We start from the raw sequence: 56,439 nt of genomic DNA, 5'->3' as shown, positions 1-56,439 counted from the left end.
CCCCGGTGTCCACCGGTTGGCGTCAGCGGTACTCGGGCTGCGTCTGGACGTTGAGCCGGTCCAGCCGTACCCATTTCGCGCTCTCGGTGCGCCAGTCGTCGATCCGGAGCACGTCGAGGCCCTTGGTGATGTCGTTCGAGTAGATGTGGCCGTTGTAGTAGTACGCGGACCAGGAGCCGCCGATCGACAGGGAGCCGGGGGCGAGCGGGCCGCGTTCGAAGTAGCCGATCTCCTTGGGCCGGGCCGAGTCGGTGAAGTCCCAGACGGAGACGCCGCCCTGGTACCAGGCCTGGACCATGATGTCGCGGCCGAGGGCCGGGACCAGGGAGCCGTTGTGGGCGACGCAGTTCTCGGTGTCGGACTGGTGGCGCGGGATCTTGAAGTAGCTGCGGAAGACGAGCTTGCGCTGGTCGCCGCTGCCGGTGATGTCGTAGATGCCGTCGGCTCCGCGCTGGGGGCCGGTGGCCTCGTTGCAGGTGGCGCCTCCGCCGCCGCCGAGCTCGTCGGTGAACACCACCTTGTCGGCCCTCTGGTTGAAGGTCGCCGAGTGCCAGAACGCGAAGTTCACGTTGTCCTGCACCCGGTCGATGACCCGCGGCCGCTCGGGGTCGGCGATGTCGAAGAGGATGCCGTCGCCCATGCAGGCGCCGGCGGCCAGCTTCTTCGAGGGCAGCACGGTGATGTCGTGGCAGCCCGTGGTCTTGGAGACGCCGGGGTTGGTGGGCGCGCCCGGGTTGCCGCCGTCCGGGAAGAGGACGGGGAAGGAGACGACGGCCGCCTGGGTCGGGGCCTTGCGCGGGACCTTGATCACGGAGATGCCGTCGTGCGGCGGCCGGCAGTCCGGGAAGGCCTCGTTCGGCGAGTACGAGGCGACGTAGACGTAGATGTCCGGGCCGCTCGGCACCAGGGAGTGGGTGTGCGAACCGCAGGCGGTCTCGACGGACTTGATGTACTTCGGGTGCTTCTTGTCCTTGATGTCGAAGATCTTGATGCCCTCCCAGGAGGACTTCTCCGTGGCGGGCTGCGACACGCTGGTGCAGGAGTCGTCACTGCGGGAGGAGTCGGTGGAGAGGAAGAGCAGGTCGCCGTGGACCGAGATGTCGTTCTGGCCGCCGGGGCAGAGCACCGTGCTGACGGTCTTCGGCGCCTTGGGGTCGGCGATGTCGTAGACCGTGAAGCCGTTGTAGTTGCCGGCGTAGGCGTACCGGCCCTGGAAGGCCAGGTCGGAGTTGACGGCGTCCGGGAACGAACTGGGGATGTTGGTCAGCGGCTTGATGTTGCCGCTGTGGACGACCTGGTCCTGGCCCGGGATCTCGCCGGGGGCCGGTTCGCGTCCGGCGGCGGGGGACGAGCTGCGCGGGAAGTCGCCCCCGGGGAGTAACTCGCCGGGGTCGGGGGTGGCGGACGCGGGCCCGGCGGACAGGAATGTCGCGAGCAGTCCGGCCGCGACGGCGAGCACCCCCGGTGCCCGCCGGCCGGCGCGCCATCTGCGGGGCAGCCCGCTGGTGTGTTGCGAGGTCACTGTGGCCTCCCATGAGGTCCGGTCGATTCCGCTCCGGGTGGGAACGGAATGAGGACCCACGCAGTATGTTCCTTACCATGGACATGGCAAAGGGGTTACCCGGTCGAATCATCCGGGCGGTCGCCGCCGCAGGAGTCCTCCTCGCCCTCGCCGGCTGCCGGGGCGGCCCCGACGGCGACGACCGGGCCGACGGCCCCCCGGTCATCGCCCCCGGCCGGCCGGGCGAGAAGGCCCGCACCCTCTCCCCCGGCGAAGCAGCCCGGAGCCGGCCCGACGACAGCCCCAACACGGCCGACCGCTCCTACGTCCAGCGCATGGTCGAACACCACCGGCAGGCCCTCGACATGACCGCCCTCGCCCCGGCCCGCGCCTCCGCCGACGGGGTCAGACGGCTCGCCGAACGCATCGCGGCCGCCCAGCAGCCCGAGATCGCCGTCATGCAGGCCTGGCTGGCCCGGCACCCGGCGCCCGCCGCGAGCACGACCGCGGGCGGCCACGGCGGCGGCAGCGGCAGCGACGACGGCAATGGCGGCGGCCACGGGAGCGGCGGCGGCCACGGGAACGGCCACGGAGCCATGCCCGGCATGGCGACCGAGCAGCAGATGAAGGACCTGGCCGGCGCCCGGGGCGCCGACTTCGACCGGCTCTTCCTCACCCTGATGACCGCCCACCACGAAGGCGCCCTCAAGATGGCCGGCGAGGCCCTGGCCAGCGGCAACAACGCGGCCGTGGAGGAAATGGCCAACGAGGTCGTGGCCACCCAGAGCGCCGAGATCCACCGAATGCGCGCCATGGGCTGACGCCCGCCCCGCCCGGTGCCATGCTGGAGTCCCCGCGGGAGGAGTTCCGCCGTGCTTCGTGTCGCCGTTGTCGGTTCGGGCCCCAGCGGGGTCTACGCCGCCCAGACCCTGATCCAGCAGTGCGAGGTGCCGGGCGTGCGCGTCGACGTCCTGGACCGGCTGCCGGCCCCGTACGGCCTCGTGCGGTACGGGGTGGCCCCCGACCACGAGAAGATCAAATCGCTGCAAGGGAACCTGCGCACCGTCCTGGAGGACGAGCGGATCCGCTTCCTCGGCAACGTCGAGGTCGGCGGGGAGCGGCTGCCCACCGGGCGGATGCTGGAGCTGTACCACGCGGTGGTGTACTGCGTGGGCGCCGCACGCGACCGGCTCCTCGGCATCCCCGGCGAGGAGCTGGCCGGGGTGCGCTCCGCGACGGCGTTCGTGGCCTGGTACAGCGGGCACCCGGACGCGGCGGGCGAGGGCTTCGACCTGTCCGGGGTCCGCTCGGCGGTGGTCGTCGGGGCGGGCAACGTGGCCGTGGACGTGACGCGGATGCTGGCCCGCGGCGAACCGGAGCTCGCGCCCACCGACATGCCGCAGCCCGCGCTCGGCGTCCTCGCGGACAGCGGGGTGCGCTCGGTGTCGATGGTGGCCCGGCGCGGCCCCTCGCAGGGCAAGTTCACCACCAAGGAGCTGCGGGAGCTGGGCACGCTGCCCGGCGTGGCCGTCCGGGTGGACCCGGCCGAGCTGGCGATCGACCCCGCGTACGCGGGCGGCCCGGCGGCAGCCGCCGCACTGCCCGCGGTGGCCCGGCGCAACCTGGAGGTGCTGCGGGGCTGGGCGGAGCAGGCCCCCGGTCCCGTCGGCGACGCGGAACGGCGGATCGCGCTCCGGTTCCACCTGCGCCCGGTCGAGGTGCTCGGCGGCCCCGGCGGCCGCGTCACCGCGGTGCGCTTCGAGCGGACCGCCCCGGACGGCCGCGGCGGGGTGACCGGAACCGGCACGTACGAGGACGTGGAGGCGCAGCTGGTGCTGCGCTCGGTGGGCTACCAGGGCGTTCCGCTGCCCGGCCTGCCCTTCGACCCGGCCACCGCCACCGTCCCCCACGCGGCGGGCCGGGTGGTGCGCGCCGGCCGGGCCTCGGTCGGCGAGTACGTGGCCGGCTGGATCAAGCGCGGCCCCACCGGGGTGATCGGCACCAACCGGCCCTGTGCGAAGGAGACGGCCTCCTCCCTGCTCCAGGACGCGGGGGCGCTGGCCCGGCGGGACCTCCCCGACGACCCGCTGGAGGCACTCCGCGCGGCAGGGCTGCGTCCGGTGGAGTGGCCGGGGTGGCTGGCGATCGAGGCGGCCGAGGCCCGGCTGGGGCACTCGCTGGGCCGGCACTCGGTGAAGATCCCGGACTGGGCCGGCCTGCTGGGCGCGGCCGGCGCCGCCGCGAGCACCACCGCCTGACCCGACCACCCTGCGCCCGCCACCCGCACAACCGCCCTCCCGCAGCGGGTGCGCGAGGGCCCACCCGGTGACCCGCGTGCGGAGGGCGGTGTGCCGGAGCGGGCGTTCCCGCGTCGCGAAGCCGGCTGCGGTGCGGGCAGTACCCCGAAGGGGCGCGGGGAATTGCGCGACCAGCCACAACGGGCCCGCAGGCAATGCGCCGGCCCCAGCCCCTCCCGCGCTTGGGGGCGCGGCAGGGTGCCCGAACCCGTGGCGGGCTGCCGGGGCCGGGACCGGCCGGGCCCGGGGAGGTCGGCTACGAGACCTCCCGGACCAGCGCGTCGAGCTCCTCCCGCAGGGCCTCCGCGAGGGCGGCCAGGTCCGGTACGGCGGCCGCGTCGGCGACCAGCCCGTAGTGGACCGTGTCCTTGTAGGTGGACACGGCGACGGCGAGGGCGTGTCCGCGGGCCAGCGGGGCCAGCGGGTAGACCTCCCGGACCCGGCTGCCGCCGAGGGTGAAGGTGAAGCCGGGCAGCGGGACGCTGGTGACCAGGATGTCGAACAGCAGCCGGGCCGCCTGGGCGACCAGCGGACCGCCCAGGCGGTGGCCGAGCGGGTGCACGTGGTCGGCGAGCAGGGCGACGGCCCCGGCGCCCCGCGCGGGCCCGGCCTCCTTGTTGCGGTCCATCCCGGTCCGCACCCGCTCCAGTCGGCGCAGCGGGTCCGGCTCCTCGATCGGGAGCCGCAGCAGGTAGCCGGAGAGCCGGTTGCCGTACCGTGCGCCGGCGCCGGGCCTGCGGCGGGATACCGGTATCAGGGCGCGCGGGCCGGGCCCCTCGGGCACGGTGTCGCCGCGGCCGGCGAGCCAGCGCCGCAGGCCCCCCGCGACCAGGGTGATCAGCACGTCGTTGACGGTGCCGCCGGCGACCTTGCGGATGCGGTTGACGTCGTCCAGGGCGAGGGCGAGGCCGGCGACGGCGCGGGTGCCGGTCCCGCCGGCGCCCGCGGTCAGGGCGGCCGGGACGGGGAGGGGCAGGCCGGAGCGGGCCATCGCCGCGCCGATCTCCAGGGCCTGCCCGACGCCCTGGATGCGGGTGGCGAGGAGGCCGGGGAGTTCGCGCAGGGCGGGGACGTGGGCCGCGGGTTCGGGCTGCGGTCGCGCGGGCCCGCGTACGGTCGGGCCCTCGTCGAAGAGGGTGGCCGCGAGGGCGAGGGCGGCCAGCCCGTCGGCGAGGGCGTGGTGGAACTTGAACAGGACGGCGAAGGAGCGCGGGTCGGGGCCGGCCAGGACGTGGGCCTCCCAGGGCGGCCGGCTCCGGTCGAGCGGCCGGGCCATCAGCGGGCCGGCCGCGGCCCGCGGGTCCGGGGTGCGGACGAGGAACACGTGCCGGGCCGGGTCGAAGTCCGCGTCGGGTGCCCAGGCGGCCGACCCGACCGGCAGCAGGACGTCGTGGATCCGGCGGCGCAGGCGGGGCACGCGCGTGCAGCGGGTGGCGAGAAGTGCGGCGGCTCGGGCCGCCGCGTCGGATTCGGGGTCCTCCCCGGGGCCGGGGCCGGAGTCCGCGCCCCGGCCGGAGCCGGAGCGGGGGCGGGAGGCGGGCCCGGGGTCCTGGGCGGCGGCCTCGAAGACCGCGAGGGCGCCGAGATGCATGGGGTGGTCGGCGGACTCGATCCGCCAGAAGGCGAGGTCGAGCGGGGATAGGTGCTCTGTGACCACGTAGTGCCTCTCGCGAGCAGTGGCTGAGGCTGGAAGTCAACCCCTTTCGCCCTCCTACGATCAAGTAGCCACACTTTCACGCACCGGCCGGTCGATGCCGATCAGCCGGACAGGGCCGCGGTGCGGCTGCCGGGCCGTTGGCGGCGGGCGGGTGCAGACTGGCCGGAAGACGCTCGCACGACGACCGGGACGGCGGTCGGCGGGGTCGGAGAAGTCGGAGGTGTCGGCGATGGCAGAGGTGCTGCTCCTCGCGGGGACGCGCAAGGGGCTCTTCATCGGCCGCAGGGAGGCCGGTGCCGACGGTCCGTGGCGGTTCGACGGGCCGCATTTCAACGCGCAGGCGGTGTACGCGGCCGCGATCGACCGGCGCGGGCCGGCGCCCCGGCTGCTCGTCGCCGGGGACAGCTCGCACTGGGGGCCGTCCGTGTTCACCTCCGACGACCTGGGGGCGAGCTGGCAGGAGCCGGCCGCGCCCGCCGTCCGGTTCCCGCAGGACACCGGGGCCTCGCTGGAGCGGGTCTGGCAGCTGCACCCGGCCGGGCCCGAGGCGCCGGACGTGGTGTACGCGGGCACCGAGCCCGCCGCCCTGTTCCGCTCGACGGACCGCGGCAGGTCCTTCGAGCTGGTCCGCGCGCTGTGGGAGCACCCGACCCGCACGAGCTGGGTGCCGGGCGGCGGCGGCGAGGGGCTGCACACCGTCCTGACCGACCCGGCGGACCCGGACGCGGTGACGGTGGCGGTGTCCACCGCGGGCGTGTTCCGCACCCTGGACGGCGGCGCCAGCTGGGCCCCGTCCAACCGGGGCGTCTCGGCGGTGTTCCTACCGGACCGGCATCCGGAATTCGGCCAGTGCGTCCACAAGGTCGTCCAGGACGCCGGCGACCGGAGCCGGCTGTACCTGCAGAACCACTGGGGCGTGTACCGCAGCGACGACGCGGGCGGGCAGTGGACCGACATCGGCGGCGGCCTGCCCTCCGACTTCGGCTTCGCCGTCGCCGCGCACCCGCACCGCCCCGGGACCGCGTACGTCTTCCCGCTCAACGCCGACTCCGACCGGGTCCCCGCCGAGCACCGCTGCCGCGTCTTCCGCACCCGGGACGCGGGCGCCACCTGGGAGCCGCTCACCCGCGGGCTCCCCGACGGGGACCACTACGGCACGGTGCTGCGCGACGCCCTGTGCACGGACGACGCCGACCCGGCCGGCATCTACTTCGGCAACCGCAACGGCGAGCTGTACGCCAGCGACGACGACGGGGAGAGCTGGAACCTCCTCGCCGAACACCTGCCGGACGTACTGTGCGTACGGGCGGCGGTGCTGGACGGCCGCGTCAGCACGAGCAGTTGAGACGGGACGCGGCGGGGTGCCGCCGGGACGGCGGTGCCGGGTCGACGATTCGGCCAGTAGAGTGACTCGCTGTGGCAGCACGACCGTTGAACGAAATCGTCGAGCCGGGCTGGGCCCGTGCTCTGGAGCCGGTGGCGGCGCAGATCGCCGCGATGGGCGACTTCCTGCGCGCAGAGATCGCAGCCGGCAGAACCTACGTCCCGTCCGGGGCGAACGTCCTGCGGGCGTTCCAGCAGCCCTTCGACGAGGTGAAGGTGCTCATCGTCGGGCAGGACCCGTACCCGACCCCGGGGCACGCGATGGGCCTGTCCTTCTCGGTGGCGCCCGACGTGCGCCCGCTGCCGCCGAGCCTGGAGAACATCTTCCGCGAGCTGGACGCCGACCTCGGCGTGCCTCGCCCCGCCAACGGCGACCTCACCCCGTGGGCCCGCCAGGGCGTGCTGCTGCTGAACCGCTCGCTCACCACGGCCCCGCGCAAGACCAACGGCCACCAGGGCAAGGGCTGGGAGGCCGTCACCGAGCAGGCGATCCGGGCGCTGGCGGCGCGCGGCAAGCCGCTGGTGTCGATCCTGTGGGGCCGTCCCGCCCGCAACGTGCGGCCGCTGCTGGGCGACTTGCCGGCCGTGGAGTCGGTCCACCCCTCTCCCATGTCCGCCGACAACGGGTTCTTCGGGTCGAGGCCGTTCAGCAAGGCCAACGACCTCCTGGCCCGGCAGGGGGCGCAGCCGGTGGACTGGCGGCTTCCCTCCGCCGGCTGATGTGCGCCGGTTGACGTGTGCCGACTGATGTGCGCCGATTGGTGTTCGGTTGAACCGTATACGACATTCATCGGATAAATACGGACAGATGCCGCCCTCGTGGACCCTGACCGAACACCTGGTTCCGATAAGCCAGTAGCATGCGGCGCCATGAGCTCCCCCACTGGGCCCGCAAATGGCCTGCCCGTACGAATGCCGCGACCCCGCCAGACCGGACGCCACCGCCGGCCCGAGCCCGCGGTGGCCCCCGAGGGAGCGCCGACGCTGGTGCTCGCCGTGCCCGGCGCCCCTTCGGCCGCTTCGCGGGGTCTCGCGGAAGAGATCATCAGCATCGGCCGCTCCGAGCTGCCCGGCCTGGAGGCCCGTATCGGCTTCCTGGAGGGTGAGGCCGACGGCGCCGCCGAGTTCCCGTCGCTGTCGACCGTCCTGACCGCGGTCGCGGGCGAGCGCGTCGCGCGCGCCGAGTTCGCCCGCGCCGCCGGGCACGAGGTGCCCGAGCCGACCGGCCCGGACGCCGTCGTGGTGCCGCTGCTGGCCGGCCCCGACGCCGACCTGCTGCGCCGGATCCGCCAGGCCGTGATGGACTCCTCGGCCGCCGTGGAGCTGGCCGAGGTGCTCGGCCCGCACCCGCTGCTCGCCGAGGGCCTGCACGTGCGCCTGTCGGAGGCCGGCCTGGCCCGCGCCGACCGCGCCCGCCTGTTCACCGTGACCACCGCCGCCGACGGCATCATCGTGGCCACCACCGGCGGCGAGGAGGCCGTGCAGGTCGCCGGGGTCACCGGCATGCTGCTGGCCGCCCGCCTCGCGGTGCCGGTCAAGGCCGCCGCGCTGGACCAGGAGGGCTCGGTGGCCGCGGTCGCCGAGCAGCTGCGCAGCGAGGGCTCGACGCAGCTCGCGCTGGCGCCGTACCTGATCGGCCCGGAGGCCGCCGACGGGCTGCTGGACACGGCGGCCAAGGAGGCCGACTGCGCGGTCGCCGAGGTGCTGGGCGCGTACGGCGCGCTGGGCAAGCTCGTCGTGACCCAGTACTCCGCGGCCCTCGGGATCAGCCAGGGTGCGGCCGCCGCCCACTGATCCGGCTCCTTTCCTTCCGTACCAGGGCCCGCTCCCCGCACTCCGGGGCGCGGGCCCTCGCGTATTTCCGGCCTTCGCGGGCGCACCGCCGTACCGCCGTACCGCCGTACCGCCGTAACGGTCAGGTGAAGACCACGCAGGCGGCCGCCGGGACGGCCACCGAGCCGACCCGGCGCGGCAGGGCGGTCCGCCGGTCCACGTCGAACCAGGTGACGTCCCCGGAGTGCTCGTTGGCCGCGTACAGCCGGCGCCCCGAGGGGTCGGCCGCGAGATCGCGCGGCCAGCTGCCGCCGCAGGGCACGCTGCCGGCGGGCCGGGGCTTCCCGGCCCCGCCGGCGAGCGAGAAGGCGGCGATGGTGTCGGCGCCGCGGACGGCGGCCCAGACCGCAGACCCGTCGGACGCGGCCACCACGGCCGAGGGGTAGGCCCGTACGCCCTCCGGAAGGCCCTCCGGGGCGAACGGAACCTCGGCGACCGGCTCCAGCCGCCCGGCGCGCGGATCCCAGCGGCAGACGGTCAGCTGCGGCTCCAGCTCGTGCAGCACGTAGACCGTCCGGCCGTCCGGGTGGAAGGCGAGGTGGCGCGGCCCCGAGCCGGGCCGCAGGACGGTCTCGGCGTGCAGCCGGAGCCCCCCGGCGGTCTCGTCCGGTCCGCAGACGCGCACGGAGTCGGTGCCGAGGTCGACGCTCAGCACCCAGCGGCCGCCGGGGTCGGGCAGTACCTGGTGGGCGTGCGGCCGCTCCTGGCGGCTCGTGTCGGGGCCGCTGCCCCGGTGGGCGAGGACCCGGGCGGGTCCGGAGAGGCTGCCGTCGGCGGCGACGGGGAGGCTGCTGACGCTGCCGGAGGTGTAGTTGGCGGTCAGCAGCCTGCGCCCGGCGACGCTGAGGTGGGTGGGCCCGGAGCCGTCCACCGGGACGGCGGGGCCGAGGGCGGTGAGGCCCTCGGGGGTGGTCCGGAAGGCGCCGACCGTCCCCCGCTCGGTCTCGCTCACGGCGTACAGCACACCGGTGCCGTGGTCGAAGGCCAGGTAGGAGGGGTCGGCGAGCTCGTCGGTCGCGGACAGGAGGGTCAGCGCCCCCGTGTGCGGGTCGACGGCCGCGGTGGTGATGCCGCGGCCGCCTCCCGAGGTGAACGAGCCGATGCGGACCCGGAGCCCGCGACCGCCGGACCACCCCGCGCCGGGCCTGCCCTGTACACCGACGCCGACGCCGGCGCCGGCGCCGGGCCTGTCGTGCACGCCCCGCACGCCCTGCACACCCTGCACACCCTGCACGCCCTGCACGCCCTGCACGCCCTGCACGCCCTGCACGCCGTCCGTATCGTCCGTGCCGCTCACGGGTGCCCCTCTCCGCCGTTCCGGATCCGTCCGGTGCGACGGTAACAGTAGGTCTAGACCAAGTCCCGGCCCTGTGCGCGTTCCACGGCGCCGACGTGGTGCACGTACGTCGTCGTGCTGGGCCGGTCCTCGTACGTGCGGTGGAAGACCGGGGTCGCGGCGCCCGAGATCGGCGGCACGATCCAGGACCAGTCCGCCCCCACCTCGCGTCCCTTGCGCTCCTCCCGCTCCATGTGGGCGAGGAACCGCCGGGACTCGCTGTGGTGGTCGGCGATGGTGACCCCCGCCCGGTCGTAGGAGTGCAGCACGGCCCGGTTGAGCTCGACGAGGGCGCGGTCCTTCCACAGGGAGCGGTCGCTGGAGGTGTCGAGCCCCAGGCGGCGGCCGACCGCGGGGAGGAGGTTGTAGCGGTCGGTGTCGGCGAGGTTGCGGGCGCCGATCTCGGTGCCCATGTACCAGCCGTTGAACGGCGCGGCCGGGTAGTGGATCCCGCCGATCTCCAGGCACATGTTGGAAATGGCCGGAACGGCGTGCCACCGCAGCCCCCACTCCGCCCAGCCGGGGTCGTCCGGGTGCTCGATCGGCACCTCCGTCACGGCGTCGGCGGGGGTATCGAACCAGCGGGGCTTGTCGTCGACCCCCTGGACGACCAGCGGCAGCAGGTCGAAGGGGGTCCCGGCGCCGCCGCTCCAGCCGAGGGCGCGGAGGGCGCCCGTGAGCGGGGCGTTGCGGGCGTCGCCGACGGTGATCGACGGGTGGTCGCCGTAGCCGGCGTACCGGATCAGCTGCTCGCTCCAGATCACCGGACCGGGGCGGTCCGGGGCGTCCGGGGCGAAGACGGTGATGGTGGGTCTGACCCGGCCGCCGTTGGTGGCCTCGCGCAGGTGCTGGAAGCATTCGGCGGCGATCGCGTCGGCGTCGGTCAGGTCGCGGTGGTCGCGGACCCGCAGCGAGTTCCAGTACAGCCGGCCTATGCAGCGGTTGCTGTTGCGCCAGGCGACCCGGGCCCCGTGGGCCAGTTCCCGGGCGGTGTGCCGGTAGGTTCCGGTGTCCGCGAGTTCGGCCCGCACCTCGGCGAGCCGTCGGCGCGGGTCCCCCGCCTGCGGATTCTCCCGATGGAAGAGCAGGACGAACTCCTCTGCCGCTTGCCACACCTGGTCGGCGGTCGAGCGTTCCCGAAGTATTTCCATCCCGGGCCGTTACCCCCTGTCCGGACAGATCCACCCTGTACGTGCCGCATGAATGTGCGGTGAACAATCACCCGTTGTACATGCCGCAGGTCAACCCGGTGACGGCATCAGTGGCCGAAACACACCACCGGGTGGTCCTGCGGCGAACGGCCTGCGGGGCGGACCTGACGGGGCGTACGATCCGGCGGTCAGGCCGACATGACGAGCGGGGCCCGCGGATCCGTGCGCAGCGGGGCGTGGAGGGCCACCAGGGCGTGCTCCAGGCCGTGCAGGTGTACGAGGGCCGGCTCCGCGGGGGCGGGCCGCGGGACGGCGGGCCGGTCGGGCCCGGCCGTGCCGTCGGAGGCCGTCAGTGCCTCCACCACGGCCTCCACCCGCCAGCAGGCGGCGGCCAGCCGGGCGTCGTGCGAGGCCTGCGGGTCGGCGGCGACGGACACCAGGCCGCGGACCTCGCGGGCGCAGTCGTCGAGCAGCGCGAGGACCTGCCGGGCGCGGGCCTTGCGGGCGCGCAGCGGGCTGAGCGGGTGGACGAGCGGGGCGAGGGCCGCGCGGGCACGGCCCAGGAGCAGTTCCAGTTCGGCGGCGTGCGGGGCGGGGTCGGCCCCGGGGTCGCCGGCGAGCCGGTCGAAGGCGGCCGAGGTGGCGGCGCGGACGCAGTACAGGGCCCGCTGGATCCAGGCGTCGTTGGCGGCGTGCGTGGTCACCGGGAGGACCAGGGCCACGGCGAGCGCGGCGCCCAGCGCGCCGACCGCGGTCTCCTGGAAGCGCAGAAGCAGCAGCCCGGGGTGTAGGACCCCGAGGAGCCCGTACAGCAGGCCCGCCATGACGGTGACGAAGAACATCATCCAGGAGTACGAGGGGGCGGCCGTGTAGAAGATGCCGAAGACGCACACGGCGACGAGCGCGGCGGTCGGCGCGGGGGCGCCGTGCAGCGGTACGGCGATCAGCAGTCCGGCGGCGATGCCGAGGACGGTGCCCAGGACCCGGCGGAAGCCGCGGACGAGGGTCTCGCCGCGGGAGGCGGTGTTGACGAAGATCCACCAGGCGGTGCCGACGGCCCAGTACCAGCGGTCCTCGGAGAGCGCCTGGCCGACGGCGAGGGCGAAGGCGCAGGCGGCGGTGGTCTGGAAGGCCTGCCGGGTGGCCGGCCGGGCCAGGCCGGCGCCCGGCAGGGCGGGCGGTGCGGGCGCGGGCGGCGTGCGCCGCTCGATGGGCCACAGCACGAAGCGCACCGCGGCGGAGGCGAGCAGGGCCAGGCCGACGGCGGCGTACAGCTCGGGCAGCTGCGCCGGCAGGGCGTGCAGGAACTGCGTGACGAAGAACATCATGAAGCCGAAGATCCCGAGGGCGTGCCCGCGCGGCCCGAAGCGGCGGGCGTAGACCCCGGCGAACACGACGGCGAGGAAGGCCGCGTCGCGGGCGTACGGCATGCCGTGCAGGGTGGTGGCCAGCGCCAGGACGGGGAACCCGGCGACGGGCAGCAGCACGGTCGTCACGCGCTGGGCGCGCACGCTGCCGTCGAGCACGGTGAAGAGCGCCAGCAGGGCCGCCAGGCCGCCGGTGATGGACGCGGTGAGGGACAGGCCGCACGATTCGGCCACCGCCACGGCGAGGCCGACGCCGAGCACGGCCCGCAGCGAGTTCCGCAGTCTCCCAAGCCCCGGATCCGGAGCCACGAACATCCTCTTCACGGCGGTGTGCCGCCCCCCTCAAGGTGGTGCGCGCCGGCCCGGCGACCGGCCCGGGGGTGGTGGGCGGTGCGCGGGCACGGCGAAGGCACCGCGCCCCGGCCGGCCTCGTTGCCGCCCGGCGCTGCGCGGCGCCGAAAGTACATGGATACGACACAGATAAGCACCTCCCGGCCCGTCGGCTCAAACGGGCACCGGAGCACTGGGCCATTGGCCCAGTCGGAGCGGGATTTCGTCAGCCATTTGGGGGCCATTGCACCAGCCGACGGGCCGGCCTGCCCGGCTGGCCGACTGCCCGGCTGCCGGCCGACTGGCCGAATACCGCCGGGTCGGCGTCGGAGGGAGCACCGCCGTGCCCGACGCCGCCCGCGCCCCTGGACGCGTACGTGCACGGCAGCGCCGGTGATCCCGCCCGGTTCATCGGCCGGCTCGGCTTCTGGACCCGGGACACCGCCCTACTACGCCTTCGGCCTGCTCTTCGGGAAGGGGGCTCTTCCCGGGCCCGCCGCGGCGCCGCCGCCCGGGGCCGGCGTCCGGCACCGGGTCGGCGCCGGGACGCGGTTCATCGAGTCCCGGTTCGCGGCCGCGGTTCCCGGGGACTGCTGCGTCGACCTGCGGGCCGCCGACCCGTCGCCCCAGGCCGCGCAGTGGCTGCGGCAGTCGCACGCCCAGCGCGGTTTCGGCGCCGGTGTGCCCCGCTGGACCCACCGCTTCCACGCGGCCCCGCTCGTTCCGGCCCGGGAATACGACGGAATCGCGTTCGTCGCCCGCTCGACGTGTTCCCGCCCGCTGCCCCGGTGACCCGGGTGCCGCCGCGAGCGGGCCACCGCCGTGGCCCGGGTGCTGTCGCGGCCCGGGCCGAGGGCCTGACCGCAGGGCACACCGGAGCAGCCGGCCGGTCGGGGCCTGGGCGTCCATCGGGGTCGCGGCCGCCCGGCGCAGGTCCGCCCGGGGCATCCCGTCGCCGTCGACGACGGGCAGTCCCGCCTGCTGGTCGGGTTCGACGGTGATCGTGCCGAACAGCGGGTCAGGGGCGGGTGTTCCAGCCGGAGATCACCGGGAGCCCGTGCTCGGTGGACAGCATGCTGACGGTGCCCGTGCGCAGCAGGAAGAGCCGGCCGTCCTCGGGCGGCAGCCGCAGGTAGCGGGCGGTCAGGACGCGCAGGAAGTGGCCGTGCGCGACGAGGACGGCGTCGCCGCGGTCCGCGGCGAGGACGGGGGCCACGCGGGCCAGGACGCGGTCCGCCCGGGCGCCGACCTGGGCCGCGTTCTCGCCGGGGTGCCCGGGGTTGCCGGGCGGGACCCCGTCGCGCCAGAGGGACCAGTCCGGCCGGGTCTGCCGGATCTCCTCGGTGGTGACGCCCTCGTAGCCGCCGTAGTCCCATTCGCACAGGTCGGGGTCGGTGTCGTCGGCGGTCAGCCCGGCGAGGCGGGCGGTGGCGACGGCCCGGCGCAGCGGGCTGGTCAGCACCAGCGCCGGCTGCCGGTCGAGGAAGTACGGGGCCAGGGAGACGGCCTGGTCGGCGCCGTCGGCGGTCAGCGGGACGTCGGTGCTCCCGGTGTGCCGGCCCGTGGCACTCCACTCGGTCTCGCCGTGCCTCACCAGCAGCAGGTCACTCACTCTCCGGACGATAGCCGCTCGGGCCGCGGCCGGCCGGTCCGGCGCGCAGCCGTCGCCAATCGATGCGGAAACGCTGCGACTGGCCGGGGTCGGCGGTGGTCGCGAGGCTCGGTGCATGGAGGCAGTGGAGCGCGAGGAGTGGCTCGCCGCCGGGTTCGCGGCGGGCGACGAGCGCTGCGTGGAGGCGGTGTACCGGCGCTGGCGGCCGCTGGTCCAGGCACTCGCCCACCGGGGCCTGGGCGACGAGCGGGAGGCCGAGGACGTCACCCAGCAGGTGTTCCTCGCGGCCTGGCGCGGGCGGGGCCGCTACCGGCCCGGACCCGGCGGCTTCGGCGCGTGGCTGACCGGCATCACCCGGCACAAGGTCGCCGACGCCCTCGATGCGCGGACCCGGCGGGCCCGGGCGGCGGCCGCCGCGGCCCGGTCGGCGGTCGCGGCCCCCGGGACGGCGGCCGGCGGTCCGGGGGGTGCGCGGCCCGGGGTGGCGGAGCAGGCGGTGGACCGGCTCCTCGTCCTCGGCGAGCTGGCCCGGCTGCCGTCGGCGCAGCAGCAGGTGCTGCGGCTGGCCTTCTACGGGGACCTCACCCAGACCCAGATCGCCGACCGCACGGGGCTGCCGCTCGGCACCGTCAAGAGCCATATGCGGCGGGCTCTGGACCGGTTGAGGCGGACCCTCCAGGAGGCGGTTCCGGCGGCGGTGCCGGATGCGGCCCCGGAAGCGGTGCCGGCGGGGCGATGAGCTCCAGCGCCGAACGCAGCCCGAGCAGCCGACCGGTGTGCGGGACGGCCGGGCCGGCGCCCCAGCCGGGCCCGGCGAGAAGCAGCGCCGAGTAGGTGCGGGCCCCGCGCAGCCCCCATTCGATGCCGGCCACCGAGCGGGCCAGGGCGCGGTCGGCGGTCGTACGGGACTGCGCCCACAGCACGACGGCCCGCGGGCCGGTACGCCGCACGGCGTCGTGCAGGGCTTCGGCGGGCAGGGCCGCGCCGAACATCCGGGTCGGCACGCCCCGTTCGCCCAGGGCCGCGGTCAGGGCCTCGATGGGGAGGGTGTGCTGTTCGCCGGGGACGCAGGCCAGCAGGACGGGCGGGGTGCGCGGCGGGGCGGGGCGCGGGCGGATCCGGTGCAGGACCCCGGAGATGTGCCAGGACAGCAGGTGTTCGACCTCCACGTAGCGCTCGCCGGCCGTGGCCCATTTGCGGCCGACGGCGTGCAGGGCCGGCGCCATGACCTCCTCCCAGGCGGTGACCAGGCCGTGCTCGGCGAGGGCCGACTCCAGCCGGTCGGCCACGGCCGACGCGTCCAGGCGTACGGCGGCCCGGGACAGGCCGCGGCACTCGGGGCGGACCGTGCCCAGCGGGAGGACCCCGCCGGGGCCGCCGCCCGGGGCCGGGAGCGGGGCTCCGGGCGGCGGGGCTCCGGGCAGGCGGGCCGTCGCGGCCGTCGCAGGCGCCGCGGCCCGGCCGGACGGGCCAGGGGTGCCGGGGGTGCCGGGGGTGCCGGCGCGGGAGGTCCGGGCGGTCCGGGCGGCCTCCGCCGGCGGGACGCCCTGCGCGGTGAGCCGGCACATCAGCTCCAGGCGGGCGATGTCCTGCGGGGTCCAGCGGCGGTGGCGGCCGTCCTCGCGGTGGGCCGGGCCGATGGCGTACCGGCGCTCCCACGAGCGGACCGTGGTCGGGGACACGCCGAGGCGGCGGGCCACGGCGCCGGTGCTCAGCGCGGCGGCGGACGGATCCTGCGGCGGCACGGCGGGCGGTGTCGCGGGCGGTGGCGGTGTGGCCGCCTTCGGTGGCGGGAGCGCGCTGTCCACGCCGCTCACGATACGGCGGCGGGGCGGCGGCCGTGGGCAGGAGCGCGGCGGGGGCCGGGGTGCGGGGCGGTCACTCGGCCCCCCGTCCCCGGCGGAACCGGTCCAGGCCGTCGGCGAGTTCCACCACCGGGTCGGGATAGTCGTACCGGGCCCGCTCCAGGCCGGGGAGCCGCCACGGCTCGTGCAGCTGCGGGGCGTCGAGTCCGGCGAGCTCCGGCACCCAGCGGTGCACGTAGCGGCCCTCGGGGTCGAAGCGGAGGCCTTGGCGGACCGGGTTGAGGACCCGGTTGGGCCGGGTGTCCGTGCCCGTGCCGGCCACCCACTGCCAGTTGAGCTGGTTGTTGGCGAGGTCCCCGTCCACGAGCAGGTCGAGGAAGTGCCGGGCGCCGACCCGCCAGTCCACGTACAGGGTCTTGGTGAGGAAGCTCGCGGCGAGCAGCCGGCCGCGGTTGTGCATCCAGCCCTCGTGGCGGAGCTGGCGCATGGCGGCGTCGACCACCGGGTAGCCGGTGCGGCCCTCCTTCCAGGCCTCGGTCTCCTCCTCGGCGGCGGCTCCGGTGCGCCAGCGGTCCCCGCGGCCGCGGTAGTCCCGGGCGGCGCTGTCGGGGCGGGCGGCGAGCACCTGGTGGTGGAAGTCGCGCCAGCACAGCTGCCGGACGAAGGCCTCGCCGCCGGGGCCGCCCGCGGCGCGGGCGCGCTGGACGGCCTCGGTCGCCGAGAGCGTGCCGAAGTGCAGGTGCGGGGAGAGGCGGGAGGTGCCGTCGCCGGCCAGGTCGTCGTGGAGGTCCTCGTAGCGGGCGAGTCCTCCGTGCAGCCAGCGGGTGAGGAGCGTACGGGCCTCCCGTTCGCCGCCGCGTGCGAGGCCCGGGGAGACTCCGGCGACGGCCTGCCGCCGGGGCAGCGGATCGGAGCCGATCCCGTCGGGCACGGGCACCGACCGCGGGGCGGCCAGGACCCGGCGCAGCGGGACGCCGGCCCAGCGGCGGAAGTACGGGGTGAACACGGCGAAGTGGTCGGAGCCGGCGGGCACCACGGAGCCGGGGGCGGCGGCCGTGACCACCCCGTCGTGGGCGTAGAGCCGGCGGCCCTCGGCCTCCAGGGCGGCGCGGAGCCGCTCCTCGCGGGCGCGGGCGTAGCCGCTGACCCCGGCCGCCATGTGGACCTCGTCGGCATCCTGGTCCCGGACGAGGGCGCAGACCTCGTCGACGGTGTCGCCGGAGCGCAGCACGAGGCGGCCGCCGCGCTCGCGCAGGGCGGTGTCGAGGCCGGCGAGGCAGTCGGCGAGGAAGGCGAGCCGGTTGGGGGCGGCGAAGCCGGCGGCGTCGACGGCGGGGTCCCGGACGAAGAGCGGCACGACCCGGTCGCAGGAGGAGAGGGCCGCGCGCAGCGGCGGATGGTCGTGCAGGCGCAGGTCGGAGGTGTACAGGACCACCGCGACGTTCATGTGTGCTCGCTCCCCGTCAGGGCCGCCCCTGCTCCGGGGGGCGGCTGTCGTCCGGTACTTCGGCCGGAACGGGCGCGGCGGATGCGGTGAGTGGGCCCGATGCGCCGGAGGCGGTTGATGCTGTGGATGCGGCGGACGCGGTGTTCGCGTCGCCGTCCAGGCGCTGTGCGGCGCGGGCGATGTTGCGGGCCATGCCGCCGAAGACCACGGCGTGGAACGGGGACACGCTCCACCAGTAGAGGTGTCCGAGCAGTCCGTGCGGGTGGAACAGGGCCCGCTGCCGGTAGCGTGCGCCGCCGTCGGCCCCGGCGCCGGGCTCCGCGTACATCTCCAGCCACGCCAGCCCCGGCAGCCGCATCTCGGCGCGCAGCCGCAGCAGCCGGCCCGGCTCGATCTCCTCCACCCGCCAGAAGTCCAGGCAGTCCCCCACCCGCAGCCGTGCAGCGTCCCGGCGTCCGCGGCGGATGCCGACACCGCCGACGAGCCGGTCCAGCCAGCCGCGTACCGCCCAGGCCAGGGGGAAGGAGTACCAGCCGTTCTCGCCGCCGATGCCCTCGACCACCCGCCACAGGGCGCCGGGCGAGGCCTCGACGGCGAGCTCCCGCCGGTCGGTGTAGAGGCTGCCGCCCGCCCAGTCGGGGTCGGTGGGCAGCGGGTCGCTCGGTGCGCCGGGCACCGCGGCGGAGGACCAGCGGGTGGTGACCCGGGCCTCCCGTACGCGCTGCAGGGCCAGTTCCAGCGCCCGGTCCAGGGCGATCGGCGTGCCCGGCGGATCGGGGACCCAGCGGGCGATGTCGTGCTCGGCGCAGACCACCTCGTGGCGCAGCGACTCGGCGAGGGGCCGGGCGAGGGCCCGCGGCACCGGCGTGATCAGGCCGATCCAGTGGCTGGACAGGCCCGGGGTCAGCATCGGCACGCGCAGGATGAACCGCGGGGGGAGCTGGGCCACGGCGGCGTACCGGTGCATCATCGCCTCGTACGTGACGATGTCGGGGCCGCCGATGTCGAAGGCCCGGCTGACCCCGGGCGGCATGGCGGCGCTGCCGACGAGGTAGCGCAGGACGTCGCGGACGGCGATGGGCTGGACGCGGGTGCCGACCCAGCTCGGGGTCACCATGACGGGCAGCCGCTCGGTGAGGTAGCGCAGCATCTCGAAGGACGCCGACCCGGAGCCGATGATCACGGCGGCGCGCAGGACGGTGGTCGGCACTCCGGAGGCGAGCAGGATCCGGCCGACCTCGGCGCGGGAGCGCAGGTGCGGGGAGAGCGCGTGCACGGGGATGCCGGCCGGGGTGAGGCCGCCCAGGTAGACGATACGGCGGACGCCGGCGGCGCGGGCCCGTTCGGCGAAGATCCGGGCGGCGGCGCGGTCGCGCTCCTCGAAGCCGGATCCGGCGCCGAGGGCGTGGACGAGGTAGTAGGCGACGTCGATGCCGTCCAGGGCCTCCGCGACGGAGGCTTCGTCGCCGGCGTCGCCGCGGACGATCTCGGTGCGCCCCGCCCACGGGTGGTCGCGCAGCTTCTCGGGGGACCGCGCCAGGCAGCGGACCCGGTGGCCGGCGGTGAGGAGCTCGGGCACCAGGCGGCCGCCGATGTAGCCGGTGGCCCCGGTGACGAGGCAGTGCAGACCGCTCATGGGTTCCTTCTCCTCCTCGGCTCCCGCCCCGTAGGGGATTCGGGCGGGCAGGCGTGCCCGGATGCACCGCGTCCGCGCCCGCAGCCGGAGTGGGCTCCGGCGCCGGCGCCGCGGACGGCTCGGCATGGCACGTCACGGCACTGTGCCATTGGTACAGTCGCGGCATGGCGGTGGACGAACTCGACACCCGGATTCTGCGCCTGCTGATCGAGCAGCCGCGCACGAGCGTCCGCGAGTACGCCCGCATCCTCGGGGTCGCCCGCGGCACCCTCCAGGCCCGGCTCGACCGGCTGGAGCGCACCGGTGTGATCACCGGTACGGGTCCCGTGCTCTCCCCCGCGGCGCTGGGCCATCCGGTGCTGGCCTTCGTGCACATCAAGGTGACCCAGGGACACCTGGACGAGGTCGGCGAGGCGCTCGCGGAGGTCCCCGAGATCATCGAGGCGTTCTCGATAACGGGCGGCGGGGACCTGCTGACCCGGGTGGCGGCGCGGGACAACGCGCACCTGGAGGACGTGATCCAGCGGCTGATCCGGCTTCCGGGCGTGGTCCGGACCCGTACCGAGGTGGCGCTGCGGGAGCGGGTGGCGCACCGGCTGCTGCCGCTGGTCGAGTCCGTGGGGCGGGCGGCCCGCAGGCCCTGACGGCCCGAACCGCCCGTTCCGAACCACCGGTCCCGCACTGCCTGTTCGGCACTTCCCGTGCGGCACGGCCCGTTCGGCGCGGCCTGTTCGGCACAGGGCCTGGCGGGGCGGGCAGGGCGCTGCGATCATGCGTGGCGTGACCGCCACCCTGCTGCCCCCGGGCACCGAGCGCGGACCGCGCCGGTGGCCCCTCGTCGGGAACCTGCCGGCCTTCGCCCGCGATCCCCTGGCTTTCTTCGAGTCCCTGCGCGACGGGTACGGGGACTGGGTGCCGTGGGCCCTCGGCCCGCAGCGCAACGTCCTGGTCTCCCGGCCCGAGCACGCCGGTGAGCTGCTGGGCGCCGTGGAAAAAACGTTTCGGCCGATGGAGCTGGGCTGGGCCTTCCACCAGTTGCTCGGGGACGGCGTGGTCGTCGCCACCGGCGCCGACTGGCGGCGCAAGCGGGCGCTGGTCCAGCCGGCCGTCCGCCCGCGGCAGGTGCGCGCGTACGCCGCCACGATGGTGGAGTGCGCCGACGCGCTGGCCCGTGGCTGGGCCGAGGACGGGCGGATCGACGTGCACCGGGAGATGGCCGGCCTCACCCAGCGGATAGCGGTGCGCACCCTGTTCGGGAGCGACGCGGCCGGCCGGGAGGCCCCGATCAGCGCGGCCATGGCCACGGCCCAGCGTGAACTGGGCGCCGAGTTCCGCGGCCTGACGCTGTTCCTGCCGCCCTGGGTCCAGACTCCGGGGCGGCGCCGCATGCGCCGGGCCGTGGCCGTCCTGGACCGGGAGGTCGCGCACGTCATACGGGAGCACGAGGCGGCCTCGGCCGGCGGGGCGGAGCGGGACGACCTGCTGAGCCGGCTGCTGGCCGCCCGCGACGAGCACGGCGCACCGCTGACGCGGAAGGAGCTGCGGGACGAGTCGATCACCCTCTACATCGGCGGGCACGAGACCACCTCGACCACCCTGACCTGGGCCTGGCAGCTGCTGTCGGCGGCGCCCGAGGCGCGGGCGCGGCTGACGGAGGAGCTGGACCGGGTGCTCGGCGGGCGGCTGCCCGCGTACGAGGACTACGAGCGGCTGCCCTGGACCCGGCAGGTGGTCAAGGAGGCGCTGCGGATGTACCCGCCGGTGTGGCTGATCTCGGCGGTCGCCGGGGAAGGTGCGGTGATCGGCGGGCGGGGCGTGCCCGCGGGGACGACGGTGTGGACCAGCCCCTGGTCGATGCACCGCGACGGCCGCTGGTTCCCGGACCCGGAGGTGTTCCGTCCGGAGCGGTGGGACGCGGATGCCGGGCACCTGGCGGCGGAGCAGGCCTGGATCCCCTTCGGCGGCGGGCCGCGGGCCTGCCTGGGCGCCCGGTTCGCCCTGGTGGAGGCCGTGCTCGTGCTGGCGGTGCTGGCCCGGCGCTTCCACCTCGACACCGGCCCCGAGCCGGTCGCGGTGTTCCCCGGGCTGACGCTGCAGCCGGCCGGGCCGGTGCCCGCGGTGCTGCGGCGGCCCTGACCGGGTCGGGCGGGACTCCGGCAGGGCCTCGGCGGGCTCCGGCGGGGCTCCAGCGGGGCTCCGGCGTGGCTCCGGCGGGCGGGGGAAGATCCCGGCAGCGTCCCGAGTTGGTAGAACCGTGAACGAACTGACGCGGGAGACGATGGCAGGGGCCCCCGCCGGCGGGGACGGCGCCGGCACCGAGGTCGACGTGGTGGTCGTGGGCGCCGGGCAGGCGGGCCTGTCCAGCGCGTACCACCTGGCGCGGGCGGGCATCGGACACGTGGTCCTGGACCACGCGCCCCGCCCGGGCGGGGCGTGGCAGTTCCGCTGGCCCTCGCTGACATACGGCAAGGTGCACGGCATGCACGCGCTGCCCGGCATGGAGCTCGTGGGCGCCGACCCGCTGCGGCCGTCGTCGGCGGTGATCGGCGAGTACTTCACCGCGTACGAGCGGCGGTTCGGCCTGGACGTGCACCGCCCCGTGCACGTGACGGCCGTCCGGGAAGGGCCCGGCGGGCGGCTGAGGGTGGAGTCCTCGGCGGGCGTCTGGTCGGCGCGGGCGCTGATCAACGCGACCGGCACCTGGGACCGGCCGTTCTGGCCGCGCCACCCGGGCCAGGAGTCCTTCCGGGGGCGCCGGCTGCACACGGCGGACTACCCGGGGCCGCAGGCGTTCGCCGGGGCCCGGGTGGTCGTGGTGGGCGGCGGGACCTCGGCGGTGCAGCACCTGCTGGAGATCGCCCCGGTGGCGGCCGCGACGACCTGGGTGACGCGCCGGCCCCCGGTGTTCCGTGACGGGACCTTCGGGGAGGCGGAGGGCCGGGCCGCCGTGGCCCTGGTCGACGCGCGGGTACGGCAGGGGCTGCCGCCGCAGAGCGTGGTCAGTGTGACCGGGCTGCCGCTGAACGAGGCCGTGCGGGACGGGATCGCCTCGGGCGTCCTGGACCGCAGGCCCATGTTCGAGCGGATCACGCCGACGGGTGTGGCCTGGGCGGACGGGCAGCAGGTGGAGGCCGACGTGATCCTGTGGGCCACGGGGTTCCGGGCGGCCGTCGACCACCTGGCCCCGCTGCGGCTGCGGGAACCGGGCGGCGGGATCCGCCTCGACGGCACCCGCGCGGTCCGCGACGAGCGGGTCCACCTGGTCGGGTACGGCCCGTCGGCGTCGACGATCGGCGCCAACCGGGCGGGTGGTGCGGCGGTCCGGGAGATCCGCCGCCTGCTGGCCCGCGGCACGCAGGACGGCGCCCCGGACTCCCCGGACGCCACCCCGCCGGAGCTGCTCGAACCGGCCGGGGCGGCCTGACGAGCCGACGAGCCGACGGACGGGCGGACGCGCGGACGCGCGGACGACGGGCCGAGACGAGCGGACGGGCCGGGACGAGGCCTACCCGGGCGGGGCCTACCCGGGCGGGGCCTACCCGGGCGGGGCCTACCCGGGCGGGGCCTACCCGGGCGGGGCCTACCCGGGCGGGGCCTGCCGGGGCGGCGCGGCCGCGGCGGCTGCCGCTGCGGCCGCGGTGCGGGCGCGGTTGAAGTCCGCGACGTGCCGCTTGTGCTGCTCGTACGTCGCCGAGAAGCGGGTGTCCCCCGGCTTGACGGTGACGAAGTACAGCCAGTCGCCGGGCGTCGGCGCCACGGCCGCCGCCATGGCCTGCAGCCCGGGGCTGTCGATCGGCGTCGGAGGCAGCCCTTGGCGGCGGTAGGTGTTGAAGGGGTGGTCGATGCGCGTGTCGCTGAGCTTGGTGTCCACCGTGCGGCGGTTCAGCGCGTAGTTGATGGTGGAGTCCATCTGCAACGGCATCGACCGCGCCAGCCGGTTGTGCACGACGCGGGCGACCTTGCCCATGTCGCCGCGGGTGTCGGCCTCGGCCTCGATGATGCTGGCGAGGGTGGCCGTCTGGTACGGGGTCATCCCGTGCGCCTTGGCGCCGTCGGCGACGGCGCGCGTGCCGAGCTTCTGGTTGGCCGTCCGCACCATGTGCGCGAGCAGCTCGGCGGCCGTGGTCCTGAAGGTCACCGGGTACGAGGCGGGGAACAGGAAGCCCTCCGGGTTGCCCTTCGCCTCCGCGGGCAGGGCCAGTTCTGCTGTGGCGGCCGCCGCTTTCGCGGAGCCGGGCGGGAGTTCCAGTTCGCGGTCGATGGCCGCGTAGACCTGGGGGGCGCGCCAGCCTTCGGGGATGACCAGCATGCGCGGCTTCTCGGGGGCCTCCGCTTCCTCGCCCCGCAGCAGCGGTCCGAGGGTGACGGCCGTCCCGATCACGAGCAGCATGCCGAGGAAGAGCGCCAGACGGCCCCGGCGGGTGAGCCGGTAACGACGCCGTGGCGGCCGGTACTCATGACGCATGCGGGCACGCTAACCCGCGAACCGCCACAATCGCGGCATCACACCCCCGCACCCGTCATACGATCACACGTTCCGCCGTGGGTGGGTGGGCAGGCGGGTGGGCGTGGGCGGCCTCCCGGTCCCGCTGGACCAGGGCGGCGTACCGGCCCTCGGCCGCGAGCAGTTCCTCGTGCGTGCCGCGTTCGGCGATGCGGCCCTTGTCGAGGACGACGATCTGGTCGGCGTCGCGGATGGTCGAGAGCCGGTGCGCGATGGTGATCGTGGTGCGCCCCGCGGTGAGCGTGTCGATGGCCTGCTGCACGGCGTGCTCGGTCCGGGTGTCGAGGGCGCTGGTGGCCTCGTCGAGGATCAGCACCGGCGGGTCGCGCAGGATGGTGCGGGCGATGGCGAGGCGCTGTTTCTCGCCGCCGGAGAAGCGGTAGCCGCGCTCGCCGACGAGGGTGTCGTACCCCTCAGGCAGGGATGCGATGTGGTCGTGGATCTGGGCGGCGCGGGCGGCTTCGGCGATCTCCTCGTCGGTGGCGTCGGGTTTGGCGAAGCGCAGGTTGTCCGCGACCGAGGCGTGGAAGAGGTAGGTCTCCTGGGAGACCACGCCGATGGACCGGGCCAGCGAGTCGAAGTCGAGGTCGCGCACGTCCACCCCGTCGAGGGCGACCCGGCCGCCGGTGACGTCGTACAGCCGGGGCACCAGGTAGCTGAGGGTGCTCTTGCCGGAGCCGGTCGGGCCGACCACGGCGAGGGAGCCGCCGGCCGGGACGGTGAGGTCGATCCCCGCCAGGGTGGGTCCGCTCTCGGTGTCGTACGCGAAGTGCACGTCCTCCAGGCGGATCTCGCCCTTGGCCCGCTCCAGGCGTACGGGGTCCTCGCGCTCGGTGATGTCCACGGGCAGGTCGAGGTACTCGAAGATGCGCGCGAAGAGGGCGAGGGAGGTCTGGATCTGCACGCCGGTCGACAGCAGGCTCACGGCGGGCCGGAACAGGCCCTGCTGGAGCGTGACGAAGGCGACGAGCGTGCCCACGGAGAGGGAGGGGGCGCCCGACTGCAGAGCCATGCCGGCGGCCCAGTAGACGATCGCCGGCATCGCGGCCATGACGATGCCGATGGTGGACATCCGCCAGCGGCCGGCCATGCTGGAGCGCACTTCGAGGGCGACGAGCTGCTCGGACTCCGCCGAGAAGGAGCGGGTGAGCGAGTCCGCGCGGCCCATCGTGCGGCCGAGCAGGATGCCGCTCACCGACAGCGACTCGGTGACCGTCGCGGCCATGGCGGCCATCTGCTTCTGCCGCTGGAAGGTGATCTTCTTGCGTTCGCGGCCGACCCTCTGGCTGATCCACACGAAGAGGGGCAGCAGGAGCAGCGAGACCAGGGTGAGCCGCCAGTCGAGCGCGAGCATGGCCACGACGGAGGCGACGACGGCCGTGAGGTTGGAGACGAGCGAGGTCGCGGTCGAGGTCACGGTGGCCTGCATGCCGCCGATGTCGTTGGCGATGCGGGACTGCACCTCGCCGGTGCGGGTGCGGGTGAAGAACGCCAGGGGCATCCGCTGGAGCTGGGTGTAGACGGCGGTGCGCAGGTCGTGCATGACGCGCTGGCCGACCGTGGTGGATATCAGGGTCTGCAGGACGCCGAAGACGCTGGTGACGACCGCGGTGAGGATCATGCCGAGCGCGAGCAGGCTGAGCAGCCCGGTGCGGCCCTCGGGGATGGCGACGTCCAGGATCTCCTTGAGCAGGAACGGCGAGGCGACGCCGACCAGCGAGGACGCGCAGACGAGGAGCCCCACGACGGCCAGCCGGCCTCGGTAGGGGCGGAACAGGCCCATGATCCGGCGCAGTTCGCGCGGCCGCTCTCCGGGGCCGGGGCGGCGGGGGTCGAGGGATTCCTTCGATGGCGTCCAATTCGGCTCTTCGGAGCGCATGGGCCTCCTTATGACGGGACTCGGACTCCCGGCGACTCAGGCGAGCATAGCTCATTGTTACCTATACTCACAATGAGTCGGGTCCTGCTACTGTTCCCAGTATGAGCACCGCTCCCGAGACCGACAGCACAGACGGCGTGCTCGCCGAGCAGCTGCTGCGGCTGACCCGACGGCTCCACCGGATCCAGAAGCGCCATCTGGAGCCGCTGGGCATCACTCCCGCCCAGAGCAGGCTGCTGCGCCTGGTCTCGTACTCCGATGGTGAACAGCCACCCCGGATGGCGGATCTCGCCGCCCGCCTGGAGGTCGTGCCCCGGGCCGTGACGACCCTGGTGGACGGTCTGGAGGCGGCCGGCTGCGTACGCCGCGCCCCCGACCCGGCGAACCGGCGCGTCATACGGATCGAGCTGACCGACACGGGGCGCGCCACGCTGCGGAGGCTGCGCAGCGCGCGAACCGACGCCGCAGAGGAGATCCTGGCTCCGTTGACCGCCGGGCAGCGGGACCTGCTCGGCGGCCTGCTGGCCGCCCTCACGGACGCCCCCGAGGGGCGCCGCTGCTGACGGGCCGAGGAGCGAGGGGTCGCGCATGCCGCTGCTGGAACCGAAGCCCGGGGCCCTGCGCCCGCACGGCATCGGCGGCCCCTCCCCCGACCGCATGCCCGAGTGGCGTGCCGGCGGCACCCCCGAGCCGCTGCGCGGCGAGCTGACGGAGCTGCTCGGCGACGGGAAGGTGCTGTGGAAGGCGTCCGACCTGGTCCGCTACGCCTCCGACGCCTCCCCCTACCGGTTCGTCCCGCAGGTCGTGGTGGTCGCGGAGGACATCGACGACGTCTCCGCGGTCCTGTCCTACGCCCACGGGCGCGGCCGCGAGGTGGTCTTCCGGGCCGCCGGGACCTCGCTCAACGGCCAGGCCCAGGGCGAGGACATCCTCGTCGACGTACGCCGCCACTGGGCCGGCGTCGAGGTCCTCGACGGCGGGCGCCGGGCCAGGATCCGGCCCGGCACCACCGTGGCGCGGGCCAATGCCGCCCTGGCCCGGCACGGCCGCGTCCTCGGCCCCGACCCGGCCAGCGCGATCGCCTGCACCCTCGGCGGGGTCGTCGCCAACAACTCCTCCGGCATGACCGCGGGGACCACGAGGAACGCGTACCGGACCCTGTCCTCCCTGACCTTCGTTCTGCCCGGCGGGACCGTCGTCGACACCGCCGACCCGCTGGCCGACGAGGAGCTGTCCCGCGCCGAGCCCGCCCTCTGCCGCGGCCTCATGGAGATCAAGCGGGAGATCGAGGCCGATCCGGGGCTCGTCGCCCGGATCCGGGCCAAGTACGAGATCAAGAACACCACCGGCTACCGCCTCGACGCCTACCTGGACGGCACCACCCCCGTCGAGGTCCTGCGCGGGCTGATGGTCGGCTCCGAGGGCACCCTCGGCTTCCTCGCCGAGCTGGTCTTCGACACCCTTCCCCTGGACCGCAACGCCTCCGGCGCGCTGCTCTTCTTCCCCTCGCTGCCCGCCGCGGCCGCGGCCGTGCCGCTGTTCAACGAGGCGGGCGCCCTCGCCGTCGAGGTGATGGACGGCAACACCCTGCGCGCCTCCGTCAGCGTCCCGGGCGTCCCCGGCGACTGGGCCCGCCTGCCGAAGGACACCACCGCCCTGCTCGTGGAGTTCCGCGCCCCCGACGAGTCCGGCCTGGCCGAGTACGAGCGGCGCGCCGCCGGAGTGCTGGCCGGGCTGGACCTGGTCGCGCCGGTGCCCTCCGTCACCAACGCCTTCACCCGGGACCCGGGGACCCTCCACGGCCACTGGACGGCGCGCAAGGCCTTCGTCACCGCCGTCGGCGGGGCCCGCGCCCCCGGCACCACGCTGATCACCGAGGACTTCGCCGTCCCGCCGGCACGGCTGGCCGAGGCCTGCGAGGCGCTGCTGGCGCTGCAGGCCGAGCACGGCTTCGACGCCGCCGTCGCCGGCCACGCCGCCCACGGCAACCTGCACTTCCTGCTCGCCTTCGACGCCGCCCGGCCCGCCGACGTGGCGCGCTACGCGGCCTTCATGGACGCGTTCTGCCGGCTCACGGTGGAGCGGTTCGACGGCTCGCTGAAGGCCGAGCACTCCACGGGCCGCAACATGGCCCCCTTCCTGGAGCTGGAGTGGGGGCCCAAGGCCACCGAGCTCATGTGGCGCACCAAGCGGGTCGTCGACCCGGAGGGGCTGCTCGCCCCGCGGATCCTCCTCGACCGCGACCCGCAGGCCCATCTGCGCGGGCTGAAGACGATCCCCCGGGTCGAGGCGGTGGCCGACCCGTGCATCGAGTGCGGGTTCTGCGAACCGACCTGCCCCAGCAAGGACCTGACGACCACGCCCCGTCAGCGCATCGTGCTGCGCCGGGAGATGGTGCGGCAGCCGCCGGGCTCCCGGGTCCTGGACGAGCTGCTCGACTCCTACGGGTACGACGCCGTGGACACCTGCGCCGGCGACTCCACCTGCATGCTCGCCTGCCCGGTCGGCATCGACACGGGCGCGCTGATGAAGGACTTCCGCCACCGCCGGCACGGTCCGCGAGAGGAGCGGGCGGCCGCACTCGCCGCCCGGCGGTTCGCGGCCGTCGAAGGCGCCGCGCGGCTGGCCGTGGCCGCCGCCGGCACCGTCGCGGGCGTCGTCGGGCACCGGCTCCCGGCGGCGGTCACGGAGGCCGCCCGCAAGGCCGTACGACCCGACCTGGTGCCGCAGTGGCTGCCGCAGATCCCCGGCGCCGCCCCGCGCAGGCTCCCCGCCACCCGGCGGGTCGGTGCGGCGGCCGTCTACTACCCGGCCTGCATCAACCGGATCTTCAACGGGCCGCGGGGCGAGCCCGGGCCGAGTCTGCCCGAGGCCGTGGTGGCCGTGTCCGAGCGGGCCGGCAGGCCGCTGTGGATCCCGCCGGACGCCACCGGCACCTGCTGCGCGACCATCTGGCATTCCAAGGGCTACGACGCCGGGAACCGGGTGATGGCCAACCGGATCGTGGAGGCTGCCTGGGGCTGGACGGCCGGCGGGCGGCTGCCGCTCGTGGTCGACGCCTCATCCTGCGCACTGGGCATCGCGCGCGAGGTGGTCCCGTACCTGACCGACGGGAACCGCACGCTGCACGCGGAGCTGACGGTCGTCGACTCCGTCGTCTGGGCGGCACGTGAGCTGCTGCCGCGCCTGGCGGTCCGGCACACGGCCGGCTCGGCGGTCGTCCACCCCACCTGCTCGATGCGGCACTTGGGAACGGAGGGTGCGCTGCGGGCGGTGGCCGAGGCCTGTGCCCGGGAGGTGGTGGTGCCGGACGACGCGGGCTGCTGCGCCTTCGCGGGCGACCGGGGCATGCTGCACCCGGAGCTGGCGGCCTCGGCGACGGCGCGGGAGGCGGCGGAGGTGACCGCGCGCGCGTTCGACGCGTACCTGTCGGCGAACCGGATGTGCGAGGTGGGGATGGAACGGGCCACCGGCCGCCCCTACCGGTCGGCCCTGATCGAGCTGGAGCACGCCACGCGCCCCTGACCTGGAGCGCGGCGGCGCCGGCGGCAGCGGCACGGCGGCAGACCCCGCAGCGTGATGCCGTGGCCGACGCAAAATCGATTGCCCGGGGCCCGTCCGCAGCGCGAACCTTGCACGGTCCGGACATCACGACCAGCCATGGGGCGTCATGCAGATCAGCGACCTTCCGCATCCGGACCCCGGGGTACCCGACGCCCGCTCCGGCCCCCGCTTCCTGCTGTGGCTCGGCCGCAGACAACTCGGCGGGCAGGCCAGGAGCCTGTGCTGGGGCCTGGTGCACTTCTGCGGGATCGCCGGGCTGCCGTACGCGGTCGGCGCGGGCGTCGAAGCGGTCGTCGACCGCGACGGCAGCCGGCTGCTGCTGGTCGGCGGGCTGCTGGTGCTGATCGGGATCGCCACCTCGGTCGGCGACACGATGCTCCACCGCACCGCCGTCACCAACTGGATCACCGCCGCGGCGCGCGTGCAGCAGCTCCTCGCCCGCAAGACCGCCGAACTCGGCTCCGCCCTGACCCGCCGGGTCGCGGCGGGCGAGGTCGTGGCGGTCTCCACGGGCGACGTGGAGAAGATCGGCTGGTTCGTGGAGGCGGTCTCCCGCTTCCTCGCCGCCGCCTTCTCCGTCGTCGCCATCTGCGTCGGCCTGCTGTTCTACGCGCCGTCGATCGGGATCGTCGTCGCCGTCGGCGTGCCCGTGCTGGCCCTGTCCGTGCTGCCGCTGCTGCCGCGCGCCACCCGGCGGGCCGACGTCCAGCGGGAGAAGGCAGGCCGGGCCACCGAGCTGGCCTCCGACACCGTGGCGGGCCTGCGGGTGCTGCGCGGCATCGGCGGCGAGGAGCTGTTCCTGGGCCGCTACCGGGAAGCCTCGCAGCAGGTCCGCGAGGCAGCCGTGCGCAGCGCCCGGATGTGGGCGCTGATCTCGGCGATCCAGGTGCTGCTGCCGGGCGTGCTGCTGATCACGGTCGTCTGGTACGGCTCGGGGCTCGTCCTGGACGGCCGGCTGACCGTCGGCGAACTCGTCGCGGCCTTCAGCGCGGTGGCCACGATGCTCTACCCGCTGCGGCACTTCGAGGAGATCGCGATGGCGTACTCCTTCTCGCGCCCCTCCGCCCAGCGGGCCGCCCGGGTGCTGTCGCTGACGCGTACGGAAGCGGATGCGCGGCCGGGGTCCGAGGGCCCGCTCGCGGCGCCGGAGCCGGGCGGGGACCTGTACGACCCGGTGACCGGGCTGCTGGCCCCGGCGGGCCGGCTCACCGCGGTGGTGTGCGGGGACCCGGACCTGGCGGGCCGGCTCGCCGAACGCCTCGGCGGCCACCCCGCGGACGGCGGGGACGGCGGGGAAAGCGGCGACGGCGCCGCAGGCGGCGAGAGCGGCCCCGGGTCCGGGCCCGCCGGACGGGCCTCGGTGCGGCTGGGCGGGGTCCCGCTGGACGGGCTGCCGCTGGACACCGCGCGCGCCCTGGTCCTCGTCCAGGACAAGGATCCGGTGCTGCTGTCCGGGACGCTGCGCGAGCTGTTCGCCGTACCGTCGTCCGGTGCGGTGGAGCCGGCGGCCGCGCTGGCCGCAGCCCAGTGCGCGGACGTCCTGGACGCGCTGCTCCAGTCGGCCCCGGACGGGGTCGCGGACCCGATGGACGCCCGGATCACCGAGCGCGGCAGGTCGCTGTCCGGCGGCCAGCGCCAGCGCCTGGCGCTGGCGCGGTCCCTGGCCGCCGACCCGGAGGTGCTGGTGCTGGACGAGCCGACCTCGGCGGTCGACTCGCACACCGAGGCGCGGATCGCGGACGGCATCAGGGCGCTGCGGGCCGGCCGGACCACGGTGGTCCTGGCCTCGTCGCCGCTGCTGCTGGACCGCGCCGACCAGGTGGTGCTGGTCCACGAGGGGGCGGTCGCCGCCTCCGGTACGCACCGCGAACTGCTCCACGGCGAGCCGCGCTACCGGGCGGTCGTCACCCGGGAGACCGACGAGGAGCAGCGGCTCGCCCGACTGGAACTGGAACGGCTGGCCGAGGAACTCACAGAGATCGAGGAAACCGCATGATCGGCGTGGCGCCGCCGGAGTACGACCCGGCGGCCCCCGAAACGGCCGCCACCCTGCCCGTGGGCAGCTCGGCGACCGTGCGGGGTTACGTACGCGGCCTGCTGCGGCGGCACCGGCGGGCGTTCGCGGTCCTGGTCGCGGTCAACGCGGTCGCGGTGACGGCGTCCATGGTCGGCCCGTACCTGCTGGGCCGGGTGGTGGACCAGCTGGCGGCGGGGGCGCGCGAGCTCCATCTGGAGCGCGTGGCCGTGGTGTTCGCGGTGGCGCTCGCCGTGCAGACGGTGTTCGTCCGGCTGGTCCGGCTGCGCGGGGCGACGCTCGGCGAGCGGATGCTGGCCGACCTGCGCGAGGACTTCCTGGTGCGGTCGGTGGGCCTGCCGCCGGGCGTACTGGAACGGGCCGGCACGGGCGACCTGCTGTCGCGCATCACCACCGACATCGACCGGCTGGCCAACGCGATGCGTGAGGCCGTGCCGCAGCTGGCCATCGGCGTCGTGTGGGTGGGACTGCTCTTCGGGGCGCTCGCGGTGACCGCGCCGCCGCTGGCGCTCTCCGCGCTGGTGGCCCTGCCGGTGCTGGTGATCGGCTGCCGCTGGTACTTCCGGCGGGCCCCCTCGGCGTACCGCTCGGAGGCGGCCGGCTACGCGGCGGTCGCGGCCGCGCTCACCGAGACGGTGGACGCGGGCCGGACGGTCGAGGCGCACCGCCTCGGCCCGTCCCGGATCGGGCTGTCGGAGCGGCGGATCAAGGAATGGACGGCATGGGAGCGGTACACCCTGTTCCTGCGCACGGTCCTGTTCCCCGTCATCAACGTCACCTTCCTGACGATCCTCGGCTCCGTGCTGCTGATCGGCGGCTTCTGCGTGCTCCGGGGGTGGCTGTCGGTGGGGCAGCTGACCACGGGCGCGCTGCTGGCGCAGATGATGGTCGACCCGATCGGGCTGATCCTGCGCTGGTACGACGAGCTGCAGATCGCGCAGGTGTCGCTGGCCCGCCTGGTGGGCGTGCGGGAGATCGAGCCGGACGCCGGTGATGCGGGCGTCGCCCCGGAGGGCCGCGACGTGCGCGCCGACGAGGTCCGCTTCGGCTACCGGGAGGGCGTGGACGTCCTGCACGAGGTGTCGATGTCGGTGCCGCCGGGTACCCGGATGGCGCTCGTCGGCCCCTCGGGCGCGGGCAAGTCCACGCTGGGCCGGCTGCTGGCGGGCATCTATGCGCCGCGTGCGGGCGAGGTGACCCTCGGCGGGGCGCAGCTGTCGCGGATGCCGGCGGAGCGGGTGCGCGCGCAGGTGGCCTTGGTCAACCAGGAGCACCACGTGTTCGTCGGCTCGCTGCGGGACAACCTGCGGCTCGCGCGGACGGGGGCACAGGACGCCGAGCTGTGGGCCGCCCTGGGCGCGGTGGACGCCGACGGGTGGGCCCGGGCCCTGGACTCCGGCCTGGACACCGAGGTGGGATCGGGCGGTACGGCGCTGACCCCGGCGCAGGCGCAGCAGATCGCGCTGGCCCGGCTGGTGCTGGCGGATCCGCACACGCTGGTGCTGGACGAGGCCACCTCGCTGCTGGACCCGCGCGCCGCACGGCACTTGGAGCGGTCGCTGGCCCGGGTGCTGGACGGGCGTACGGTCATCGCGATCGCGCACCGGCTGCACACGGCACACGACGCCGACGTGATCGCGGTGGTCGAGGACGGCCGGATCAGCGAACTGGGGTCGCACGACGAGCTGGTCGCCGCCGACGGGGCGTACGCGGCCCTGTGGCGGTCCTGGCACGGCTGAGCCGGGGCCGAAGCCGGGGCGGGGGTCCGAGCCGGGGGCGGGGGCGGGGGGGGCCGGGGGCCGGGCGGAAATCGTTTCGGCCCCGGTCGTGGCCGCCCCTACTGTGGCGCGGTGACTACTCAGGTAATCGTGTTGAACGGCGGATCCAGCTCGGGCAAGTCCGGGATCGTGCGGTGTCTCCAGGCGGTGCTGCCGGATCCGTGGCTCGCCGCCGCGATCGACTCGCTGATCGAGGCCATGCCCGCCTCCCTGCAGGAGTCGGCGTCGGGGTTCGGCGTGGCCGCGGACGGCTCGGTGAGCATCGGGGCGGAGTTCCGGGTACTGGAGTCGGCGTGGCGGGAAGGGGTCGCCGCGATGGCGCGGGCGGGCGCCCGGGTCATCGTCGACGACGTCTTCCTCGGCGGGACGGAGTCCCAGCAGCGGTGGCAGCGGGCGCTCGGCGGGCTGGACGTGCTGTGGGTCGGCGTCCGGTGCACGAGCGAGGTCGCCGCGGGCCGCGAGATCGCCCGCGGGGACCGTGCCCCGGGGATGGCCGCGTCCCAGGCGGACGCGGTCCACCGGGGCGTGGCGTACGACCTGGAGGTGGACACCACGCACTCCGAGTCCCTGGAGTGCGCGCGGGCCATCGCCGCCCGGGTCGGGTGACCGGTCCGGAGGAACCGGCCGGAGCGCTAGAGGAAGCCGAGGGCCGAGGCTCCGCCGACGCCGCCGAGCAGCATGAACGCGGGCATGAGGACCTTGAGCTCCACCCAGCTGCCCGCCCGGAAGCGCATCCCCTTCGGCGGGCCGACGGGGTACCAGCGCTTCCCGGCGATGGGGAGCGGCCACAGGATCGGGCAGCCGGAGACCGTGAGGGCGTCGCCGAGGTCGTGGACGAGGGCGCCGAGCAGGATCGGCAGGCCCAGCCAGAGGTACTCCTGGCCGGGGCCGAAGAGCCAGTCGGCGCCGTTGCCGGGCTGGTCGAGGACGCCCGCCATGATCCAGGCGCTGGTGGCGCCGAGCAGCCAGACGAGGACGTCGCTGGACATCCGGGCCGCCCGCCACAGCAGGCCCTCCACGGCCAGGACGAGGTGGACGAAGAGCAGCACGAGCACGCCCCAGCGGTCGGTGGTGACCGCCAGCGCGGAGGAGCCGGCGCCGATCAGGACGGCCCACAGCCAGGTGTGCGTCAGGGTGCGGTGGCCGCCGGAGCGGCGGGCGTCCTTCGGGGCGCGGGTGGCCTTGTAGACGGCGTAGGAGAGCTTGTCGACCACCTCGCACAGGCCCCGGGACAGCGGGCCGAAGGCGCGGGAGATCGTCGCCGACTTGTGGTCGAGGTCGGGGGCGAGGGCGGCGCCCGCGCAGATCAGGGCGCCGACGACGAGGACCGGCCAGGGCATCGGGTGCCCGGCGGCGGCTGCCGCCGCGCCCACCCCCAGCCAGGCCGCCGCCCCGGACAGTGAGTGCGCCGGACCCATCATGCTCGTCTTCCCGCCCCGGTGTGTGTGCTGGTCGGGCCCTGCCGACGATGTCGTCCGGCCCCGGTCAACGGCACAGCGTACCCGGGGTGATCTTCATTCGGTCGGCCGGTTCCCTCATCCGGGCGGAAGCCAGGCAAGATGGGGGGTGTGACCCTCATTGATCAGCTCCCGCCGAACGCCGACCCCGACACGCTCTTCGAGGCCTTCTCCTCGTGGGCGGAGGACCAGGGCATCACCCTGTACCCGGCCCAGGAGGAGGCGCTGATCGAGGTCGTCTCCGGGGCGAACGTGATCCTGTCCACTCCGACGGGCTCCGGTAAGAGCCTCGTCGCGGCCGGCGCGCACTTCACCGCCCTGGCCCAGGACAAGGTCACCTTCTACACCGCCCCCATCAAGGCGCTGGTGTCGGAGAAGTTCTTCGACCTGTGCAAGCTGTTCGGCACGGAGAACGTCGGCATGCTGACCGGCGACGCCTCGGTGAACGCCGACGCCCCCGTGATCTGCTGCACCGCCGAGGTGCTGGCCTCCATCGCCCTGCGCGACGGCAAGTACGCCGACATCGGCCAGGTCGTGATGGACGAGTTCCACTTCTATGCCGAGCAGGACCGCGGCTGGGCCTGGCAGATCCCGCTGCTGGAGCTCCCGCAGGCCCAGTTCATCCTCATGTCGGCGACCCTCGGCGACGTGTCGAAGTTCGAGAAGGACCTGACCCGGCGGACCGGCCGCCCGACGTCGGTGGTGCGGTCCGCGACCCGGCCCGTCCCGCTGTCGTACGAGTACGTGACGACGCCGATCACCGACACGATCACCGAGCTGCTGGAGACCCGGCAGTCGCCGGTGTACATCGTGCACTTCACGCAGGCCCAGGCGGTCGAGCGGGCGCAGTCGCTGATGAGCATCAACATGTGCTCCCGCGAGGAGAAGGACAAGATCGCCGAGCTGATCGGCAACTTCCGCTTCACCACGAAGTTCGGGCAGAACCTCTCCCGGTACGTGCGGCACGGCATCGGCGTGCACCACGCCGGCATGCTGCCCAAGTACCGGCGCCTGGTGGAGAAGCTGGCCCAGGCCGGCCTGCTGAAGGTGATCTGCGGTACCGACACCCTCGGTGTGGGCGTCAACGTCCCCATCCGCACGGTGCTGTTCACGGCGCTCACCAAGTACGACGGCAACCGGGTCCGCACGCTGCGGGCCCGCGAGTTCCACCAGATCGCCGGCCGGGCCGGCCGGGCCGGCTTCGACACAGCGGGCTTCGTCGTGGCCCAGGCGCCCGAGCACGTCATCGAGAACGAGCGGGCCCTCGCCAAGGCGGGCGACGACCCGAAGAAGCGCCGCAAGGTGGTCCGCAAGAAGGCCCCGGAGGGCTTCGTCGCCTGGTCGGACACGACCTTCGAGAAGCTGATCGCCGCCGAGCCGGAGCCGCTCACCTCCCGGTTCAAGGTCACCAACATCATGCTGCTGTCGGTCATCGCCCGGCCGGGCGATGCCTTCCAGGCGATGCGCAGCCTCCTGGAGGACAACCACGAGCCGCGCAAGGCCCAGCTGAGGCACATCCGGCGGGCCATCGCCATCTACCGCTCGCTGCTGGACGGCGGGGTGGTCGAGCAGCTCGACACCCCGGACGCGGAGGGCCGCACGATCCGGCTCACCGTCGACCTCCAGCAGGACTTCGCGCTCAACCAGCCGCTGTCGACCTTCGCGCTGGCCGCGTTCGACCTGCTGGACCCGGACTCCCCCTCCTACGCGCTGGACATGGTCTCCGTCGTCGAGTCCACGCTGGACGACCCGCGGCAGATCCTGGCCGCCCAGCAGAACAAGGAGCGGGGCACCGCGGTCGCCGCGATGAAGGCCGACGGGGTCGAGTACGAGGAGCGGATGGAGCGGCTCCAGGACGTCACGTATCCCAAGCCCCTCGAAGAGCTCCTGCACCACGCCTACAACGTGTACCGCAAGAGCCACCCGTGGGTCGGCGACCACCCGGTCTCCCCGAAGTCGATCATCCGCGACATGTACGAACGCGCGATGACCTTCACCGAGTTCACGGCCTTCTACGAGCTGGCCCGCACCGAGGGCATCGTGCTGCGCTATCTGGCGAGCGCGTACAAGGCGCTGGACCACACCATCCCCGACGACCTGAAGTCCGAGGACCTCGAAGACCTCATCGCCTGGCTGGGCGAGCTGGTCCGCCAGGTCGACTCCAGCCTCCTCGACGAGTGGGAGCAGCTGGCGAACCCGGAGGTGGAGACGGCGGAGGAGGCCCAGGACAAGGCCGACCAGGTCAAGCCGGTCACCTCGAACGCGCGCGCCTTCCGCGTCCTGGTCCGCAACGCCATGTTCCGCCGGGTGGAGCTGGCGGCGCTGGACCGCGTCGACGAGCTGGGCGAGCTGGACGGCGACGCGGGCTGGGACGCCGACGCCTGGGGCGAGGCCATGGACGCGTACTGGGACGAGTACGAAGATCTGGGCACCGGCCCCGACGCCCGCGGCCCGAAGCTGCTGCAGATCGAGGAGGACCCGGCGCACGGTCTGTGGCGCGTCCGCCAGACCTTCGCGGACCCGAACGGGGACCATGGCTGGGGCATCAGCGCCGAGGTCGACCTCGCCGCCTCCGACGAGGAGGGCCGGGCCGTGATCCGGCTGACCTCGGTCGGCGAGCTCGGCGCGCTCTGACTCCCCCGGACCCGGTCCGGGGGAACCGCCTCCCCCGGACCGGGTCCGGGGGGACACCGGCCCGTCCGCGGTCGGCCCCGCCGGAGACGACAGTGGAGAACCTCTGATGACGAACCCCGCCGAGAGACTGGTCGACCTGCTGGACCTGGAGCAGATCGAGGTCAACATCTTCCGCGGTGCCAGCCCCCAGGAGTCCCTCCAGCGGGTCTTCGGCGGGCAGGTCGCCGGCCAGGCCCTGGTGGCCGCGGGCCGGACCCTGGAGAGCGACCGGCCGGTCCACTCCCTGCACGCGTACTTCCTGCGCCCCGGCATCCCCGGGGTGCCGATCGTGTACCAGGTGGAGCGGGTGCGTGACGGGCGGTCCTTCACCACGCGCCGTGTCACCGCGGTCCAGCAAGGCAAGACGATCTTCAATCTGACCGCCTCCTTCCACCATCCGGAGGAGGGCAGCATCGAGCACCAGCTGCCTCCCCGCCTCGATTTCCCCCACCCGGACACCCTCCCGAAGGTCGCGGACGAGATCCGCGAGCACTTGGGCGCGCTGCCCGAGGCGCTGGAGCGGATGGCCCGCCGCCAGCCGTTCGACATCCGGTACGTGGACCGGCTCCGCTGGACCCCGCAGGAGCTGCGGGACGCCGATCCGCGCAGCGCGGTGTGGATGCGGGCGGTCGGCCCCCTGGGCGACGACCCGCTCGTGCACACCTGCGCCCTCACCTACGCCAGTGACATGACCCTCCTCGACGCCGTGCGCATCCCCGTGGAGCCCCTGTGGGGCATGCGCGGTTTCGACATGGCCTCGCTGGACCACGCCATGTGGTTCCACCGGCCGTTCCGTGCGGACGAGTGGTTCCTGTACGACCAGGAGTCGCCCATCGCGCACGGCGGCCGCGGCCTGGCCCGCGGCCGGATCTACGACCTGGAGGGCAGGCTGCTGGTCTCCGTGGTCCAGGAAGGCCTCTTCCGCCCGTACCCGTCCCCTCAGGCCCGGCCGTCCGCGCCGGCCGAACCGACCCCGAAGAGCTGAGCACCCCCATGTCCGACCAGGTCCTCCCCTGCCCCTGCGGGCTGCCCGCCGCCTACCCGGAGTGCTGCGGCCGCTTCCACTCCGGTGGCCGGCAGGCGCCCACCGCCGAGCTGCTGATGCGCTCCCGGTTCAGCGCCTTCGCCGTGGGCGACACGGCGTACCTGATGCGCTCCTGGCATCCGGGCACCCGCCCGGACCGGCTCGACCTGGACCCCGAGCAGCGCTGGGTGCGGCTGGAGATCCTCGGTACCGAGCGCGGCGGGATGTTCGAGACGGAGGGCTCGGTGGAGTTCCGGGCGCACTACCGCGAGGGCCGGCACGCCGGTTCCCTGCACGAGAACAGCGCCTTCACCCGGGAGGGTGGGGCCTGGGTCTACGTCGGCCCCCTCTCCCCCGTCGACTTCAGCTGACCGCGTGCCCCGGCCAGGACGAAGTCCAGGCCGGCGCGGTACCAGTGGACCTCGTCGGGCGGCTCCGCCCGCAGCAGCCGCTGCGCCACGGCCGCAGCGGCCGGGATCTGTGGGTGGCCGTACGGCGGGGGCGGGGCGAGGGCGGCGAGCACGATCCGCTCCGCCGGGTCGGGCACGGCCTGCCGCACCTCCTCCTCCGGGAGCACGGAGGCCAGTACGGCCGCCCGCTCCCAGGGGTCGGCGGTCCGCCCCAGCAGCAGCTCCACGTGCCGGTCGCGCCAGTTGCGCGGCCGCAGGTCCGTCCCGGCTGCCATCAGCTGCCGGTCCTCCTCGGGTGGGCCGCCGCTCAGCAGCTCCGGGTCCCGGTCGGCGAACTCCCGTAATTCCGCGGCCAGATACAGCCACACCACGGCCCGGTACCGGTTGATCCGGTAGCCGACGGGGGTGATGCGCCCGCAGCGGGCGAGCCGGATGAACCGGCTCGGCCCGATGCCCATCAGCCGCCCCGCGGCACCTGACCCGGCGACGGTCTCGACCCGGGCGCGCAGGGTGTCCGGGAACCCCTCGGCCGAGCTGACGCGGTCCAGCTCTGCCCGCGTGTACCGGGCGGCTCCGCCGGGAGCGGGCCTCCCCGCACGCACGATGCCCAGCTGGACCGCGCGGGCGAACTCGCTGCGGCTCAGTCCCAGTTCCCCGGCGGCCCGGGCACCGCCCATCGCGCCGCCCGGCTCCGCGCCGCCCCCGGCGACGCTCCGGTCCGGCGCCCCGGTCGGCACCCCGGCCACTGCCCCGGCCCCGACCCCGGCCCGTGTCACGAGCTTCATGACGATCCCCCTCACGCATCAGCACGATTACTCTGCGTGAAGACCGTAACGCGGCGCGACGACAATCGGCCAGGCCTGTGGATAACTCCCGGACGGACCGCGCCCCTCCCGCGGCCCTTCCTCGGCCCTTCCTCGGCCCCGGCCGCCGTCACCCCCCGGTGATCCGCCGCTCCGCCACTCCCAGGTGCTCTCCCACCCGGTTGACCAACAGCGTCATCTCGTACGCGACCTGGCCGATGTCCGCCTCGGCCCCGCTCAGCACGCACAGCGAACTGCCGGAGCCCGCCGCCATCACGAACAGCGCGCCGTCGTCGTACTCGACCATCGTCTGCCGCACCTCACCGGCCCGGAAGTGCCGGCCCGACCCCTTCGCCAGGCTCTGCAACCCCGCCGCCACCGCCGCCAGATGCTCCGCGTCCTCCCGTGCCAGCCCCGCGCTCGCGCCCGTGACCAGCCCGTCGTTGGACAGCACCACCGCGTGCCGGACCTGCTGGACCCTGCGCGACAGGTCGTCCAGCAGCCAGTCGAGCTGCTTGTCCAGTGCCATTCCGAGCCCCTCCCCGTTGCGCCGCCGCCGTGGCCGCGACGCACCCCGCTTGGTAAGTTCCGCAAGCCTTCCCCACCAGGGGCTTTCCGGCAAGGAGGAAGCGCCCATGGCGTGGAAGATGACTGAACAGCCCCGCAGGCCGGTTCACACCGGCCCGGCCTGCACCCCCACCGACTCCAGCAGCCGCGCGGTGTGCACCCTCCCGGCGTACTCGACGAGCCGGATCAGCACCTCCTTCCCCGAATCCCGGTCCCGCGCGTCGCACAGCACCACCGGCGTCCCCGATTCCAGGTCCAGCGCCCGCGCCACCTCGTGCGTCCCGTAACGCCGGGCGTCCGCGAAGCAGTTGACGGCGACAACGAACGGAATGCGCCGGTGCTCGAAGTAGTCCACCGCCGGGAAGCAGTCCTCCAGTCGCCGCGTGTCGGCGAGCACCACCGCACCCAGTGCACCCTGCGACAGCTCGTCCCACACGAACCAGAACCGGTCCTGCCCGGGCGTACCGAACAGGTAGAGGGACAGCCCGGAGCGGATGGTGATCCGCCCGAAGTCCATGGCGACGGTCGTGGTCGTCTTCTGCGCCACCCCGCCCGTGTCGTCGACGAGTTCGCCCGCCTCGCTGAGCCGTTCCTCCGTCCGCAGCGGACGGATCTCGCTGACCGCCCCGACGAGCGTGGTCTTGCCGGCCCCGAACCCGCCGGACACGAGTATCTTCAGCGAAAGCGCCGCCAGGTCGCCGTCGTCCTCCGGCCCCGGGACCGGGTCGTGTCCGCCGCCGGGCCCGCCCGGCAGGTCGTGGTGTCGTCCCATCACAGCGCTCGCAATCCCTCGATGACTTCCCGCAGAATCCGCTCGTCCGGCAGCGTGGCGGGCGGTACCGGCCGGCTGACGCGGACGTGCCCGGCCTCCAGCAGGTCCCCGAGCAGCACCCGGACCACGCCCACGGGCAGGTCCGCGTCCGCCGCGAGCTCCGCCACCGACTGGGTCTCGGACCGGCAGAGTCCCAGCAGGGCCCGGTGTTCGGGGCCGAGCAGGGACTCGCCGGCCGGCTCCGCCCCGTCGGCGTCCACCACGACCAGCGCGATCAGGTCGAAGCGGACGCCGTGCGGCCCCGGCTTCGTCCGTCCGCCCGTCACGGCGTACGGGCGGACGAGCGGGCCCGCGTCGGCGTCGTACCACTGGCCTTCCATGTGCCGGACCGCCGCCTTCAGCCCGCGGCCGGCGGCTGTGCCGCAAACCGGGGCGGCGTGTACAGGTGCTCCCCGACCCGCTTGACGAGCCGGGCCATTTCGTAGGCGATCAGCCCGATGTCGGCGCCGGCCGCGCTGAGCACGGTCAGACAGGACCCGTCCCCGGCCGCCGCCACGAAGAGGAACCCGTCGTCCAGCTCCACCATCGTCTGGCGCACGCCCCCGACCCGGAAGTGCCGGCCCGCGCCCTTGGCGAGGCTGTGGAATCCGGAGGCCACGGCCGCCAGGTGTTCCGCGTCCTCCCTGCTGAGCGCGCTGGAAGCACCCACCGCCAGCCCGTCGTTGGACAGGACCACGGCATGCCGGACCTCCCGGACGCGGACCACCAGCTCGTCCAGCAGCCAGTCCAGTTCGCCGGCCCTGCGGGTCCCGCCCGCGCCGAATCTCCGGTACTCGATCATCACGCTTCTCCTTCACTGCCTGGGTGGGCGGAGTTCTCCCGGGCGCCGCGGGCCCAGCCGGCCCGGTACGCCGCCATCCGGTCCCGGGCCTGCTCCGGGCTGCGCACCGGCTCCTCGGCCGGCGGCTGTGCTCCCGCACCGGACGCCGGGGTCTTGGGGTCGGGGGCCTTGCGCAGCTGCGGTACCAGGCTGGCCTGGCGTACGCGGCGCGGCAGTTCGGCCTCCGCGGCATCACCGGTGCCGGTCCCGGCACCGGCACCGGCACCGGGCGACTCGGGCACGGGGAGCGGGGCCGGTACGGGGACGGGGGCCGAGCGGGGACCTGCGGCCGCGGGAACGGGGGCGGGTACCGGCTCGGGCTCCGGTACGGGCTTCGGTACGGGCTTCGGTACGGGCTGGGGATCGGGCTCGGGCTCCGGTGTGGACGGGGGCGGCGTCCGTGGTGCGGGCTCCTCGGCCGCTGCCGCCGGTACCGGGGCCTGCGTACGTGCGCCCGCGCCGCCGCGCGGGCGCAGCGGGGACACCGGGGCCGGCTGCGGCTCCTTGCGTACGGGGCCCCGGTCGGCAGCCGGGACACCGCGCGCGTCCTCCCGTACGGCGGCCACGGCGGGCGGCTCCCGGTCCGGCTCCCGGGTCGGGGCCCCCGGCGGCTCGGTCCGGGGTTCCTGGGACGGGTCGGCGGCAGGGGCGGAATCCTGCTCGATCGCCCCCTGCAGCAGGAGCTTCGGCAGGAGTACCACGGCGGTGGTGCCCCCGTACGGCGACGGGCGCAGGTGCACCTTCACGCGGTGCCGGGCCGAGAGGCGGCTGACCACGAAGAGCCCGAGCCGGTCGCTGTCGAAGAGGTCGAGGGCCTCGGACTCCCTGATGCGCCGGTTGGCCTCGGCCAGGCTGTCGCTGCCCATGCCGAGTCCGCGGTCCTCGACTTCGAGGACGTATCCGGCGCCGACGGGCTCCCCGGTGACCCTGACCTTGGTGTGGGGAGGCGAGAACTGGGTGGCGTTCTCGATGAGTTCGGCGAGCAGGTGGGTGAGGTCGGCGACCGCGGCGCCGATGACGGCGGCTTCGGCGACCCGGCCCATCTCGACGCGCGGGTAGTCCTCGATCTCGGAGACGGCGGCGCGGACCACGTTCGTCAGCAGTACCGGTGTGCGCCAAGCCCGCCCCGGGGCGGCGCCCGACAGGATGATCAGGCTCTCCGCGTGCCGGCGCATCCGGGTCGTGAGGTGGTCGAGGCGGAAGAGGTCGCCGAGCTCGCCGGGGTCGTCCGCGCGCCGCTCCATCGAGTCGAGCAGGCTGAGCTGCCTGTGCACCAGGACCTGGCTGCGGCGGGCCAGGTTGACGAAGACCCCGCTGATCCCGCCGGCGAGTTCGGCGCGTTCGGCGGCTGCGCCCAGGGCGGCCCGGTGGACGGTGGCCAGCGCCTCGCCGACCTGGGTGATCTCGTCCTCGGCGGCCGGTCCCGGCGGGGCCTCGGCCTCGACGTCGATGGCTTCGCCGGCCCGGAGCCGGTGCATGGCGTGCGGGAGCTTGCGGTGGGCGATGTCCAGGGCGGTGTCGCGCAGCGTGACGAGTTCCACGACGAGGCCGCGGCCGATGCGGACGGAGATGACGAGGGAGGCGGCGATGGCGGCGAGGCCCAGCAGGACCGCGGCGCCGGCGGGGCCGCCGAGGCCCTCGGTGAGGGGGTCGCCGCGGTCGGCGGCGGCGTGGGCGGCGGTTTCGATCTCTCGCATGGAGGTGCTGATGCTCGCGTACGCGGCGTCCCAGCCGGCGGCCGCCGCGCGGGGGTCCTTGGCCGTTCCGGCGGTCAGCACCCGGTCTTCGGCGCCGGTGAGGTCGGCGTAGGCCGAACTCTTGGCGACGGCCTGCCAGGCGTCCCGCTGGGCGGCGGGCAGGTCGTCGGCGGAGCTCACGGTGAGCGCGCGGCGGGTTTCGACCGCGCCGGTGAGCCGCCGGAGCGATTCGGTGCTGCGCTGGCCCGGCAGGGAGATCAACGCGTCCTCGCGGGCCAGGAGTTCCCCGGCGCGGGCGAATTCGAGCAGGACGCGGGCCTCGGGGCCGAGTTCGGACTGTTCGCCGCCGGAGAGGTTGCCCGTCACGGCGAAGGCGCTGTCGACCACGCGCGTGTACGTCTCGTACGCCGCGTCGGGGGTCGCGCGGCGGTCGTTGATGTCCTTGCGGGCGGGGCCGAGGCCCTCGGCGGCGGCGACGAAGGCGCCGAGGCGGACGACGAGCTCGGTGCGGTGGTCGCCGGACTCGGCGACGGTGTGCCGGTCACCCAGCCGGAGCCGGCGGACCGCGTCGTCGGTGCGCCGCTGCTGTTTGTCCAGCTCGGCGGCGCGGTCGGGGACGGGGTCGGCCAGGAAGCGGACGGCGGCGCGGCGCTCGGCCTGGAGCTCGGTGACCGCGGCGGCGACGGGGGTGCGTATCCGGTCGTCGATCCGCTGGCTCCGGCCGATCCGGGCGATGTCCTGGGCGGTGCCGACGGTGGCGAAGCCCCAGAGGGCGAGCAGGGAGACGACCGGGACCATGAGGAGCGAGACGATCTTCGCGCGGACGGTCGCGGGACGCAGCCGCGGCCGCCGGCCGGGGTACGGGCGGGCGGCGCCGGCTGCGGCACCGGAACCGGAACCGGAACCGGAACCGGCACTGACACCGGCACCGGCACCGGCGGGGTCGGCCGGTGCCGGCCCGCGCCCCGGTTCCGGCTCCGGTTCGTCGGCGGGGGGTCCTGCATGGGCCCGGCGGCCGCGTGCCGGGAGCGCGGGCAGCTGCTGCGCCGCTGGTTCCGGTTGTCTGCGGGGTGTACGCATGGGCTCCTCGTCGGGGGTGCGGGCGTGCAGGCGTGCGGGGGGGGAGGGGAGGGAGGATCAGCGGGCGGTCGCGGCGGAGACGGTCCCGGCGGCGTCCCCGGCGGCCCCGGAAGCGGTCCGCTCACGGGTGGTGGGCGAGAGCGCGACGAACGCCGAGGTGAGGAAGAGGTACGAGCCGAGCCCGACGGCGAGCGGGAAGACGAACTGCATGGTGGTGGCGCCCGACAGCGCCTGCTCCGAGGGGGTGACGCGGACGGCGACGGCCATCATCCCGGTGTAGTGCATGCTGCTGACGGCGGCACCCATGACGAGCGAGGCGATGGCGACGGCCGCGGGCGACTCGATGGTGAGCGCGGCCCACAGGGCGGCCGTGGCGGCGACGACGGCGACCGCGACCGACAGTGCGACGGCGGCCGGGTCGTACGAGATGCTGCCGTGCAGCCGCAGGGCGGCCATGCCCAGGTAGTGCATGCCGGCGACGCCGAGCCCGGTGGTCAGGCCGCCGAGGAGCAGGGACCGCCTGCGCCGCTTGCCGTAGCCGACGGCGAAGAGCCCGCATCCGACGACGGCAATGGCGACGACGAGACTGAGAACGGTCAGCGGCACGTGGTAGTGGATCTCGGTTCCGGTGATGTGGAATCCGAGCATCGCGACGAAGTGCATGGTCCAGATGCCGGTGCCGATGGCCGAGGCCGCGGTGAGGAGCCAGTTGCGGCGCGAGGAGCCGGTGGTGGCGAGTGCGCGGACGGTGCACCGCAGCCCGAGGGCGGCACCGATGGATGCCGTCACATATGACAGTACGGGCGTCAGCCAGCCGTACGCCGCATGGTCGAGGTGTCCCATGGCCCCCGGACGCTAGTCCGGGTGAGGGGGCGAACAAGGGACGCATTTCGAAAGCCGCTGGAACTGCTGGAATATGACAGAGCTACGTTCATCTACGATCACGGTTCGTGCCACCTTGCCCACAGACCGCACGCGCGGGGCCATGGGGGACCATGTGCCCATGACGGATGACCGCTCGACACACACAGACGTCGCCCACGTGCAGGAGTTCTTCGGGACGCGCGCGGACGGCTGGGACGCGAAGTTCCCCGAGGACGCGCCCGCCTTCGCCCGGGCCGTGGCCGACTTCGGGCTGCGGCCCGGGGACCGCGTCCTCGACGCGGGCTGCGGGACCGGGCGGGCGCTGGCCGCGCTGCGGGCCGCCGTCGGACCGTCCGGCACCGTACTCGGCGCGGACGTCACCCCGCAGATGCTGGCCGCCGCGCAGCGGGCCGGGCGGGACGCCGAGGGCGCCCTCCTGCTCGCGGACGTGGCCCGGCTGCCGCTGCGCGACGCGGCGCTCGACGCGGTGTTCGCCTCCGGGCTCGTCGCGCACCTCCCGGACCCGGCGGCGAACCTGAGCGAGCTGGCCCGCGTCGTCCACCCCGGGGGCGGGCTCGCGCTGTTTCACCCGATCGGGCGAGCAGCCCTGGCGGCCCGCCACGGCCGCGCGCTGACCCCGGACGACCTGCGGGCCGAACACAACCTCGGCCCGCTGCTGGCCGGTTCGGGCTGGGAGCTGGTCTCGTACGCCGACGAGGACGCCCGCTTCCTGGCCCTCGCGGTGCGCCGCGGCTGATCAGGCCGGGGGCTGCGCCTCGGCCCCGGCCGGCCGGCGCGGGTGCGGGACGGGGCATCCGCCCAGGCCGGGGACCGGGAAGGTGCCGAGCTCGCCCACGTCGTAGCCGTTGCGGTAGCCCTTGATCTCCGGGTTCTGGCGGGCGTAGTGCGGGGCCTTGCGCGGCGGCAGCAGCCGGACGGCGCGGCCGCGCAGCTTCAGGACTCCGCGGACCAGCCGCTGGACCTGCGGGCGGGGGCGCTCGTACCGGAAGGCGTCGAGCAGCGGCTGGTCCAGCAGGGCGAGGCTGGCCCCGCGCAGGGCGGGGGCCAGCGGGGCCGGGTACCAGGACGCCAACAGGTCCAGGGTGGAGTCGGCGACCTTGCGGCCGCCCTCGTCCCATCCGAAATGCGCCTTCTCGTAGGCGTTCAGGGTCTCCTCGAACTCCTCGTAGGAGCCCGGGATGTCCTTGATGCCCATGTGGCGGCCGAGCGTGGCGTAGTAGTTCGCGGAGGCGCGGCGCTCGTGGTGGGTCATCGGGCGCCAGCCGTAGTCGTCCATCCAGCGCACCGGAATCACCACGAACGTGCACAGGACGTACCGCATGTCCTCGTTCGAGATGTCGTAGCTGTGGTGCATCTGGTTGATGCGGCGGATCGCCGTGCGCGCGGTCTCGCTCTCGAAGCCGTGCTCCACGACCGCGTCGAGGAGCAGCGCGGTGTCGTCGTAGCGCTTCTGCGGGCGGTCGGTGAATTCGGCGGTCTCGGCCAGGAGCCGGCCGATGCTCGGGACGGCGTACGTCCGGAAGAGCGCGAGCTCCAGGGCGCGGGTGAAGTCCCAGGGGAACTCGTACGTGGCGGTGAGCCGGTAGATGGTGAGGAAATCCCTGTCCGGGTCCAGACCGAGGATCTCCCTCAGCCGGTCGTAACGCTGCACCGGGGTGTCCCTTTCTGTGGCGGGTGGTCAACTCTACGTGCAGGTAACGGGCTTCGAAATCGCCGCCCGCGGGCTCTCGACGCGGGGGTTACCCGCTGGTTAGGGTGCGCCGACGAGCGAGGGACCGGGAGGCCATGTGTCCGATGAGGAAGGCGGCGGTTCGCTCTACGTGCTGACCGCCGTGCTGCTGACCCCCGCCCAGTTCCCGAGCGTGCTGGGCGACGATTTCCCCGAGGCGTGTGCGCTGCTGGGGGTGCCCCCGGCCGCGGAGGGGTACGGGCTGGTGCTCGGGCAGGACGAGGACGGCGCGCGCTGGACGGTCGTCGTGGACGACGTCTCGCTCGTGGCCGCCGCCATCGCTTCCTGGGACTGCGGGATGGAGTACGACCTGTCCCCCGACGAGCGGACGATCGTGGTCTCGCTGGCGGGCTGGCCGCTGGACCTGGCGGTGGCCGCGCCCGGAATCCCGGACCCGCACGACCCGGAGCAGGGCGCGGACGGTACCGGACGGGTACCGCTGGCCCCGCCGTCGGCCGACGCCTGGGGGCCGGTGCAGCGGAGGATGGGGGCCGACCAGATCGCCCGGGAGTGGGCCGACTGGCGGGAGCAGGTCGCGGAGGACGGCGGTGCGGCGGCCGCCGCCCACCCCGGGCTCGCGCGGGCCCTGCGGGAGGCGCTGGAGTACACGCGGCAGGCGCCGCCGCCCGGGCGGGTGCGGTCCTCCTTCGCCGGCGAGGGCACGCGGACGCTCAGGGTGGACGGGCCCGGCTGGTCGCTGGTGGCCCGCACCGACGGCGCGGCCTTCGTCCTGCTGGACGACGAGCCGAGCCAGGTCCTTCCGGTGCCCCGCGACGGGGAACGGGGCCTGCCGGAGCTGCCGCAGCTGCTGGCCGCGCTGGACGGTATCGCCGTACGCCCGTCCTGACCACCCGACCCGGACACCCGGCCGGCAGACCAACCGGCCGATTGACCGGCCGATTGACCGACCGAGAACGAGCAAGAACGACCGAGAACGAGGGGGACGGCGTGGTGGTGTCCGAGCCGGTGGGCGTGGTGGTGGGCGGCCGCGCGGAGGTGGCCGACGACGACTGGGGCCGGGAGAGGGCGGTGATCCGCCTGGACTCCGGCCGGTTCGGCCCGGAGGCGCTGTACGGGCTGGAGTCCTTCTCGCACGTCGAGGTCGTGTACCACTTCGACCGGGTGCCGGAGGAGAAAATCGAGACCGGCGCCCGTCGGCCCCGGGGCAACCCGGACTGGCCGCTGGTCGGCATTTTCGCGCAGCGCGGCAAGAACCGGCCGAACCGGCTGGGCGTCTCCCGGTGCCGGGTGGTGCGGGTGGACGGCCTGGACGTGCACGTGGAGGGCCTCGACGCGGTGGACGGCACGCCCGTCCTGGACCTCAAGCCGTACATGGCCGAGTTCGGTCCCCGCGGTGAAGTCGGCCAGCCGGACTGGGCCACCGAGCTGATGCGGGACTACTACTGACCGCCCGGGCCCGCCCGGCAGGCGGGCCCGGCCGACACGCCTCCCGGCGGGCTCAGCGGCCGAGCTGCTTCCTGGATATGCCCCGCACGCGGCGGCGCTGGGAGGGGTCCAGCAGCAGATAGACCGCCGCCGGAACACCGATCAGGACCAGCAGCCCGGCCCAGAACCCGACCAGGCTCCACACCACGATGGCTGCCACGACTCCGGCAACTGCGACACCTGCGCGCTTGGACATCTGCGGACACCTCCACCCGTCATGGGTCACTATCCCGTCACCTCGCTCAACGCGCCATGGCACCGGTGCGTTCCCGACGAGACCACCCCGGCCCACCCCACCCCACCCCGGCCCGACCCGACCCGGGCCACCCCGCCCGGCCCGGCGGTTCCGTCCCGCCTCCGCGACCTGCGCGCACCGAGTGGCGGCGTTTCGGCGCGGAGTGGCCGGGGGCGCCCTTGCCGGGGCCCCGCACCGCGGCGACGATGGGGCGCTTCCGGCGCTGCGGGAGCTCCGGAACCTGCGGGAGGGTGACATGGACGAGCCGCCGCCGGCACTGCCGGCCGGAGCCGACCCCGCCGAGCACAGGCGGGTACTGCGCAGGACGCACTCCGCGTTCACCCGGCACGGCCGTGTCGAGGGCCCGGTCCGGGCGGTGATCGCGAGGTCCTGGCTGCGGTGCGCCCGGGCGCGCGTCAGCCCGGACTGCCAGCCCGAGGTGGAGCTGGCGGAGGCAGAGCTGCGGCCGTACCGGGCACAGCACCCGCTGGCCCGGGTCATGCCGCTCTTCCGGGACCTGGTCGGGGCGTTCGCGGCACACGGGTCGCACCTGCTGGCGGTCTGCGACGCGCGCGGCAGCCTGCTGTGGGTGGAGGGCGAACCGGCCACGATGCGCCGCGCCGAGCGCCTCGGCTTCGTCCCGGGCGCGCGGTGGGCCGAGACGGCGATGGGCACCAACGCACCGGGCACGGCGGTCGCGGTCGGCAGGCCGGTCCAGGTCCTCGGGGCCGAGCACTTCAGCCGGCGGGTCCATGCCTGGACGTGCGCCGCGGCCCCTGTGCGCGATCCCCGTACCGGCCGGGTCCTGGGCGCGGTGGACATCACCGGCGGCGACGGCCTGGCCCACCCCCGCTCGCTCGCGTTCGTGCAGGCGGTGGCCCGGGCGGCCGAGGCCCAGCTGGCCCTGCTGGACCCCTTGCCCGCGGCCGCCGGGGACGCCCTCGGGGCCCTCGGCCGGGACGAGGCCCTGCTGACCGGTGCCGACGGGGTGCGGACCCGCCTGGGACGGCGGCACAGCGAGATCATGGCCCTGCTCGCGCACCACCCCGACGGGCTGACCGGCGAGGAGCTGGCGATCGAGCTCTACGAGGACGAATCCGTATCACCCGTGACCTTACGCGCCGAAATGTCACGGCTGCGCGGTCTGCTGGGCTGCCGCGCCCCGCTCTCCCGCCCCTACCGCACGGCCGCGCCGCTGCAGGCCGACTTCACCACCGTCACCCGCCGCCTCGCCGCCGGCGCCGTCTCGGCGGCCCTCCGGCACTACGCCGGCCCCCTCCTCCCCGCCTCCACCGCGCCCGGCATCGTGCGACTGCGCCGCCGCATCGAGGACCAGGCCCGGGCCGCCGTGATCGCCCGGGCGGACACGGGGCTGCTGACCGCCTGGGTCTGCACGCCGTGGGGCGCGGACGACCCGGACGTGTGGCGGGCCCTGGCCGCAGCCCTGCCTCCCCGGGACCGCCCGGCGGCGCTGGCCCGCGTACGTTCTCTGGACAGCGAGCTCGGCGCCGTACCGCCACCGGCCGCGGGACGGGTGCAGCCGCTCCGCCGCCGTGCAACGTATCCGCAACCTGCGCGCTCCTAGCCTCCTGCCGAGCGCCGGCCGACGGCGGCCCGCGCCCGGCAAGGGGAGGACACCATGGCCCGTTACGCTGCACCCGGCACCGAGGGCGCGCTGATGTCGTACGCGTCCCGGTACGGCCACTTCATCGGCGGCGAGTACGTCGAACCCGTCCGCGGGCAGTACTTCGCCAACCCCTCCCCCGTCACCGGCGAGACCTTCACCGAGGTGGCGCGCGGCACGGCTGAGGACGTGGAGCGCGCCCTCGACGCGGCGCACGCGGCCGCGCCCGCCTGGGGACGCACCCCGGCGGCCGAACGGGCCGCCGTCCTGCTGCGCATGGCCGACCGGACGGAAGAACACCTGGAGGCCCTCGCCGTCGCGGAGACCTGGGAGAACGGCAAGCCGATCCGCGAGACCCTTGCGGCCGACCTGCCGCTCGCCATCGACCAGTTCCGCTATTTCGCGGGCGCCCTGCGCGCCCAGGAGGGCGCGCTCAGCCAGCTCGACGACGACACCGTCGCCTACCACTTCCACGAGCCCCTCGGCGTCGTCGGGCAGATCATTCCGTGGAACTTCCCCCTCCTGATGGCGGTGTGGAAGCTGGCCCCGGCCCTGGCGGCCGGCAACACGGTGGTGCTGAAGCCGGCCGAGCAGACACCGGCCTCGGTGCACTACTGGCTGAGCCTGGTGGCCGACCTGCTGCCGCCGGGCGTGGTGAACGTTGTCAACGGCTTCGGCGAGGAGGCGGGCAAGCCGCTGGCGTCCAGCCCGCGGGTCGCGAAGATCGCGTTCACCGGGGAGACCTCCACCGGCCGGCTGATCATGCAGTACGCGGCGGAACACCTCAAGCCGGTCACCCTCGAACTCGGCGGCAAGAGCCCGAACATCTTCTTCGACGACATCTGGACGGCCGACGACGACCTGCGCGACAAGGCCCTGGAAGGGTTCGCGATGTTCGCCCTCAACCAGGGCGAGGTGTGCACGAGCCCCTCCCGGGCACTGATCGAGCGCGGCCGGTACGGGGACTTCCTCGACGCGGCCGTCGCCCGCACCGAGCTGATCGTCCCGGGGCACCCGCTGGACACGGACACGATGATCGGCGCACAGGCCTCGAAGGAGCAGCTGCAGAAAATCCTTTCGTACGTGGAGATAGGCCAGCGGGAGGGCGCGAAGATCCTGACCGGCGGCGAGCGCATCGACCACGGCGGCGACCTGGCCGGCGGCTACTACGTCCAGCCGACGATCTTCGAGGGCGACAACCGGATGCGGATCTTCCAGGAGGAGATCTTCGGCCCGGTGGTGTCCGTGACCTCCTTCCAGGACTTCGAGGACGCCATCCGCATCGCGAACGACACCGCGTACGGCCTGGGCGCGGGCGTGTGGACCCGCGACATCAACACGGCGTACCGGGCGGGCCGAGCGATCCAGGCGGGCCGCGTCTGGACGAACTGCTACCACGCCTACCCGGCCCACGCCGCCTTCGGCGGCTACAAGCAGTCGGGCATCGGCCGCGAAACCCACAAAATGATGCTGGAGCACTACCAGCAGACGAAGAACCTCCTCGTCTCGTACTCGCCGAAGAAGCTCGGCTTCTTCTAGGAGCACAAAAAACGGCGCCTGACCTGGGCTTTTGCCCGTCAGGCACCGTTGACTCGACCCGCTCGATGCGGACATAGATTTTTCCTGTTCCCCCCAGTTCCTCCCGCCCGTCTCCCACTCCAGACCGGCTGTTCCGGACCAGCCACGGACCAAACCGAGCTCACCGGGTGGGTGGGACGCCCTGACTGACGCGGTCCCACTCCTCCATGGACTGCTCGATGAGACGGTTGGCCTGCTCCTGCACGCCGTCCAGGAACTTGGCGTAGTACTTGAACAGGACATGGATGCTGTGACCGGCCCGCCGCGCACACTCAGCAGGGTCGACACCCGAGTGGAGCCAGAACGAGATCCCGGCATGCCGGAGGTCGTAGGGCCGCTTCGCCAGACCGGCCGCGAGCTCCGTGCGGATCAGGACGCACTCCCGCGCCCTCGACCACGTGGTCCCGTACGCCGCCTCCACATAGTTGCCTGCCTGGTTCTGGAACAGCCGCCCATCCGGGGCGACGCCGAAGCGCTCGATGTGAGCACGCAGGACGCGAACGAACTGCGGCGGAATGGGTACAGGTCGGGTCGCCGTCGCGGCACGGCGCTTAGAGGTCCTGACAAAGGCGTTGGACGTGGCGGTGAGTGATGAGGCAGGTGGCGAGGCCGAGGAAGGCCTCGTGGATGTCGTCGCGCCGTTCCCATCTGATGCGGAGCCGACGGAAGCCGTGGAGCCAGGCGATGGTCCGTTCCACGACCCAACGATGGACGCCGAGGCCGGAGCCGTGCGGGACTCCGCGGTGGGCGATCACAGGCTTGACCCCGGTCGCCCAGAAGCGTGTCGGGCTGTCTGCGGGGCCGGCCGACCAGGCCGCTGACCGGCGGGATCTTCCGCAGCAGAGGCATCAGCTGGGTGACGTCGTTACGGTTCCCGCTGGTCAGCGTCACCGCCAGCGGAGTGCCCTGGCCGTCGACGATCAGGTGGCGCTTGCTGCCCGGGCGTGCGCGGTCGACCGGGCTGGGGCCGCTTTGGGGCCGCGCCGAGCGGCCCTGACGTGGGAGGAGTCGATCACCGCCCGCGGCCAGTCCAGCTTCTTGGCGATCCGCAGCTTCTTCAGCAGCACCAGGTGCAGCTGGTCCCACACGCCAGCCTCGTTCCACGCGGCCAGACGCCGCCAGCAGGTCATCCCGGAACCGAAGCCCAGCTCCTGCGGCAGGTACTCCCATTGGATCCCCCGCATGCGCGGGGAGCAGCCGTTACGGTCCAGGAGCGTGACGTGCGTGCAGGGTTCATCCCCGCATGTGCGGGGGTGTTCCCTGCCAGCAGGCACCATCCGATTCCCGGCCCCTCCCACAAACTCCCATCACACCCGGATCCCACCGCCCAGGGGGCGACGCGCACCAAGATCCGGACCATTTCCGGACCAGACCTCTCCAAAGAGCCGTTCCGACCATCGTTTCCGCTGCTCAGCGCAGGTGTGGGCGCTGTACCAGCAGCAGACGAAGGACCTCCTGGTCAGCTACTCCCCCAAGAAGCTCGGCTTCTTCTAGAGAACTGAAGTCCGTTGTCCCGGATGAGAATTGACCTCTCCAAGCCAAGACCCCTTCAGAAACTCGGCGCAATCAGGGCGATACCCTGGGCCACGCGCGTTCCACCTCAGGCCTCACTGCCGGACCGGTCACGGGCCGACAGTCAGTCCTCAGAGGCCGCCGGGTTCACCAACGTCGAGATCGCCCCGACGCACGCCGTCGCCGACGGCATGCGCTCCGCCATCGTCCGCGCCATCAAGCCCACCGGTGAGGCTGAGGCGGCCCCCGCTGCCGACACCTGTGCGGGGTCAACGCCTGCTGCACCTCGGCTGAGGAAGCCGCGGGCCCGGACAGCACCGTCAGCGAGACCAAGGCCGCGGCCGGCTGCTCCTGCGCGCCTGAATGCGTCACCACCGGATGGGCCCGGTCCTGGTCCTGATCGCGCCGCGTGTCCGGATCTGACAGAACATGGTCATTGCAGCCCTCGCAGCGGGGCGACATGATCGGGTCATGCTCCCACCGCACCGGGTCGTCATCGCCGCCTTCCCCGGCGTCGAGCTGCTCAACGTCACGGGTCCGGCCGAAGTGTTCTCGATCGCCACCCGGGTCGCAGGCACCGGCCGGCCCGGGTATACCGTCCGCATCGCGACCGCCGGGGGTGAGCCGGTGGCCACCGCCAGCGGGATCCGGCTGATGGCCGACCTGATGCTGGACGAGGTGCACGCCAGCGTGGACACCCTGCTCGTATCGGGTGCCGTCCATGTGGACGACCACGGGGTGGAGCCGGTGCTCGACGGCGGAATCATCGACTGGCTGCGCACAGCAGCACCCGGTCATCACCGGCTGGGCTCCGTCTGCTCGGGCGCGCACCTGCTGGCCGCGGCCGGCCTGCTGGACGGCCTGTCCGCCACCACGCACTGGCGGACGGCCGCGCGGCTGGCCGCCGACCACCCGCGTGTCACCGTCGATCCGGACCCGATCTTCATCCGGGAAGGCCGTCTGTGGACCTGTGCCGGCATCGCCTCGGGGATGGACATGGCGCTGGCCATGGTCGCCGAGGACCACGGACCCGAACTCGCGCGGGCCACCGCCCGCACGATGGTGATGTACGTCAAACGCGCCGGCGGTCAGAGCCAGTTCAGCGTCCCGCTCGCGCTTCCGGCCGACCCCGGCGACCGGATCGACGACCTGCGCGTGTGGATCGGTGAACACCTCGCCGAGGACCTGTCCGCCGAAGCCCTGGCCGCGCGGCTGCACCTGAGCGTGCGCCACTTCGCCCGGCTGTTCCGACGGCGCACCGGCATCACCCCGGCCGCCTACGTCGAGTCCGTCCGGCTGGAGGCGGCCCGCCGGCTACTCCAGGACAGCAGCCACGGCCTGCCCGAGATCGCCGCCCTCAGCGGCCTCGGTTCCGTGGAGAGCCTGCACCGCGCCTTCCGACGCCGCCTGGGCACCACCCCCGCCGAATACCGGCGCCGCTTCCGGTAGGCCCGACCCCGCCCGCCCGCCCGCGTACCGCCGCGCGGCGGAAGACAGCCATGCCCCGAGGAGAGAACATGTCCCGAACCAAGGTCGTCCCGATCCCCGTCATGGGCCGGCACAACATCAACGCGTACCTGCTGCTGGGCCGCCGGCCCGTCATCGTCGACGCGGGCACACCCGGCAGCGGCCGACGGATCCACGAGCAGGTCGCCGCCCACGGTGTCGACCCCGCCGACGTGTCGCTGATCGTCGTCACGCACGGCCACATCGACCACTTCGGCTCGGCCGCGGAACTGCACCGCCTCACCGGGGCACCGGTAGCGGGGCACATCGCGGACCTCGGTCCGTTCCGTACCGGCCGGGTCCGGGAACCGTACCTGCCCACCGGTCCGATGGGCCGCATCCTGGCCAGGAACAAAGCCCTGCACATGCAGGTCGAGCCGTTCGAACCCGACGTGCTCGTGACCGGCGAGACCTACCTGGAGGACTTCGGGATCGCGGCACGCATCGTGCCCACCCCGGGGCACACCGCCGGATCGATCTCCGTCCTCACCGACCAGGGCGACCTCGTCGCCGGCGACCTGATCGCCAACTCCTTCTTCGGCCTCGTCCGCGGCCGACCGGCCAACCCTCCCTTCCACGACGACCCGCTCCTCAACCTCGCCAGCCTGCGGAAGATGCTCGCCCTGAACCCCACCAGACTCCACGTCGGCCACGGCACCCCCCTCGAGCCCGACCGCGTGCGGCGCTGGGCCTCGCGGGAACAGCGGCGACTATCCCGGCTCGAAGCAGCCGGACGACTCCGCGCCCGCACGGCAGACGAAACAGCCCGACCGCCAGGGACAGCCCGCCCTTGGGGCTCGGCGAAGCCCTGACCGCCCCCGACCGGGCTGCACCGCCTCGCCCCCGCGAGCCTCCCCGGTAATGACTTTCAGGGCGACCGAGGCCGGTGAGGCGGAGACCGCCTGCGGCGGGTCGACCTCGTCCGGGCGGGTTTGCTGCGCCATAAGAAGGCGGCCAGCGGGCCGTCCTGGTGGGCCAGGTCGACGGCTCGGCAGGCGTTGTTGACGACTGCCTCGATCGTGCCCCTGTGACGGATGATCCCCGGGCCTTGGAGAAGCTGGTTCACATCGGCCTCGGTGAACTCCGCGACCAGGTGGAAGTCGAAGCCGGCGAACGCCCTACGGAAGTTCTCCAGTCATGGTTCAGGCCGCCAGGACGTGCATCGCGAGATCGCCGGCCTCGACGGCGAAGCCGAGCTCCTCGAACTGGGCCCGGAGCCATGCCCGGAGCAGGCTCGCGCGCTCGCGTCCACTGCCGCCCAGACCCCGGCCGCAGCGTCCGCGGCCCACGCCGCAGAGGCCGTGGCGGTCTCCGGACATGCGCCCGGCCCCGTGCCCGGGCGGGAGCCGGGGCCGGGGCCGGGGCCGGGGCCGGGGCCGGGGCCGGGGCCGGGGCCGGGGCCGGGGCCGGGGCCGGGGCCGGGGCCGGGGCCGGGGCCGGGGCCGG

49 protein-coding genes and 1 pseudogene are annotated in these 56,439 nt (G+C 74.4%); 25 read left to right on the top strand and 25 right to left on the bottom strand.

The annotated features are described in order from the left end of the window. Positions 1-22 precede the first annotated feature (22 nt). Complete coding sequence (locus tag ACIQUT_RS09325; protein WP_403561084.1) at positions 23-1,522, bottom strand: LVIVD repeat-containing protein; 1,500 nt, start codon at positions 1,520-1,522, stop codon at positions 23-25. Between the two features lie 77 nt (positions 1,523-1,599). Here ACIQUT_RS09325 and ACIQUT_RS09320 point away from each other — a divergent pair, with 77 nt between their 5' ends. Both ACIQUT_RS09320 and ACIQUT_RS09315 read left to right on the top strand, forming a co-directional pair. Next, entirely contained in the window at positions 1,600-2,322 is a 723-nt protein-coding gene (locus tag ACIQUT_RS09320; RefSeq protein WP_403561082.1) for a DUF305 domain-containing protein, read from the top strand. A 51-nt stretch (positions 2,323-2,373) separates the two neighbouring features. Further along, on the top strand, positions 2,374-3,759 hold the full coding sequence (locus ACIQUT_RS09315; RefSeq protein ID WP_403561080.1) for an FAD-dependent oxidoreductase: 1,386 nt from the start codon (positions 2,374-2,376) through the stop codon (positions 3,757-3,759). Positions 3,760-4,054: 295 nt separating this feature from the next. Here the strand turns inward: ACIQUT_RS09315 and ACIQUT_RS09310 are convergent, their stop codons facing one another. Next, positions 4,055-5,455 (bottom strand): wax ester/triacylglycerol synthase family O-acyltransferase, encoded by a 1,401-nt coding sequence (locus ACIQUT_RS09310; protein ID WP_403561078.1) that lies wholly within the window; start codon positions 5,453-5,455, stop codon positions 4,055-4,057. A gap of 229 nt (positions 5,456-5,684) precedes the next feature. Here ACIQUT_RS09310 and ACIQUT_RS09305 point away from each other — a divergent pair, with 229 nt between their 5' ends. From ACIQUT_RS09305 to ACIQUT_RS09295, 3 genes are all read left to right on the top strand, one after another. Continuing rightward, entirely contained in the window at positions 5,685-6,800 is a 1,116-nt protein-coding gene (locus ACIQUT_RS09305; RefSeq protein WP_403561076.1) for a WD40/YVTN/BNR-like repeat-containing protein, read from the top strand. A 71-nt stretch (positions 6,801-6,871) separates the two neighbouring features. After that, the gene (locus tag ACIQUT_RS09300) at positions 6,872-7,558 is read left to right on the top strand and encodes a uracil-DNA glycosylase (RefSeq protein WP_403561074.1); all 687 of its coding nucleotides are present in this window, start codon (positions 6,872-6,874) and stop codon (positions 7,556-7,558) included. Positions 7,559-7,708: 150 nt separating this feature from the next. Next, entirely contained in the window at positions 7,709-8,632 is a 924-nt protein-coding gene (locus ACIQUT_RS09295; RefSeq protein ID WP_403561072.1) for a sirohydrochlorin chelatase, read from the top strand. Positions 8,633-8,753: 121 nt separating this feature from the next. Here ACIQUT_RS09295 and ACIQUT_RS09290 read toward each other — a convergent pair whose 3' ends face one another. From ACIQUT_RS09290 to ACIQUT_RS09280, 3 genes are all read right to left on the bottom strand, one after another. After that, positions 8,754-9,773 carry a lactonase family protein gene (locus ACIQUT_RS09290; RefSeq protein WP_403561663.1) on the bottom strand — a complete coding sequence of 340 codons (1,020 nt, stop codon included), beginning with the start codon at positions 9,771-9,773 and terminating at the stop codon, positions 8,754-8,756. Between the two features lie 248 nt (positions 9,774-10,021). Beyond that, a complete protein-coding gene (locus ACIQUT_RS09285; protein WP_403561071.1) occupies positions 10,022-11,158 on the bottom strand; it encodes a nitric oxide synthase oxygenase in 1,137 nt (378 codons plus the stop codon). Positions 11,159-11,346: 188 nt separating this feature from the next. Next, positions 11,347-12,840, bottom strand: coding sequence for an FUSC family protein (locus ACIQUT_RS09280; RefSeq protein ID WP_403561661.1), 1,494 nt, complete (start codon positions 12,838-12,840; stop codon positions 11,347-11,349). A gap of 408 nt (positions 12,841-13,248) precedes the next feature. Here ACIQUT_RS09280 and ACIQUT_RS09275 point away from each other — a divergent pair, with 408 nt between their 5' ends. Continuing rightward, positions 13,249-13,647 (top strand): erythromycin esterase family protein, encoded by a 399-nt coding sequence (locus ACIQUT_RS09275; protein ID WP_403561069.1) that lies wholly within the window; start codon positions 13,249-13,251, stop codon positions 13,645-13,647. Positions 13,648-13,873: 226 nt separating this feature from the next. Here ACIQUT_RS09275 and ACIQUT_RS09270 read toward each other — a convergent pair whose 3' ends face one another. Then, a complete protein-coding gene (locus ACIQUT_RS09270) occupies positions 13,874-14,467 on the bottom strand; it encodes a histidine phosphatase family protein (RefSeq protein ID WP_403561067.1) in 594 nt (197 codons plus the stop codon). Between the two features lie 115 nt (positions 14,468-14,582). Between ACIQUT_RS09270 and ACIQUT_RS09265 the strand changes: the two genes are divergently transcribed. Continuing rightward, positions 14,583-15,206 (top strand): RNA polymerase sigma factor, encoded by a 624-nt coding sequence (locus tag ACIQUT_RS09265; protein WP_403561065.1) that lies wholly within the window; start codon positions 14,583-14,585, stop codon positions 15,204-15,206. Here the strand turns inward: ACIQUT_RS09265 and ACIQUT_RS09260 are convergent. The 3 genes from ACIQUT_RS09260 to ACIQUT_RS09250 form a co-directional block, all read right to left on the bottom strand. Beyond that, positions 15,097-16,275 (bottom strand): MerR family transcriptional regulator, encoded by a 1,179-nt coding sequence (locus ACIQUT_RS09260; protein WP_403561064.1) that lies wholly within the window; start codon positions 16,273-16,275, stop codon positions 15,097-15,099. The genes ACIQUT_RS09265 and ACIQUT_RS09260 overlap by 110 nt on opposite strands. A gap of 70 nt (positions 16,276-16,345) precedes the next feature. Next, positions 16,346-17,719, bottom strand: a complete 1,374-nt coding sequence (locus tag ACIQUT_RS09255) for a cryptochrome/photolyase family protein (RefSeq protein ID WP_403561063.1) — start codon at positions 17,717-17,719, stop codon at positions 16,346-16,348. 16 nt (positions 17,720-17,735) lie between these two features. Then, positions 17,736-19,355: an SDR family oxidoreductase gene (locus tag ACIQUT_RS09250; protein WP_403561061.1), complete on the bottom strand. Its 1,620-nt coding sequence runs from the start codon at positions 19,353-19,355 to the stop codon at positions 17,736-17,738. Positions 19,356-19,519: 164 nt separating this feature from the next. Between ACIQUT_RS09250 and ACIQUT_RS09245 the strand changes: the two genes are divergently transcribed. The 3 genes from ACIQUT_RS09245 (at position 19,520) to ACIQUT_RS09235 (ending at position 22,779) form a co-directional block, all read left to right on the top strand. Beyond that, on the top strand, positions 19,520-19,999 hold the full coding sequence (locus ACIQUT_RS09245) for an Lrp/AsnC family transcriptional regulator (protein ID WP_403561060.1): 480 nt from the start codon (positions 19,520-19,522) through the stop codon (positions 19,997-19,999). 127 nt (positions 20,000-20,126) lie between these two features. Next, complete coding sequence (locus tag ACIQUT_RS09240) at positions 20,127-21,491, top strand: cytochrome P450 (protein ID WP_403561058.1); 1,365 nt, start codon at positions 20,127-20,129, stop codon at positions 21,489-21,491. A 142-nt stretch (positions 21,492-21,633) separates the two neighbouring features. After that, complete coding sequence (locus ACIQUT_RS09235) at positions 21,634-22,779, top strand: FAD-dependent oxidoreductase (protein WP_403561659.1); 1,146 nt, start codon at positions 21,634-21,636, stop codon at positions 22,777-22,779. Between the two features lie 156 nt (positions 22,780-22,935). On the opposite strand, the gene mltG is transcribed toward ACIQUT_RS09235, so the two are convergent. Continuing rightward, a complete protein-coding gene (gene mltG, locus ACIQUT_RS09230; protein ID WP_403561056.1) occupies positions 22,936-23,820 on the bottom strand; it encodes an endolytic transglycosylase MltG in 885 nt (294 codons plus the stop codon). Between the two features lie 55 nt (positions 23,821-23,875). After that, entirely contained in the window at positions 23,876-25,738 is a 1,863-nt protein-coding gene (locus ACIQUT_RS09225; protein WP_403561054.1) for an ABC transporter ATP-binding protein, read from the bottom strand. Between the two features lie 101 nt (positions 25,739-25,839). On the opposite strand from ACIQUT_RS09225, the gene ACIQUT_RS09220 reads away from it, so the two are divergent. From ACIQUT_RS09220 to cpt, 5 genes are all read left to right on the top strand, one after another. Next, positions 25,840-26,301, top strand: a complete 462-nt coding sequence (locus tag ACIQUT_RS09220; RefSeq protein ID WP_403561052.1) for a MarR family winged helix-turn-helix transcriptional regulator — start codon at positions 25,840-25,842, stop codon at positions 26,299-26,301. Positions 26,302-26,326: 25 nt separating this feature from the next. Beyond that, positions 26,327-29,263, top strand: coding sequence for an FAD-binding and (Fe-S)-binding domain-containing protein (locus ACIQUT_RS09215; RefSeq protein ID WP_403561050.1), 2,937 nt, complete (start codon positions 26,327-26,329; stop codon positions 29,261-29,263). Positions 29,264-29,408: 145 nt separating this feature from the next. Continuing rightward, on the top strand, positions 29,409-31,298 hold the full coding sequence (locus ACIQUT_RS09210; protein WP_403561048.1) for an ABC transporter transmembrane domain-containing protein: 1,890 nt from the start codon (positions 29,409-29,411) through the stop codon (positions 31,296-31,298). After that, positions 31,295-33,076 (top strand): ABC transporter ATP-binding protein, encoded by a 1,782-nt coding sequence (locus ACIQUT_RS09205; protein WP_403561046.1) that lies wholly within the window; start codon positions 31,295-31,297, stop codon positions 33,074-33,076. The genes ACIQUT_RS09210 and ACIQUT_RS09205 overlap by 4 nt, the downstream gene beginning before the upstream one ends. 111 nt (positions 33,077-33,187) lie before the next feature. After that, positions 33,188-33,721: a chloramphenicol phosphotransferase CPT gene (cpt, locus tag ACIQUT_RS09200; protein WP_403561044.1), complete on the top strand. Its 534-nt coding sequence runs from the start codon at positions 33,188-33,190 to the stop codon at positions 33,719-33,721. A 26-nt stretch (positions 33,722-33,747) separates the two neighbouring features. Here the strand turns inward: cpt and ACIQUT_RS09195 are convergent, their stop codons facing one another. Continuing rightward, positions 33,748-34,536 carry a metal-dependent hydrolase gene (locus tag ACIQUT_RS09195; RefSeq protein WP_403561042.1) on the bottom strand — a complete coding sequence of 263 codons (789 nt, stop codon included), beginning with the start codon at positions 34,534-34,536 and terminating at the stop codon, positions 33,748-33,750. Between the two features lie 147 nt (positions 34,537-34,683). Here ACIQUT_RS09195 and ACIQUT_RS09190 point away from each other — a divergent pair, with 147 nt between their 5' ends. From ACIQUT_RS09190 to ACIQUT_RS09180, 3 genes are all read left to right on the top strand, one after another. Continuing rightward, a complete protein-coding gene (locus tag ACIQUT_RS09190) occupies positions 34,684-37,206 on the top strand; it encodes a DEAD/DEAH box helicase (protein ID WP_403561040.1) in 2,523 nt (840 codons plus the stop codon). A 106-nt stretch (positions 37,207-37,312) separates the two neighbouring features. Continuing rightward, on the top strand, positions 37,313-38,230 hold the full coding sequence (locus ACIQUT_RS09185; RefSeq protein WP_403561038.1) for an acyl-CoA thioesterase: 918 nt from the start codon (positions 37,313-37,315) through the stop codon (positions 38,228-38,230). Between the two features lie 8 nt (positions 38,231-38,238). After that, entirely contained in the window at positions 38,239-38,640 is a 402-nt protein-coding gene (locus tag ACIQUT_RS09180; protein ID WP_403561036.1) for a YchJ family protein, read from the top strand. Here ACIQUT_RS09180 and ACIQUT_RS09175 read toward each other — a convergent pair. From ACIQUT_RS09175 to ACIQUT_RS09145, 7 genes are all read right to left on the bottom strand, one after another. After that, complete coding sequence (locus ACIQUT_RS09175; protein ID WP_403561035.1) at positions 38,604-39,464, bottom strand: DUF6397 family protein; 861 nt, start codon at positions 39,462-39,464, stop codon at positions 38,604-38,606. The two genes, ACIQUT_RS09180 and ACIQUT_RS09175, sit on opposite strands and share 37 nt — an antisense overlap. A 148-nt stretch (positions 39,465-39,612) precedes the next feature. Beyond that, positions 39,613-40,011, bottom strand: coding sequence for a roadblock/LC7 domain-containing protein (locus tag ACIQUT_RS09170; RefSeq protein WP_179177397.1), 399 nt, complete (start codon positions 40,009-40,011; stop codon positions 39,613-39,615). 144 nt (positions 40,012-40,155) lie between these two features. After that, positions 40,156-40,821 carry a GTP-binding protein gene (locus ACIQUT_RS09165; RefSeq protein WP_403561033.1) on the bottom strand — a complete coding sequence of 222 codons (666 nt, stop codon included), beginning with the start codon at positions 40,819-40,821 and terminating at the stop codon, positions 40,156-40,158. After that, entirely contained in the window at positions 40,821-41,201 is a 381-nt protein-coding gene (locus tag ACIQUT_RS09160) for a DUF742 domain-containing protein (protein WP_403561031.1), read from the bottom strand. The genes ACIQUT_RS09165 and ACIQUT_RS09160 overlap by 1 nt, the downstream gene beginning before the upstream one ends. Positions 41,202-41,218: 17 nt before the next feature. Next, positions 41,219-41,662 carry a roadblock/LC7 domain-containing protein gene (locus ACIQUT_RS09155; protein WP_403561029.1) on the bottom strand — a complete coding sequence of 148 codons (444 nt, stop codon included), beginning with the start codon at positions 41,660-41,662 and terminating at the stop codon, positions 41,219-41,221. Next, the gene (locus tag ACIQUT_RS09150) at positions 41,662-44,478 is read right to left on the bottom strand and encodes a nitrate- and nitrite sensing domain-containing protein (RefSeq protein WP_403561027.1); all 2,817 of its coding nucleotides are present in this window, start codon (positions 44,476-44,478) and stop codon (positions 41,662-41,664) included. The genes ACIQUT_RS09155 and ACIQUT_RS09150 overlap by 1 nt, the downstream gene beginning before the upstream one ends. 57 nt (positions 44,479-44,535) lie before the next feature. Further along, on the bottom strand, positions 44,536-45,321 hold the full coding sequence (locus ACIQUT_RS09145) for an MHYT domain-containing protein (protein WP_403561025.1): 786 nt from the start codon (positions 45,319-45,321) through the stop codon (positions 44,536-44,538). Positions 45,322-45,481: 160 nt separating this feature from the next. Between ACIQUT_RS09145 and ACIQUT_RS09140 the strand changes: the two genes are divergently transcribed. Then, positions 45,482-46,099 carry a methyltransferase domain-containing protein gene (locus tag ACIQUT_RS09140; protein ID WP_403561023.1) on the top strand — a complete coding sequence of 206 codons (618 nt, stop codon included), beginning with the start codon at positions 45,482-45,484 and terminating at the stop codon, positions 46,097-46,099. Here ACIQUT_RS09140 and ACIQUT_RS09135 read toward each other — a convergent pair whose 3' ends face one another. After that, the gene (locus tag ACIQUT_RS09135; RefSeq protein ID WP_403561021.1) at positions 46,100-47,014 is read right to left on the bottom strand and encodes an oxygenase MpaB family protein; all 915 of its coding nucleotides are present in this window, start codon (positions 47,012-47,014) and stop codon (positions 46,100-46,102) included. Positions 47,015-47,150: 136 nt separating this feature from the next. On the opposite strand from ACIQUT_RS09135, the gene ACIQUT_RS09130 reads away from it, so the two are divergent. Together ACIQUT_RS09130 and ACIQUT_RS09125 are read left to right on the top strand one after the other, a co-directional pair. Then, complete coding sequence (locus tag ACIQUT_RS09130; RefSeq protein WP_403561019.1) at positions 47,151-47,939, top strand: hypothetical protein; 789 nt, start codon at positions 47,151-47,153, stop codon at positions 47,937-47,939. 104 nt (positions 47,940-48,043) lie between these two features. Then, positions 48,044-48,499, top strand: a complete 456-nt coding sequence (locus ACIQUT_RS09125; protein ID WP_403561657.1) for an SAM-dependent methyltransferase — start codon at positions 48,044-48,046, stop codon at positions 48,497-48,499. Positions 48,500-48,551: 52 nt separating this feature from the next. Here ACIQUT_RS09125 and ACIQUT_RS09120 read toward each other — a convergent pair whose 3' ends face one another. Beyond that, the gene (locus ACIQUT_RS09120) at positions 48,552-48,734 is read right to left on the bottom strand and encodes a hypothetical protein (protein WP_403561017.1); all 183 of its coding nucleotides are present in this window, start codon (positions 48,732-48,734) and stop codon (positions 48,552-48,554) included. Between the two features lie 295 nt (positions 48,735-49,029). Here ACIQUT_RS09120 and ACIQUT_RS09115 point away from each other — a divergent pair, with 295 nt between their 5' ends. Together ACIQUT_RS09115 and ACIQUT_RS09110 are read left to right on the top strand one after the other, a co-directional pair. Next, positions 49,030-50,358: a GAF domain-containing protein gene (locus tag ACIQUT_RS09115; RefSeq protein ID WP_403561015.1), complete on the top strand. Its 1,329-nt coding sequence runs from the start codon at positions 49,030-49,032 to the stop codon at positions 50,356-50,358. Positions 50,359-50,412: 54 nt separating this feature from the next. After that, a complete protein-coding gene (locus ACIQUT_RS09110) occupies positions 50,413-51,936 on the top strand; it encodes an aldehyde dehydrogenase family protein (RefSeq protein ID WP_403561013.1) in 1,524 nt (507 codons plus the stop codon). A gap of 160 nt (positions 51,937-52,096) precedes the next feature. Here the strand turns inward: ACIQUT_RS09110 and ACIQUT_RS09105 are convergent, their stop codons facing one another. Beyond that, positions 52,097-52,396, bottom strand: coding sequence for a hypothetical protein (locus ACIQUT_RS09105; protein ID WP_403561011.1), 300 nt, complete (start codon positions 52,394-52,396; stop codon positions 52,097-52,099). A 130-nt stretch (positions 52,397-52,526) separates the two neighbouring features. Continuing rightward, positions 52,527-53,153, bottom strand: a pseudogene (locus ACIQUT_RS09100) (IS5 family transposase); the annotation flags it as partial. A gap of 805 nt (positions 53,154-53,958) precedes the next feature. Here ACIQUT_RS09100 and ACIQUT_RS09095 point away from each other — a divergent pair. Then, complete coding sequence (locus tag ACIQUT_RS09095; RefSeq protein WP_403561009.1) at positions 53,959-54,936, top strand: GlxA family transcriptional regulator; 978 nt, start codon at positions 53,959-53,961, stop codon at positions 54,934-54,936. Between the two features lie 68 nt (positions 54,937-55,004). After that, positions 55,005-55,805, top strand: a complete 801-nt coding sequence (locus ACIQUT_RS09090; protein WP_403561007.1) for an MBL fold metallo-hydrolase — start codon at positions 55,005-55,007, stop codon at positions 55,803-55,805. 56 nt (positions 55,806-55,861) lie between these two features. On the opposite strand, the gene ACIQUT_RS09085 is transcribed toward ACIQUT_RS09090, so the two are convergent. After that, the gene (locus tag ACIQUT_RS09085; RefSeq protein ID WP_403561655.1) at positions 55,862-56,128 is read right to left on the bottom strand and encodes a DNA-3-methyladenine glycosylase I; all 267 of its coding nucleotides are present in this window, start codon (positions 56,126-56,128) and stop codon (positions 55,862-55,864) included. A gap of 7 nt (positions 56,129-56,135) precedes the next feature. After that, positions 56,136-56,312, bottom strand: coding sequence for a hypothetical protein (locus ACIQUT_RS09080; RefSeq protein WP_403561005.1), 177 nt, complete (start codon positions 56,310-56,312; stop codon positions 56,136-56,138). Positions 56,313-56,439 lie beyond the last annotated feature (127 nt).

Source organism: Streptomyces sp. NPDC090445, assembly GCF_044769385.1.
Taxonomy (GTDB): domain Bacteria; phylum Actinomycetota; class Actinomycetes; order Streptomycetales; family Streptomycetaceae; genus Streptomyces.
The sequence above is the reverse complement of the archived record's forward strand: the minus strand, read 5'-3'. Positions and strand labels throughout refer to the sequence as shown.

Bases quoted from the DNA above. Each gene is read 5' to 3' on its own strand.
- ACIQUT_RS09110 (WP_403561013.1), top strand. From the start codon at position 50,413: ATGGCCCGTTACGCTGCACCCGGCACCGAGGGCGCGCTGATGTCGTAC.
- ACIQUT_RS09090 (WP_403561007.1), top strand. From the start codon at position 55,005: ATGTCCCGAACCAAGGTCGTCCCGATCCCCGTCATGGGCCGGCACAAC.
- ACIQUT_RS09205 (WP_403561046.1), top strand. From the start codon at position 31,295: ATGATCGGCGTGGCGCCGCCGGAGTACGACCCGGCGGCCCCCGAAACG.
- mltG (WP_403561056.1), bottom strand. From the start codon at position 23,820: ATGCGTCATGAGTACCGGCCGCCACGGCGTCGTTACCGGCTCACCCGC.
- ACIQUT_RS09220 (WP_403561052.1), top strand. From the start codon at position 25,840: ATGAGCACCGCTCCCGAGACCGACAGCACAGACGGCGTGCTCGCCGAG.
- ACIQUT_RS09155 (WP_403561029.1), bottom strand. From the start codon at position 41,662: ATGATCGAGTACCGGAGATTCGGCGCGGGCGGGACCCGCAGGGCCGGC.
- ACIQUT_RS09215 (WP_403561050.1), top strand. From the start codon at position 26,327: ATGCCGCTGCTGGAACCGAAGCCCGGGGCCCTGCGCCCGCACGGCATC.
- ACIQUT_RS09250 (WP_403561061.1), bottom strand. From the start codon at position 19,355: ATGAGCGGTCTGCACTGCCTCGTCACCGGGGCCACCGGCTACATCGGC.
- ACIQUT_RS09295 (WP_403561072.1), top strand. From the start codon at position 7,709: ATGAGCTCCCCCACTGGGCCCGCAAATGGCCTGCCCGTACGAATGCCG.
- ACIQUT_RS09115 (WP_403561015.1), top strand. From the start codon at position 49,030: ATGGACGAGCCGCCGCCGGCACTGCCGGCCGGAGCCGACCCCGCCGAG.
- ACIQUT_RS09120 (WP_403561017.1), bottom strand. From the start codon at position 48,734: ATGTCCAAGCGCGCAGGTGTCGCAGTTGCCGGAGTCGTGGCAGCCATC.
- ACIQUT_RS09160 (WP_403561031.1), bottom strand. From the start codon at position 41,201: ATGGAAGGCCAGTGGTACGACGCCGACGCGGGCCCGCTCGTCCGCCCG.
- ACIQUT_RS09280 (WP_403561661.1), bottom strand. From the start codon at position 12,840: ATGTTCGTGGCTCCGGATCCGGGGCTTGGGAGACTGCGGAACTCGCTG.
- ACIQUT_RS09320 (WP_403561082.1), top strand. From the start codon at position 1,600: ATGGACATGGCAAAGGGGTTACCCGGTCGAATCATCCGGGCGGTCGCC.
- ACIQUT_RS09165 (WP_403561033.1), bottom strand. From the start codon at position 40,821: ATGGGACGACACCACGACCTGCCGGGCGGGCCCGGCGGCGGACACGAC.
- ACIQUT_RS09185 (WP_403561038.1), top strand. From the start codon at position 37,313: ATGACGAACCCCGCCGAGAGACTGGTCGACCTGCTGGACCTGGAGCAG.
- ACIQUT_RS09255 (WP_403561063.1), bottom strand. From the start codon at position 17,719: ATGAACGTCGCGGTGGTCCTGTACACCTCCGACCTGCGCCTGCACGAC.
- ACIQUT_RS09180 (WP_403561036.1), top strand. From the start codon at position 38,239: ATGTCCGACCAGGTCCTCCCCTGCCCCTGCGGGCTGCCCGCCGCCTAC.
- ACIQUT_RS09285 (WP_403561071.1), bottom strand. From the start codon at position 11,158: ATGGAAATACTTCGGGAACGCTCGACCGCCGACCAGGTGTGGCAAGCG.
- ACIQUT_RS09195 (WP_403561042.1), bottom strand. From the start codon at position 34,536: ATGATGGGTCCGGCGCACTCACTGTCCGGGGCGGCGGCCTGGCTGGGG.
- ACIQUT_RS09210 (WP_403561048.1), top strand. From the start codon at position 29,409: ATGCAGATCAGCGACCTTCCGCATCCGGACCCCGGGGTACCCGACGCC.
- ACIQUT_RS09095 (WP_403561009.1), top strand. From the start codon at position 53,959: ATGCTCCCACCGCACCGGGTCGTCATCGCCGCCTTCCCCGGCGTCGAG.
- ACIQUT_RS09245 (WP_403561060.1), top strand. From the start codon at position 19,520: ATGGCGGTGGACGAACTCGACACCCGGATTCTGCGCCTGCTGATCGAG.
- ACIQUT_RS09140 (WP_403561023.1), top strand. From the start codon at position 45,482: ATGACGGATGACCGCTCGACACACACAGACGTCGCCCACGTGCAGGAG.
- ACIQUT_RS09265 (WP_403561065.1), top strand. From the start codon at position 14,583: ATGGAGGCAGTGGAGCGCGAGGAGTGGCTCGCCGCCGGGTTCGCGGCG.
- ACIQUT_RS09240 (WP_403561058.1), top strand. From the start codon at position 20,127: ATGCGTGGCGTGACCGCCACCCTGCTGCCCCCGGGCACCGAGCGCGGA.
- ACIQUT_RS09175 (WP_403561035.1), bottom strand. From the start codon at position 39,464: ATGAAGCTCGTGACACGGGCCGGGGTCGGGGCCGGGGCAGTGGCCGGG.
- ACIQUT_RS09170 (WP_179177397.1), bottom strand. From the start codon at position 40,011: ATGGCACTGGACAAGCAGCTCGACTGGCTGCTGGACGACCTGTCGCGC.
- ACIQUT_RS09145 (WP_403561025.1), bottom strand. From the start codon at position 45,321: ATGGGACACCTCGACCATGCGGCGTACGGCTGGCTGACGCCCGTACTG.
- ACIQUT_RS09225 (WP_403561054.1), bottom strand. From the start codon at position 25,738: ATGCGCTCCGAAGAGCCGAATTGGACGCCATCGAAGGAATCCCTCGAC.
- ACIQUT_RS09150 (WP_403561027.1), bottom strand. From the start codon at position 44,478: ATGCGTACACCCCGCAGACAACCGGAACCAGCGGCGCAGCAGCTGCCC.
- ACIQUT_RS09235 (WP_403561659.1), top strand. From the start codon at position 21,634: ATGGCAGGGGCCCCCGCCGGCGGGGACGGCGCCGGCACCGAGGTCGAC.
- ACIQUT_RS09080 (WP_403561005.1), bottom strand. From the start codon at position 56,312: ATGTCCGGAGACCGCCACGGCCTCTGCGGCGTGGGCCGCGGACGCTGC.
- ACIQUT_RS09305 (WP_403561076.1), top strand. From the start codon at position 5,685: ATGGCAGAGGTGCTGCTCCTCGCGGGGACGCGCAAGGGGCTCTTCATC.